Here is a 57,671-nt window from a genome sequence, read left to right on the forward strand (position 1 = left end):
CAAGCGTGAAATCAATTGAGAAGAAGTGCTCTTGCAGCCATTGCCAGAAAGGTGAGTTACCTTCCGCATCGGATACGCCACGCATCTCAGCAAAAATCGTTTTAGAGAAACGTTCTGGGTGCTCAGACATGATCAGGAAGCGACACTTCGACATCAAACGACCATTCAATCCACCACGGAAAGCTGGGCGCAAGAACAGTGTGCAGATCTCACTGCATCCTGTGTAGTTATTGCCGAAAGTCAGTAGCTTCACGACGTTATTCACGCCAAGCTTTTGCGATGAGTGAACCACTTTGCTGATGTGGTAAGAGTAAAACGGAACATCCCAGCCAATTGAGGCTTCGATGCCTGTCGTACCTGCGACTTCTCCCGTTTCAGTGTCGAAGCCAACCATTAGGTAGCCTTCATCACCGGGTTCAGTCACGTCTTGTTTAGCAAAGCTGTATTCAGAATGAGTGATTCGGTTGGTTAACAGTTCTTCGTTAACCGGAAGAGATGTGAATCCGTGACCAGATTCAACCGCGCAGGTATGCAGCGCATCGTAATCAGATAATTTTATTGGGCGAACAACTAGCATCAATATTCCCTCCAGATGCAAAACAGGCCCAAAACCAGAAGCTTGGGCCTTTAGCAGTACGTCATGGGATCGCTCTAATGGCGATCATTCCTATGACGCCGCTCAGGCTAAACTAGCGTAGCGATTGCTTTGTCTAGTTTTGATAAACCGTCTTCAATTTCTTGTGTAGTGATAACCAGTGATGGTGTGAAACGAACCACGTTTGCACCGGCAACCAGTACCATCAAGCCTTGTTCGCCTGCCGCTACTAATACATCACGAGCACGACCTTGCCATGCTTCATTAAGCGCAGCGCCTAGCAATAGGCCTTTACCGCGAACTTCACTGAATATTTGGTATTTATCGTTAATCTTAGCTAAACCATCACGGAATAGTGCTTCGCGTTCTTTCACGCCAGCCAACGTTTCAGGTTGGCTTACTACGTCAACAACGGCTTCAGCAACGGCACACGCCAGTGGGTTACCACCGTAAGTAGAACCGTGCGTACCCACTTTTAGATGTGTCGCAAGTTCAGACGTTGTTAGCATTGCGCCGATAGGGAAACCACCACCTAGTGATTTCGCTGTGCTTAGGATGTCAGGTGTCACACCTAGACCTTGGTAAGCGTAAAAGTTACCCGTACGGCCATTACCTGTTTGCACTTCATCAAAGATAAGCAGCGCATTGTGTTTGTCACACAGTTCACGAACCGTGTTCACGAACTCAGATGTTGGAGAGATGATACCGCCCTCGCCTTGCAGAGGTTCCATCATGATTGCACATGTGCGATCTGAGATGTGTGCTTCTAACGCTGCAATATCGTTGTAAGGCAAGTGAGTTACATCGCCCGGTTTAGGACCGAAGCCATCAGAGTAAGCTTCTTGACCACCGACCGTTACGGTAAAGAAAGTACGACCGTGGAAACCTTGTTTGAATGCAATGATTTCAGATTTTTCAGGACCGTGAACATCTGCTGCCCAACGACGAGCTAGCTTCAATGCGGCTTCGTTCGCTTCTGCACCAGAGTTGGCAAAGAATACTTTTTCTGCAAAACATACGTCTGTTAGCTTCTTCGCTAGACGCAATGCAGGTTCATTGGTCATTACATTACTTAAATGCCAAATCTTGTTTGCTTGCTCAGTAACTGCGTTAACCATTGCTGGGTGACAGTGACCCAAACAGCTCACAGCGATACCACCAGCAAAGTCGATATACTCTCGGCCTTGTTGGTCCCAAACGCGTGCGCCTTCCCCTTTTACTGGGATCATTTCCATTGGGTTATAACAAGGCACCATCACCTCGTTAAACAGACTACGTTCTACTTTTTTTTCCACTGTCATCGTACATTCCTTCTCGATACCGCAAGCTTCGCAAATAAGCGTACTGGTTCATAAGTGAGACAAAGATATTTTCTCTCGCCATAATCCCGCTGCAGCATTATATTTACATTTAATTAACGTTTTCAATAGTAGATTATTCTTTAGCCATCCCTAACAGCCAGCTAAACGTCACTACCTATGACTATTTATGCATCAATTAATCTGTTTTATGAAGCTTTTTTTACCTAAACGCATAACCAGTAATAGCAAAGCCTTACTGGCATTGCGGTATATAGGGTTCGAGACGAAATAAGGCGAATAATTTTGCATAGGCTAAAAACTTAGCCTGAAGAGAGAGAAATGTTATAAAAAGTGATCGGCGTCAGAGGAGTAAGAGACGCGTAGCGCCCGAATTTAAACGCTTAACGAATGGGCTAACAGGTTTAACTGGCTTATTTAGACGGAGAAAGAGTCAAATTTAAACACTCAGCGTGCTAGGAAGTTAGCGAGAAGCTGGTGTCCTTGCTCTGTTTTAATCGACTCAGGGTGAAATTGCACCGCATCAATCGGCAAGGTTTTGTGTTGATAACCCATGATCTCATCCATGCTGCCATCTTCGAATTCCGTCCAAGACGTCAGTTCAAAGCAGTCAGGTAGCGTGCCATTTTTCACCACTAGAGAGTGGTAACGTGTCACGGTTAGAGGGTTATTGAGCCCTTGAAAAACGCTCTTGCCATTATGGCGGATTGGAGAGGTTTTACCGTGCATCACTTGTCTGGCTCGCACCACTTCACCACCAAACACTTGGGCAATAGCTTGATGGCCAAGACACACACCTAAGATAGGCAACTTACCCACGAAGTGTTCAATGACTTGCAGAGAGATTCCCGCATCATCAGGCGTACAAGGGCCTGGCGAGATAACAAGATGGCTAGGATTCAGCGCTTCGATACCCGCAATATCAATCTCATCGTTGCGCACAACTTTCACAGTGACCCCTAACTCACAGAAATACTGATACAAGTTATAGGTAAAAGAGTCGTAGTTATCGATGATAAGTAACATGGGTCGAAATCGTTTGCTAAATACTAAATGATTGGGGGATATAGGGGCGGTATTGTGCAATACCCATGGCGAAAGGCAAGTGGAAACTGCATTTCGCCAATAATTAAGGCCAACCTAAGTTGACCTTAATTGTTTACAGATAACTTTCAGTTACCTGAATCAGCTGGCTTGCATGGTTAACGATGTCGCTACTTGCGACGACGCCACATTGCTAAGCCAAACAATGACATCAGTGCACCGAAGCCAAATGAACCACCATCAGTATCGTCCGGTTTTGTAGGATCTGTCGGAGTTGTATCAGACGTCTCAACAGTCACTTCACGCTCAGAGCTGAACTTAACCGTTTCACCAGTAGAGTCAGTTAATTTTTCTTTCAGTAGGTACTGACCTTGATCTATTTCTTCGTCAAATTCAACGTTAACACTTCGAGCATCAATATCGGCTTGCCCCAAAGTCGCACTTGCAGAATAACCTTGAGCTTCTGAATTAGATGATGTTGCTTTAATTGAGCCTGTCAGAGTTAAGCTAACCGTTACAATATCATTCACGGCAGCATTTGGTGGTAAACGAACTTCAACTGCGAATTTCTCGCCTGAGCTAGGTAAATCAAGATCAGTGTCAGGGAAGTCTATAGCAATGATCACAGGATCATGGTCCGACGCTGAAAACGCGTCTTTGTACTTAGGCATATCACCGGTGTACTTACTGCTGTATTCAAACAAGTTACTTTCTAGTGAATTAATGTGCCAATCTTCAATAGCAACTACTTTCTGAGCCAAACTACTGCTCGCTAATGCATGATCCAAGTTACCTAACTCGCCAGAGTAAGTGTATGAAAAGGTATCAGCTCCGTGCAATACCGTATTCAAATTGTGGTAACCGTAACCTTGTTGGATTTGCGTTTTATCAACTTGAAGCTCGCCACCATCTAGCGTTGTGTAAGCAGCGGTGTAAATATCACGATCGTATGTATCTTTTGAGTAATCAGTTAAAGTTAACAAAGGATCTTCCATGCCGTAAGCATTCAGATCTCCCATTACTAACATATCACCTTTAATGTCTTTTAACGCTTCACCAACAACATGAGCAGCAGAAACCCGGAAGTTATTACAATTCCCTTGAAGATCCGTTGGCTCTGAATCGTCAACACCTGCAATCCACTCTTCGATACATTCAGAACCTTTCGACTTAAAGTGGTTAACTACAATCGAGAGATCTTCGCCCGTTTCTTGCACGATGAAGGTTTGCAACAAACTATGGCGCTGATATTTGTCATATGAAGGGTTACTCTCAGCACCTTCATTACGAGTGATAGTATTCTCCTCAATATGCTGCTCAGGAGTTACAATCACTTTAGCGGCTTGCTTAGGTGTCACGGCTTTCGCACGGTACAAGATAGCAACCATGATAGCGTCGCTACCAAAGTAATCGTCTTGATATTTGTCTTGTTCAGAAATCTCAACATAAGAGTAATGCTCATCAACATCATCAATCTCAGAATTCAATGCATTAGCCAAGTTATTCAATGCGCTATCGTCACCAAAACCGTTATTCTCGATTTCCATCAACCCTATGATATCTGCATCCATTTTGCTCATCGCTGCAACGATTTTCGCTTGTTGAACCAAAAATTCATCAAGATTAGTCGCTCCTCGATTTTGTCCAGTTGGATTATCATGACCACTGTCAGCAACAGAAGTAAAATAGTTTAGAACATTAAAACTTGCTACACGTAGATCAGACTCAGCAATAGCAGGTGCTGCTTTTCGAGTCACATCGAAGTTTTCACCTGACGTAACGAAATTGGTGTTATTTACCTCATTTGTTGCGATTAAACGGTATTCGTTGTAGCTATAGCTAACCACACCATGCAAACCCTCAACACGAGAGCCAAGGCGAATATGTTGTTCAGAAGAGCCATCTTGATCTGCATCTTGGCCAAATTCAGGGTAGTAAGGGATTTGACCGCTAGCCGCTTTACCATCGGATTCTAGGAACACACGGTTATCAGCGTTGTCTTTTGCTAGCTCAATGGCAGCTTCACTTTCCGCCGCGTGCAGCTGAGTAGGCTTAAGTAAAGGTGCTTGATATGACAACATCATATTGTTGCGCTTTGAGTCATAATCGTAAGAAAAGTTACGTGTGACAAATAAATCACTTGCTGAACTCAATTCAACTTGCATTCCTTCGTGGCGCTCCAGTGCATCACGTAGTGTTTCCCCTTCTTTAATAGTAAGTTTTGTAACAAGAGGAATTTCAGATGATCCCATCTTAGTGTAACTATTTGCATCAGAGGAAAGCTGGGTACTACTATAATACTCTTGGACTTTACCTTTAACACACACAACATCGCCTGGTCTTAAGTTTGTATCTGCGGCATCGGTATGAATAAATAATCCTTCGGAAGTCTTATCATTATTATCGTTCTCAATAGCCTGCAAATAAAAACCTTTGGTTAAACCAGTGGTTACGGCACTGACAACACCAGTTACAAAGTGGTCTTCTTCTGTAATGTATGGATAACCATCAATGAGTGGAGAGGAGCCTTCTTCACCCTGAATATCTTGAATGGTAGTGAAAGTAGGTTGTTGTCCGTCGACTTCACAAACAAACGGAACAGGTGGTTCAACGGTGTTTAAATTTCCAAGACCATCAATATTATCTTTCGCGAAAGCAGTCCATTGTGCAGCTTGGTAAATTGCAGAGGGTGTTAAGGCATCACTATTGCGAACTAAAGTTGTATCTTTACCAAAATCAACATCCCCCATAACACCAAGAATGTCGTGAACTTCGCCATCTTTAAGCAATGCTAATGGGTCATCACCATTGAAATTTGCAACGCTCTTATCTGTAAAATCGGCAATAGTTGTAATCGCATCGCTCGAGTCACCATGGGCAACAACATACACTTGGTTCGCCTGCAAAGTCACTGAGCTTAGGTCTATTTTACTGCCCCAATTGCCATCGCCATTCGAAGATTTAGCCAATTCATAACCTGTCAAGGTTACTGCTGCATCACCAGTATTCGCGATTTCTACCGCTTTATTATATGAACTTCCTTCAACATACTGGGTAAATATAATTTCAGCATTTACATTAGCACTGAGCGTGCTAGCAATCGTCAGTGCAAGTAAAGAGGGTTTAATTAACGTGTCCATTGTCGTACCTAATATTTATTTGAATACAAACTGAGCACAGAGCTCACCATTTGTGCTTACTATCAGGTTTATTTATGAAACAAATAAGAAAGGCCAACAAAAGCCGTGAAACCAATCACATGTGAATATTAAAAATTATGCCAGAGCAGCTCATTTAAACAATTTTTGTAACAAATATATCAATTAACTAAATCAAACCCATTAATTAGAGTTATTGCTCAGCTATATGTTTCTAGTTATGTTATGTAAATTGGTCAATAGAATAGATACTCAACCTTTTAAGCTCTGCACAAATGATGTGTACGCCACAAGCAACACTCCAAAGGTATCTCCTCGACAATGGACATAAAAAAAGCCCCACCAATGGTGGAGCTCTTAAAATCGGATTATCACCTTAACTAAGAGTTACGGGCGAGTAACAAAACCTACCGCTTCGTATGCTTTTTTCAGAGTCACTGCAGCACGCTCAGATGCTTTTTCAGCACCCGCTTTCATTACTGCATCCATGTAAGCACGATCAGCACGAATACGGTGGTATTCAGATTGAATCGGCTCAAGCATCTCAACCAACGCTGCGCCTACATCTTTCTTGAATGGACCGTACATTTCAACGCCTTGGTATTGCGCTTCAATCTCTTCAAACGTTTTACCCGTCGCCGCAGAGTACAGACCCATTAGGTTAGAGATACCCGCTTTGTTTTCCCAATCGTGAGCAATACGTGGTGGCGTTTCTGCATCCGTTTGCGCTTTGTTGATCTTCTTGATGATCGACTTAGGCTCTTCTAGCAGAGTAATTACGTTCTTACGGTTATCATCCGACTTAGACATTTTCTTAGTCGCATCTTGCAGGCTCATTACACGTGCATTCACTGTTGGAATGTAAGGTTCAGGCACTTGGAAGATTGGTGTTTCAGGGCCGTAGATGTTGTTAAAGCGATTTGCGATATCACGCGCTAGCTCTAGGTGTTGTTTCTGGTCGCTACCTACTGGCACTTGGTGAGCACCGTAAAGCAGGATGTCTGCAGCCATCAACACTGGGTAATCGTATAGGCCTACGTTTACGTCATTTGAGTGACGTGCAGACTTATCTTTAAACTGAGTCATACGGCTCAGTTCACCCATTTGTGTGTAACAGTTAAGAAGCCAACCAAGTTGAGCATGCTCTGGTACGTGTGACTGAACAAATAGCGTGCTCTTCTTTGGATCAACACCGACAGCAAGACAGATTGCTAATGCGTCTAGAGTCGCTTCATGCAGTGCTTTCGGGTCTTGGCGAACCGTAATTGCGTGAAGGTCTACAACACAGTATTGGCAATCGTAATCATCTTGCATCTGTTGCCATTGACGTAGAGCACCCAAGTAGTTACCGATACTTAGTTCACCAGATGGTTGAACACCACTCAATACGATGGGCTTGCTCATGGTTTTAATTCCTTTGCTTGTTCGCTAAGCTCGTTAACTTAGTTTCTTAACGTAGTATCTGAAAAACTTAGCTTCTTAACTTTAAAATAGAAAAGCCGCACAGCTCTTCTGTGCGGCTCATCCAGTGTACTCATTGACAAGTATTTTGCTAGTAGGTTCGCTAACTTTTGTCCGCTTTATGCTGAAACTAGAACGACATCTAGTAATTGCGCAATGTTGTCTGCGACATAGTCAGGGTTTGATACTGAAATCGGTTCGCCATGATTGTAGCCGTAAGTCAGACCAAACGAGTGACAGCCTGCATTCTTAGCGGCTTTGATGTCGTTACTTGAATCGCCAACCATCAGCATCTCGTCAGCCTTCACATTGTGCTTTTCTAGCAACCAATTCAGCGCCACTGGGTTCGGTTTTTTCTCTGGGAAAGAGTCGCCGCCCAACACATCAACAAAGTACTTATCGATACCATGCTGCGCCAGAACGTCTGGTACAAATTTCGATGGTTTGTTGGTCACAAGCGCCATAGTGAAACCTGCTTTGTCTAGCTCTGCTAGCGTCTCTTTAACTGATGGATAAAGGTGGCTTAGCTTATGGCCGCCCTGCTCGTAGAAATCATCAAACAGGATACGCGCTTTCTTTAGCAGCTCAGGCTCTAGGCTTGGATCTACCGTAAGATTGCGGCTCAGTGAGCGTCCGATAAGAACGTCAGCACCATTACCCACATAGTCGCGAACCTGTTCTTCGCTTACTGAAGAAAAACCCAGTTCCTGACAAGCTTGGTCAGCGGCGACAGCCAAATCAGGCACGCTATCTAACAAGGTTCCATCCAAATCAAAGGCGATCAGTTTTATTGAGCTTAATGACATCTTACTTTCCTATTTATAATTGTCGTCTTATGAGCTGAGCTATAAGACGTAAAAAAGGGGCCAATGAGCCCCTTAATCTAAATTTTTTGATTTTAGGTCAACAGACCTTAGTTCTACTTTTATGCGTTAACTTTTGCAAGCTCTGCACGCATCTCATCAATCACTTCTTTGTAGTCCGGTTGATTGAAGATAGCGGAACCTGCAACGAACATATCTGCGCCCGCTTCTGCGATTTCACGGATGTTATCAACCTTCACACCACCATCAATCTCAAGGCGGATATCACGGCCAGATTCGTCAATAAGTTTACGAACAGCGCGCAACTTATCAAGTGTGTGAGGAATGAAAGATTGACCGCCAAAACCTGGGTTCACTGACATCAGTAGAATCATGTCGACTTTGTCTAGGATGTAATCAAGGCAAGAAAGTGGCGTTGCTGGGTTAAGTACTACACCCGCTTTACAGCCGTGTTCTTTGATTAGCTGTAGAGTACGATCAACGTGCTCAGAGGCTTCAACATGGAAAGTAATCATTGATGCGCCGGCTTTAGCAAACTCTGGCACGATGCTATCTACAGGCTTAACCATTAGGTGAACATCGATAGGAGCTGTAATACCGTAGTCGCGCAGCGCTTTACAAATAGGTGCGCCAAAAGTCAGGTTAGGTACGTAGTGGTTGTCCATCACATCGAAGTGCACAACATCAGCACCGGCTGCGAGTACTTTCTCTACGTCTTCACCAAGACGAGCAAAATCTGCAGACAAAATCGATGGAGCAATTAGAAAATCTTTCATACCAAACCTCTTAAGAGTGAGTAAATTGCGAATATCACCGCCTTGGTGGCATCTCATATACAAATACAAGACTCAATTCCAAGACTATTTGGTGTGCAATTCTACCTAAGCACCTAAGCAGATCCTAGCAGTTCGAAAGATTAGTTTATGAAAGTACCCGCTGGTCACTCAATTTAATGAGTTCGAGGGTTATGTAGGCCGCTACAATTCTTCTGAAGCGTGTTGCTGGTTTTTCTCTTTATGAAAAAGTGCCAGTAACTCATCGACTTTATTGCGCCCTGCGCCATTACGGCTAATGGTGCGCTTCACCTTGACCACGTTCAGTTCCGCACCATGGTATAAACGGCGCGTTAAGGTGGTGTCATGGTTTGAGATCAAGACAGGGATGCCTCGTTCCATTGCCGCTCGTTCTGCAACATCAGCCAAGGCCGCTTGATCATCTAAGCTGAAGCCATTACCCGCATAAGAGGTAAAGTTAGCGGTGCTAGACAAGGGCGCATACGGAGGATCACAATAAACCACACAGCCTTTACGGGCGCGGCTAAAGGTCTCACTGTAGCCTTCACAAACAAACGTCGCTTTTTTCGCTTTCTCAGAGAAAAACTCAAGCTCAGCTTCTGGGAAGTAAGGTTTTTTGTAAGAACCAAACGGAACGTTAAAACCACCTTTCTTGTTGTATCGACACAGGCCATTGAAGCCGAATCGGTTCATATACAAGAAAGCAAGCGAACGATACATGACATTGTCGGTACCATTGAACTCAGCTCTAATATCTAAAAAGACTTCTTTGCGATTATTCTCAGGACAGAACCAGCGCTTCGCTTCAGAGATGTAGGTTTCAGGGTCAGTTTTAAGAAGGTTGTACAAGTTGATAAGATCGGGATTGATATCCGCAAGCAGGTACTGTTCAAAATCAGTATTCAGAAATACTGAGCCGGCACCGACAAAAGGTTCTACCAATTTTCGAGCAGGTGGCAGGTGACGTTGGATGTCTTCAACTAGGCCATATTTACCACCAGCCCATTTTAGAAAGGCACGCTGCTTTTTCATTTACTGCTCTATCTATCAACTCAAAAATAAGGCTGCGGAATGTAACATATTTTGAGGCTAAGCTCAGGGTTATTTCGCACGTTCTATCTCTCGATGCACTTGATTCATCGATTTTGCCCAAGGTTCCAACTGTTGAAGTGGTTTTGATAATGCACTTACCGCGTCTCGCGCCACTTGAATCGTCGGGTAATCTTGATAAGTGATGATAAACCACTTGGTGTCGTTACGAAGTGTTGGGTAAATACGAACCTTGTCTTCGACTTCATATTCTTCAATAAAAGACTGAACATCTTCTAATGACGTCATCGCGCTCAACTGTAAGGTATACGCACGTGGCGAGATAGCTTGTAACTCTTCGCGAGCAAATGAGAAGGTGATCTTTTTGGTCGGCGGTGTTGATTCCGTTAGGTCAGTATCTTCATCAACCGAAGCTTGTGACTCGTTTTTCGCAGCATCAGGTTGTGAGCTAACCTCTGCACCGGTGTTTTCTTCAATGGCAGCATCAATCGCACTGGTATCGGCACTTTTCGGCTTATCATCCAGCAACGCATCAACCACATCAGAGGTAATCACCACTCGCTGCTGCTCTTGTTTCACCTCGCCAACACTGGCTGTACCTTCCACCACAACAGGTGGTAAAGATGAACTGTCATCGTCAGCACCTTGGTAACTCATGTCAGTATCAGCTTCAGAATCAACTGAACCGTCGATTCCTGTTTGCTCTGTGCCACTTTCCACTTCAACCGTCGGGATAGCAGTCTGTTCTATCGGTGCAATGAGAGATTGCGCTTTATCATCAGGGGTTGGCTGACTGAACATCCACCAGTAACCGCCGCCGATAACAACCAACAACAACGCCACCACAATCGCGATATTGATAGGTGAACCAATGATTGAGCGAATAATAATCCTTTTTTCCACTTTCAATTCTCCTAAGGCCATTAACTCACCGGGCAAAGGTTGCGCTTTATTAAACGCACGTCGCACGCGAGCTTCAGACTCATCATCAACATATCGAATCACCAGTGATTCAAAGAAATGTTCAGCTTCGGGTTGGGATAGGTTATCGATTTCTAGATCGATAGGCTTGTGTTGTTGACCGTAACTCAGACGTGTTAACAGCGGGTCTAAATGGCCAGGTTCCGAGAAGAGAACGATATTGATCGTCCATTGAGGATTAGATTGAGCCTCAAGTACCAGCATCCATAGTTCGGATACCAAGAGCTCTGAGAGTCGGTGGGCATCATCGATAACGATAACCACATGACACGAATCTCCATCCAGTAACCGTGCAAGGCTATCTGATAAGGAGTCATGTTGATTAAAGAGTGGATCAGAAACGAGCTGACTAAGAATAAGAGCTCGGTGTTGCTGATCATCTTGGCTTGGGTGACAAAGCAGTAAACACTGATTCTTTTCTGTCGACCACGCTTCAAGATAACGCTGAGCTAACCATGAACGGCCAGAGCCAGTTTTACCCGCTACTGTGACAAGGTTTGAGCCAAAGTTAGTCAAAAGCTGTAAGCGTTCTAATAGCTCAACTTGAGATTCTAACTCTAATACTCTTAATTCATGAGCCAAACTCATTGGGGATCCCTACTGATAAGATCGATCAGTAAAACGCTTCAGTTGCCTAGGGGTTAGCTAGGCAACATCACAACCAAATTTAAAGAGTACGGCAGAAATCAATCGCTTGTTTAATGATGTCTTGAGGCACATCAGCGACCACTTCAGCAGTACCAATACTTGTTGGCAATACCAAACGTAACTGACCAGACAGCACTTTTTTATCGCGCATCATGTGCTTCATAAAGTCTTCAAAAGACATGCTTTCTGGCGTATGAATTGGCAGTTTCGCATTCTTGAGTATAGAAATAATTCGCTCAAGCTGCTGCTGAGAGATCAGTCCCTGTAATTGAGCCGTTTTGGCTGCCATTACAGTACCTGAAGACACAGCTTCGCCATGTAGCCAATTACCATAGCCTAGTTCTGCTTCAATCGCATGACCAAATGTATGACCTAGGTTCAATAACGCTCTGATTCCTGACTCTTTTTCATCGATAGCAACCACTTCAGCCTTAATTGCACAACAACGAGCAATTGCGGTGATCAGTGCTTGTTCATCAAGTTGATAAAGTTTCTCTAGATTCAGTTCCAACCAATCAAAGAAGGTTTCATCATAGATGATGCCGTATTTGATGACCTCAGCAATACCCGCTGCAAACTCACGCTCAGGAAGCGTTGATAAACAGTTTGTATCGATGATGACAGATTTTGGTTGATAGAAAGCGCCGATCATATTCTTGCCAAGGGGATGGTTCACTGCGGTTTTACCACCTACAGAAGAATCCACTTGAGAAAGAAGTGTCGTCGGGATCTGAATGAAATCAATACCGCGTTGGTAACAAGAGGCAGCAAAACCGACCAAATCACCGATAACACCACCACCTAAAGCAATCACCACCACATCGCGGCTGTAATTTCCTTCAAGCATGTAGCTCATCACTGAATTGAACGTTTCAAGTGTTTTGTACTGCTCACCGTCTGGCAACTCTAAAAGAGAAGTTTGACAGCCTACTTGATCCAATAGCGATAAAATTTTATCGGCATAAAGAGGCGCTACTGTCACATTACTGATAACAACAACTTTCTGTTTGCCTGATAAAAAAGAAAGGTACGCCGGGTCTTCAAATAACCCGGCGCCAATAGAGATAGGGTAGCTACGCTCAGCTAGATTGACCGTAATCCGTTCCATGGGTTTGCTCTCCGAAAAATGAACTTAACGTTCTTCTAGCATTTTTACGATCTGGTTGGCTACCACTTTTGCACTTTGGTCGTCAGTACGAACTGTGTAGTCCGCCACTTCGTCGTATAGTGCGTTGCGAGATACAGCTAGATCTTCTAGCACATCACGCGGGTTGTCTGTTTGAAGTAGAGGGCGTTTCTTGTCGCGGTTAGTGCGAGCAAGTTGCTTTTCAATTGTTGTCTCTAGGTATACAACAATGCCTCGTGCAGATAGACGGTTACGGTTTTCTTTGCTCAGTACTGAACCACCACCTGTCGCAAGAACAATACCTTGTTCTTCTGTCAGATCGTTGATTACAGATTCTTCGCGCTTACGGAAACCATCTTCGCCCTCAACATCAAAAACCCATGCGATGTCTGCGCCAGTGCGCTCTTCGATCACAGTGTCAGAGTCTAAAAACTCCATATGAAGTTGGGAAGCTAGGTGTCTACCAATTGTACTTTTGCCGGCGCCCATTGGGCCAACAAGAAAAATATTGCGTTTCTCAGCCATGTTTTTAGCAGTAATTTACAACGTTAATTCAATGACATCGCCACAAGGTAGGTCAGTACAAGTACTGAAATTAAAAGGCCCGTGGCACCGATTCCTCACAGATAATTCGTGATAAGACCCGAAATTATCAAGGTTAGGTGCCACTAATGCAACTTTATTTTTAATCTAATTGTTCATTACTGAATCACAACTTTAGGTGTAACAAAAATAAGTAGTTCACTTTTACCCACATTTTCATAGCTGCGACGGAACAATGCCCCCAAAACTGGCAGGTCTCCTAGCAGAGGAACTTTGTCGACTGTGCTGCTAACACTGTGTTGAAATATCCCACCAAGAACAACCGTTTCACCATTATTAACAAGCACTTGCGTCCCAATCCTTTGAGTATCGATTGCCACAGCCTCACCGGTTCCTGTTTTCACAACCTGCCCCGGTCTGTCCTGAGTGACACTCAAATCTAATACCAGACGATTATCAGGGGTTATCTGCGGTGTGACCTTAAGACTCAAGACCGCTTTTTTAAATGCGACCGAAGTTGCACCACTGGAAGAGGATTCTAAGTAAGGGATTTCAGTACCTTGCTCAATGTAAGCGGGCTTTTTATTGGTGGTGATTAAGCGTGGGCTAGAAATAATCTCAGCTTTTGATTCTTGTTGCAGTGCCGACAATTCAAGATCAAGCAAGGTATCTGAACCCAGCTTAGCCACCTGAAACGCAATGCTTGATGCATTAGGCGATGTCGCCCCTAGATTAACGTTGAGGTAATCGTCAATCGCACTATCCCCACCATTATCGTCATACGGCGCAATTTGTGATGGATGGTTACCTTCTATTGAGCCGCCAACTTTGAAGCTTCCGTTGGTCGAAGAAACACCCCAGCGCACCCCTAACTCATCAAGGTTACCCTCGGTCACAGTGACAATACGCGCCTCTATCTGTACTTGCTTCACGGGAATATCTAGCGATTCAATGATGCCTCGTATCACCGCAATGTTTTCTTCCAATTCACGAATGAGCAGTGAGTTAGTTCTCTCATCAATGGTAATCGAGCCGCGGTCAGACAGCATACTCACCGCCCCTTCCCCACCAATCATATCGGCGATGTCGGTCGCTTTAGCAAAGTTAATCTTGATGATTTCCGATTTAAGCTCGCCCAACTCTTCTTCCAAACGAGATTTTTCTAAGGCTTGCTGCTCTCGAAGGTCAAGTTCAGCTTTTGGCGCAACCAAGATGACATTGCCATCAACGCGCTTATCCAAGCCTTTAACTTGCAAGATAATGTCGAGAACTTGCTGCCAAGGTACGCCATCTAACCGCAAAGTGAGGTTCCCTGAAACCGAGTCAGACACCACGAGGTTGAAATCGTTATAATCGGCAATAAGCTGAAGAACATTACGAACAGGAATGTCTTGGAAGTTAATTGAGATGAGTTTGCCCTCTTTCTCCAACACACTCTTCTCAGCGGCGCTCTCTTTAACCAGCGGTTTACTCACGATGACTTCGATAAAGCGACCTTTTAGGTTGTACTCGTATTGGTAATCATCGGTGATCGTGGCTAACAGTCGGGTACTCGGCGTTTCTCTGAAGACCTCAACCCCTTCAACTAAGGTGGCAAAGTCTTTTACATCCAACAGATAGAGCTTGTCGTCATCAACCTTAGTATTGAGCAGTTCAATGCTCAGCCCTTCTTGAACTCTTTGAACATCGACCACCGCAGTGCTGGTTGCCAATTCAATAATGATGACCGCATCTTTGTTCTTGTTGACCCTGAAATCGATGTTGTCCAAATTATTGGGGGATGTCTCTGCGTAATTCATCACGCTAAAAAACAACATCATAGACAGCAGTGCACCCTGTAGCCCTTTGTTCATTATCTCGCTTATTCCTTTAATCATAGTTACATCTCATATCCACATCGTGTGGCATTGGTTTACTTCAGAGCCAGCCTAACGTTGCGCTTATGCCAACAACCTAAGCCATCTGGAAGAGTTTCATTAATCTGAACGTACTGGCTCGTCACCTTAGTCACTCGGCCATTGTTGAGGCCGATAAACTGGCCCTTCTTCACATTCACCACGTTGCCCCTTGGTGTTTGCACTAAACCAAACACACTTGAGCCACTGCCCATCACGCCTCTTAAACGCAGCTTACTCAGCGGGTACTTCTCTAGCTTGCCATTGCGAGAGCGTGCGCTCGGTTGCCAACAGTCTTTCTTAACCAGAGGTTGGTTTTGCACAATGGCTTCTTTGGGAAGTTCAAAGGGAGGGCGAAATGCTCTTCGCTGATAGTTAGCGGCTGTAAATTCCGTTGCAGGGACAAGTTGCTCAACCTCTTTTTTTGCTTTGGCTTCAACTTGCATCACAAAGTCTTCTAACGAATCTTGATTGGCTTTACAGCCCGTCAGCGCGAGTAATAACAAGGTTGAATACAACGCTCTATTGGATTTCATCATCTACCTCCGGTTTAAACTGGTAGGTATAAGCGCGAACTCGAAAGTGCAACGTGCTGCTTTCTTGACTGACTCGCTGCCAATTCACATCATCGAAGCTAATAATGCGCGGCAACTTTGCTATGGCTGCAGAGAAGTCGCCAATCTCGTGGTAATCACCGGTTAGCTCGATATTGAGCGGTAAGCGATAAAGAAATTCTTTGTTCTGCTTTTGTCCCCAATCAATTCGAGTAAAGGTCAGCGCATTATCCAAACCAAGCTCATTAACAGAAGCCAACATACTGGCGAGCTCTTTTTGAACGGGCAGCTGCTCTAACAGGTAATCGTAGCGACTGGTTAGCTCATCCAACTGACTCTGAAGTTTCGGTAGAGCGGCGACCTTATTGGCTTTAATCCTTAAAGTGGCTTTCAAGGTCTGCTCTTGCTGCTTCAATTGTTGCAGTTCATCACCCATTGGCATGATATAGAGCCAAACGCCAACGCCTTGAATCAATATCATCAGCAACAGAACCACTGCTAATTGAGGCAGTAACGGCCATTCAGTAATCTCATCAACATCGAGGTCTTGCAAACTGACCATATTTTGAAAACTAGCCATGGTTCGCCCCCTTGTCTTTTATCTTCGCGGTTGTGCTCTCTGCGGTTGTGTTGTCTAAAGAAACAGGACTAAACACAAAAGAGACCTTGAAGGTCTGGAACTCCTTATTGAAGCGCTTGCGGTTATGAACAATAGAATGCATCTCGACACTTTCAAGTGACTCAGATCGCTCCAAGTTATCCAACATAGTCGCAAGGCGAGCGGTGCTGTCGCTGATGCCCGACATTTCAATCTCCTGACCATTCATCTTTATCTTGTCGACATAGACGCCCTCAGGAATCAGCTCCGGCATTAGGTTCATAAAGTCGGTGGTCTTGTTACGACCAAGCTGTAAGGATTCCACGACGTCGAGTCGAGTCAGGATCGCTTTATGTTCTTGCTCCGCGACTTTCAGTGATTGGATTTGACGGTCGAGCTGGGCAATGTATTGCTTTAGGTAAGTAAGGCGAGCTTGCTGCTTGTCTTGTTGGTCATGAAAATAAGTGCCAACGGCCCATTGTCCTGCAAGCGCAAGGATTCCTCCGAGCACTATGAGATGGATAAAACGCTTCTTATGCTGAGCTCGAATTTCATCACGCCAAGGCAGCAGGTTAATTTGATGCAACATGCTTTTCTCCCTGCCACTTGAGTCCACTCATCGCCATACCAGCCGCAATGCCAAAGTGTTGCCAGTCCATGGGTAAACGACGTTTCTTCGCGACCTTATTTTCAAACAACGACAAAGGATTCAGCGATTCACAACTTAACTGAAAATGTCTTTGTAACTCTTCCGTCAGCATTGGCGTGCTGGCTCCTTCGCCCATCAACCAGATCCCGGATATCGGCTGAAGTGCATTCACCGAAGAATAAAGTTGTAACTGACGCTTGAGCTTTTCGATCAAATTAACAATAAACCGATGTGTATCTTCAGCCGTGCCGAACACGCCCTCTATATCACTTGGGTTATCAGCAGCGCGAAGATCTTGAGTACCAAAGGCGATGTCTTTATAGAAGGGTGCCGAATCCTGCGGGATAATCCCGAGCGAGGTTTGGTCGATTCCGATATCGACCAATAGCCAATTCTTTTTTTCTGGGTACAGTCGAGAAGCTAGCTGCCAAATATTGAGCAGGCCGTGCGCTTGAGTGTCGACGACGACAGGTTTAAAGCCGGCTTTATTTAAAGCATCCGCCCGACTCTCCACCACCTCTTTGCGAGTGGCGTACACCTGATAACTGCTTGTCGATCCTTTACCAAATCGTTTGTCTTCCAGCTTTACAAAATCTAAACTCAGCTCCTCAATAGGAAAGGGAGATTGGTGAGCAAAGGTTTGATAGATCGAAAACTCTTTTTCTCTGTCTTCTAATTCACTCTCTATTTGCAGTACTTTGCTGATCACCGTGTTATCAGGTACCGAAATGGCGACGTTGCGGCAGCCAAAAGGCAGTCCTTTCCTAAGTTCTTTGAGTTTCTTAACAGTTTTCTGATACTCCAGAGTATGGTTAGCTGTAAAAATGTCGTCCGAAATCGGCAGCTCTTTGTATCCCACTAAGGCATACAACTCCCCAACGGGTTTTAGGACCACAGCTTTGATGCTGTGATGATTTATATCTATACCTGTAATTAATGATGAACCCATGTGACCTAGCTCCTGAAGTGCCAAGCATTTCGTTGATTATCTAGGGGTTGTGATTATTAGTTAAATAAGCGTTAATAAACGAAAGCTAAGTTTTTAACCTAGAGTACAAGGGTTTGCTGCTTATCAGCCTTAACTAATCAGGGATTATCCGGTGAAGTTCATAAAGCGATTATTCATATTTACATTGATTTGCATGATTCTTGGAGTCAGTACAATTTTCGGGTTTTATTATTACGTAAAACCCGAGTTGCCTGATGTTGCCACTTTGCGTGACGTAGAACTCCAAACCCCGATGCAAGTCTTCAGTCAAGACGGAAAATTGATCTCTCAATTTGGTGAAAAGCGTCGCAACCCAGTGACTTATGACGAGATACCTCGCCACCTGGTTGAAGCATTAATTGCTACCGAAGACAGTCGTTTCTACGAGCACCCGGGTATTGACCCAATTGGTATTACTCGTGCTGCGATCGTGGTTGCGATGTCAGGATCTGCAAAACAAGGTGCGAGTACTATTACTCAGCAACTAGCGCGTAACTTCTTCTTATCTAATGAGAAAAAGATCATGCGTAAGATCAAAGAGATCTTCATTGCGATCCACATTGAGCAATTGCTTAGCAAAGAAGAGATCATGGAGCTGTACGTAAACAAAATCTTCCTAGGCCACCGTTCATATGGCTTTGGCGCTGCTGCACGCGTTTACTTTGGTAAAGACCTACCGGAACTGACCCTGAGTGAAATCGCTACGCTTGCTGGTATGCCAAAAGCACCATCAACCATGAACCCTATCTACTCTCTTGAGCGCGCGACAAACCGTCGTAACGTGGTATTACGTCGTATGTTAGACGAGCAATACATCACTCAAGAAGAGTACGATGAAGCGCGCAATGAAGTACTTATGTCCAAATACCACGGTGCTGAAATTGAACTCAGCGCACCGTATGTTGCTGAAGTGGCACGTGCTTGGATGGTGGAACGTTACGGCGAAGCTGCTTATACGTCAGGCATGAAGGTCTACACGACCGTTGATTCAAAACTGCAAAAAGCCGCTAACCAAGCCGCGATTAAAAACCTACTTGGCTACGATGAACGTCACGGCTACCGTGGTGCTGAAAAAGTATTGTGGCAAACCGAGCAATCAGCTTGGGATCATGAACAAATCGTTAAGCACCTTAAGTCTCAACCAACCTACGGTGACCTTGTCCCTGCCGTTGTGACGGACGTTGATTCGAAAAGTGCACAGATCTGGGTTAAGAACCAAGGCGAAGGCTCTATCGAATGGCAAGGCATGAACTGGGCGCGTAAATTCCTAACGGATAATCGCCAAGGCCCTGCCCCATCTCAAGCAAAAGAGATTCTGGCAGTCGGAGAACAGATCTGGGTTCGCCATGAAGCGGTAACAGGTGACGAAGTCTCTGAAGAACCAACAGAAGAAGCAACGACGGAAACTGAAACACCTGTTGTATGGCGACTAAGCCAAGTACCAAATGCGAACACCGCTTTTGTTGCAATGAACCCGAACAACGGCGCAGTACTGTCGATGGTGGGTGGCTTTAACTTTGTTCACAACAAATTCAACCGTGCGACGCAATCTATTCGTCAGGTTGGTTCTGGTATCAAACCATTTATCTACTCAGCGGCGATTGATAAAGGCCTAACGTTGGCATCACTGATCAACGATGCGCCTATCAACCAATGGGATAAGAGCCAAGGTACAGCATGGCGACCAAAGAACTCACCACCGACTTACGTGGGTCCAACTCGTTTGCGCATTGGCTTAGCGCAATCTAAAAACGTAATGGCCGTGCGCGTATTGCGTGAAGTGGGCTTAGATGACACACGTAACTACCTAACACGCTTTGGCTTTGATATTGACGAAGTACCTCGCTCTGAAACTATTGCTCTGGGTGCAGGTAGCTTAACGCCAATGAAAGTAGCGCAAGGTTACTCAGTATTCGCTAATGGCGGTTACTACGTTGAACCTTTCTACATCAGCCACATTGAGACACCATTTGGTGAGACAGAATTTGAAGCAACGCCAAAAGTGGTGTGTAAAGATGATTGCCAAGAGCAAATCACCACAGACCCAATGGCAGACGAGTTTGCTGAACATGATGTTGACGCTAAAGTGCAATACGCGCCTCAGGTTATCTCTGCGCAGAACGCATTCCTTGTTCGTGAAATGATGTACAGCAACATTTGGGGTGGCGGTGACTGGAGCCAAGGTACAGGTTGGAACGGTACAGGCTGGCGTGCTCAACCGTTGAAGCGTCGTGACATTGGCGGCAAAACCGGTACAACCAATGATTCGAAAGATACTTGGTACAGCGGCTACGGCCCTGGCATGGTTGCAACGGTATGGGTTGGTTTTGATAACCACAACCGTAACCTAGGCAGAACCAAAGCGAACTCGAACCTTGGTAAAAACCAGATTACAGGAGCAGAAGCTGGCGCGAAAACAGCAGAGCCTGCATGGGTTGATTTTATGGGAACGGCGTTGGCCGGTGTCCCTGCACAGCGTAAAGAACTGCCGGAAAACATCGTCCGAGTTCGTATCGACCGTGAAACTGGCTTACTGACCAACAAGTTCGATAGCTCATCAATGTTCGAGTACTTCGAGAAAGGCACTGAGCCAACCGAGTACATCACTGAACGTTTCAATGACGACATCTACTCAACGTCATCAGGCGAAGCAGTAGAAGAGCTGTTCTAGTTAGGGTTTGTTGAACCTAGTAAGATGAACCAACAAAAAAGGGTTGATATGAATTCATATCAACCCTTTTTTATATCTATAATCTGATCTATCTACGATTTAAATTAAATGGCTAAACAGCTTTATCTAATTGAGTTCTGATAGCCTCAGCCAATTGCTCAAAGCGCCCTTTTAACGGAGAACCCGGTCGGTAAGCAACAACAATGCGACGTGACGGCGTTGGATTCACTGCAGGCACATAACACACACCATCTTTCTGCTTTTCCTTCGGTACCGATAGCTGAGGTAATAAAGTAATACCCGCCCCTGCCGCGACCATATTGCGTAGCGTTTCTAAGCTGGTCGCTTTAAAACGTTCATCATCTTTTGCACCCGCAGCAAAACAGAAGCCCAAGGCTTGGTCTCGTAAGCAGTGACCATCACCTAGCGCAAGTACAGTTTGTCCATTTAATTGCAACATATCGACAGTGTCCTGCTGAGCCCACTCATGACCACACGGTACAGCAACACTTAATGGCTCGTCATAAACATCTATTTCTTTGAACGCAGCCGTTTCATCAACCGCAGCTAATACCAAGCAATCGAGTTTGCCATCTTCCAACTGGCTCACCAATTGATGAGTCTGCGCTTCATGCAAGTAAAGCTCAAGATCGGGGAAGCTCTCTTTTAGGTGAGGAATGATTTTAGGCAGAATGTATGGGCCAACGGTCGGGATAAAACCAATGTGCATTGGCCCCGTCATCGCTTCACCGTGTCCACTCGCCATATCTTTAAAGGTCTTCACCTCGTTGAGAATGCGTTTGGCTTGCTCAACAAGTTGTAAGCCTGATTCTGTAAATATTACCTTTCTTGGACTACGCTCGGTTAACTGAAGACCGATTTCATCTTCGAGTTTGCGTATCTGCCCACTCAAAGTAGGTTGACTGACGAAGCACGCCTCTGCCGCTTTTCTAAAATGCTTATGCTCTGCGAGCGCCACCAAATATTCAAAGTCACGAATGTTCATGATCAGTCTCTTATCTAAAGTCTTAATCGAGACATTTTACAATAAAACGCTCTTGATAGAATTTACCTATCAAAACCATAACATCAAACGATTAGAGCTATCAAAGGATTTATCTAATAATGGGCTCAACGAAACGAAACAGAGCAAAGAAAAACGTTAAGCTCTGATAGAACAAAATTAAAAATACTATTTAAGGAAATCAATATGTTTGCATCTAAAGAAGGTCAATCAATCCCTCAAGTAACATTCCCAACTCGCCAAGGCGATGCATGGGTTAACGTAACGACGGAAGAGCTATTCAAAGACAAGACAGTTATCGTATTCAGCCTACCAGGTGCGTTTACACCAACATGTTCTTCAAGCCACCTACCTCGTTACAACGAACTGCACTCAGTGTTCAAAGAAAACGGCGTTGATGACATCCTTTGTGTTTCTGTAAACGACACGTTCGTAATGAACGCATGGAAAGCTGACCAAGAAGCTGAAAAAATCACATTCATCCCAGATGGCAACGGTGACTTCACAGACGGCATGGGTATGCTAGTTGAGAAAAACGACATCGGCTTTGGCAAACGTTCATGGCGCTACAGCATGTTGGTTAAAAACGGCGTGGTAGAAAAAATGTTCATCGAAGAAGACGTACCAGGCGACCCGTTCAAGGTTTCTGATGCTGATACTATGCTTAACTACCTTGCTCCCGAGCACAAAGAGCAAGAGTCAATCACAGTATTCACTAAGCCAGGCTGTCCTTTCTGTATGAAAGCGAAACAGAACCTAATCGACAAAGGTCTAAACTACGAAGAAGTGGTTCTAGGTAAAGACGCAACAACAGTAAGCCTACGTGCAATCTCTGGTCGCACAACAGTTCCTCAAGTATTCATCGGTGGCAAACACATCGGTGGTAGCGAAGAACTAGAAGCTTTCCTAGGTTAATCACTTAGTCGCTAATAAGCGCTTAGCAATTAAACAACCTAAGTAATTAAATAGCTTAGTAATACCAGCTAACCCACCCTCTTGTGGGTTAGCTATTCCAAACCACTCTTATCTGAGCTTTGGAAAAAGATACAGCTTCTGACTCGCCAACGTTTAACTAACCTATAGTTAGTAACAAGAAGCAGTTAGTAACAAAAAGCTGAATCACAAGCTAAACCTAATAAAACAGAATCACAAAACTGACCCGCAATCCTGACTCTCAAAAAATCATCAGAGTTGGAAGGGTTCGTTCACACTAAATTTAGCCATTGCGAGAAAATTATTATGAAACAAGTCAATGTAGATGTAGCAGTTATCGGGGGCGGTACGGCAGGTCTAGGTTCTTACCGCGCTGCAAAAGCACACACTGACAGTGTCGTGATGATTGAAGGCGGCCCTTACGGTACAACCTGTGCTCGTGTTGGTTGTATGCCATCTAAACTGCTTATTGCAGCTGCAGAAAGCGTACACCAAATCGAGAAAGCTCCGGCTTTTGGCGTTCACCCACAAGGCGATATCGTGATTAACGGCCGTGAAGTGATGGACCGAGTGAAGTTTGAGCGTGACCGTTTTGTTGGTTTTGTTTTAGAAGGTGTTGATGAAATCCCAGAGCAAGACAAGATCTCTGGCTACGCAAAATTCTTAGACGACAACACGCTACAAATTGATGACCACACGGTTGTAACGGCTAAGCGTATTGTTATCGCGACAGGTTCGCGCCCTGCATACCCTGCCGTTTGGAATGAACTTGGCGACCGCCTAATCATTAACGACGATGTGTTCAGCTGGGATGACTTACCAGAATCTGTTGCTGTATTTGGCCCTGGCGTTATTGGCCTAGAGCTTGGTCAGTCGCTACATCGCTTAGGTGTGAAGACAAAACTGTTCGGTTTGGGTGGTCAAGTTGGCCCAGTAACAGACCCAGAGATCATGGCTTACGCAGATAAAGCCTTCAATGAAGAGTTTTACCTAGATGCTGACGTAAAAATCGAGAGCATGAAACGTATTACCACTGAAGCGGGTGAGGCTCGCGTCGAAATCCAGTTCATCAATAAGCAAGGTGAACTAGAAACCAACATCGTTGAGTATGTGCTGGCAGCAACAGGTCGTCGTCCGAATACAGATAAACTTGGCTTAGAGAATACCTCTCTAGAACTTGATGAGCGTGGTGTTCCAATTGCCGACCACTACACGCTACAAACATCACTGCCATCAGTCTTTATTGCTGGTGACGCAAGTAACCAACTGCCTTTACTGCATGAAGCAGCAGACCAAGCACGTATTGCCGGTGATAACGCAGGTCGCTTCCCTGAGATTCGTGCAGGCCTACGCCGCTCTAAAATCTCAGCGGTATTCTCTGACCCGCAAATCGCGATGGTTGGTGAAACATACAAAGAGATCATAACCCGCTTAGGCACCTGTGGTTGTTTCGCAACTGGTGAGGTGTCTTTCGAGAACCAAGGTCGTTCACGAGTGATGCTACGCAACAAAGGTATTCTGCACGTTTACGGCGAGCAAGGTACAGGCCGCTTCCTTGGTGCTGAGATGATGGGACCAAACGCAGAACATTTGGCTCACTTACTCGCATGGGCACACCAGAAAAAGATGACGGTTTCTGAAATGTTGGATATGCCGTTCTACCATCCAGTAATTGAAGAGGGTGTACGAACAGCGCTGCGTGACCTCAATGCGAAACTTCACCTTGGCCCAGAGATGGTGAAACACTGTCTAGATTGCGGTCCTGGTTGTTAATCTCAGACTATCGTTAGCAATGAGCAAACGCTAGATACTAAAAAGGAAAGCCATTGGCTTTCCTTTTTGTTTTTGCTTGTATCTAAAGACTTAGCAATTACTTCTCAGCGGCAATCACAGAGATCTCAACAAGTAGCGCTTCACGAGCCATGTCGCCAGTAACACATGCGCGAGCTGGAGCATGACCTTCAGGAACCCATGCGTCCCATACTGCGTTCATTTCTTGGAAGTCTTTCATGTCTTTCAAGTAAATCGTTGCTGACAGCATGTGCTCTTTGTCGCTGCCTGCTTGTTCAAGTAGAGCTTCCACTTTATCTAGCATCGTCTGTGTTTGTTCTGTGATGTCTTTGGTTGCATCAGCACACACTTGGCCACATAGGTAGATAGTACCGTTGTGTTTAACAATACGGCTCATGCGTTGCTTAGTTTCTTGGCGCTCAATCATCGATCTTCTCTCTCTATGTCACCGTGATCCAATATCTTGTGACGTGGTATTATCTAGGCAACAAGCATAACGCGAATTAAGCCTAAGATGACATGTGTTCATTGCAATAAAAATGAAAAAATCTTCAACAAACTCGGTCGCTGCCAACGTTGTATGAACCAACTAATGGTGTTGTCGCTAGTAAGTTGGGGAGCATGGTGGTTGTTTTTCAGAGAAGACCCGAAAACCATCAATGCCATCGCCTTGATGATGGCCGCGTTGGCATTCAGTAGTTTGCTGTCACTGCATTGGATAATGAAGTTTTTGGTGCTGCCTTTAAAGAATAAAAAGCGTTAGCAGAGAGACTTTGTCAGATAAACGATAATGGCTAGATGCCCGATTCAATGACCCGATAGTGCTTCGATTTAGCGACCCATCATTATTTCCCAAACAGCAGATAGAAAAAAGCCCCAGAACCAATCGATTCTAGGGCTTTCTTAGAAAATTCTAAGAAAAAGCAGTGGTACTTTAATAGACCGGACTTTTCTTAGTTTGTTCCCAAAAAAGATCAGATTTTTGATCTTTTTTTTAGGAGCTATAAAATCAATGCCTTATGCAACATTCACCTTAGCGATAATCTGCTCTACCAAGTTCACTTCCAACGCCACTTCATCACATGCATGTTGACGAGGACACTGGTCACAATCTTTCAATACCTTTTCAGGTAGCAGAGATTTCGATGTCGGTAAGAAGTCATGCTTCATAAAGAACTCAGGAGTACGAGTCAGTACAAACACTTTCTTGATTGCCATTTGGCGAGCCTTCTCAACAAGGTGTTGCACGATTGCAGTCCCCTGCCCTTGACCTTGCCAACCAGCTTCAACACCCAACGAACGAATTTCCGCTAAACCGGAGTCATACACATAGAGTGATGCACAACCTGTTACTTCGCCATGATGCTCAGCGACCGCAAACGAGCCAATATCACGCACCAGTTCATTACGAGAACGAGGTAGGTTTTCACCGAGGTTAGCCCAATAAGCCACCATGCCTTCCAGCGACTCGATATCGGTCAAACGAGCCGGACGAACTTTAACGATGGAAGTATCACGCTGTGATAAACGCTTCTCAGCTTGGTCAACCGCGTAAGCGACTTGCTTCGGTGATACACCACCTAGCGCGCTACGTTTCTCAAGACACGATTCAATGGTCAAGATGTCATACACATCATCTTCAATCACCTCAGAGAACTCTTTCATCTCCGCGATGGTTAATTCTTCTAATGCGCAGCCTTTAGCAATAGCAGCAACTACCGTCACACCAACAATATGGTGAGCTTCACGGAAAGGAATGCCTTTCGCTACTAGGTAATCAGCCAGTTCTGTTGAGTTTGCATAACCTTGCTTCGCCGCTTCAAGCGTACGTTCACCGTTCACTTTAATGCCGTCAAAACAAAGAGCAGCCATTTCCATACAATCATTCCAAGTATCTAAAGCGTCAAACAGACCTTCTTTATCCTCTTGCATATCTTTATTGTAAGCCAAAGGCAGTGCTTTCACTGTCATCATCATTGCGGCTAATGAACCGTATACACGGCCAGTTTTGCCACGGATAAGCTCTAGCGCATCCGGGTTTTTCTTTTGTGGCATCAGAGATGAACCTGAAGTCACAGTATCTGCTAATTCGATGAAGTTCGACTCACCTGAGTTGTAGAAAATCATATCTTCTGCAAGACGTGAAAGGTGAAGCATTGAGATGGATGCGATCGACATCAGCTCCATCACATGGTCACGGTCAGAAACTGAATCTAGAGAGTTACGCGTTGCACGACGGAAACCTAAGTTGTGAGCTAACTCTTCACGGTCCATCGGATAAGCGGTTCCTGCAAGGGCACCAGAACCCAGCGGACATGTATCTAGACGCTTAATCGCATCATTCAAACGAGAATAATCACGCTCAAGCATTTCAACGTAAGCCAAGCACCAGTGAGCAAAAGTTACCGGCTGAGCACGTTGTAAGTGAGTGTAGCCAGGAAGCACGGTTTCTTGATGCTGAGAAGCAACATTCACCATTTGGCTTTGTAGACGATCAAGCGCGAGTAGCAGTTGATTACCTTGCTGACGACACCAAAGTTTAAGGTCAGTCGCTACTTGGTCATTACGAGAACGGCCAGTATGAAGTTTTTTGCCCAAATCACCGACTTTGCCGATAAGTTGTTGCTCAACCCAGCTATGAATATCTTCTGCATCAGAACGTAAGATCTGTTCAGGGTCTTCCATCACTTCGAGTTTTAGCTCGTTCAGTGCAAGCTCTAGTCTTTGTTGTTCTTCTTCTGTTAGAACATTGACCGACTGAAGAGCCTTTGACCAGGCAATAGAGCCCACAATGTCTTGCTCAGCCAATCGGTAATCAAAACGAAGAGAATCGTTAAAATCTTTGAACCGCGTGTCTGCTGCTTGGGTAAATCTACCGCCCCATAATGCCATTGTGTATCTCCTAATTGCACAGTGCTCACTGTTTTTGCAAATGATAATTCTGATTAAGATTCAGTATTTTTCTGATGGTTTAAACTTACGGCAATTCAAAATGAAAATAAAGTATTAATTCATTATTTTCACATATTTATTCACCAAAAGATCATTCCATTGATTATTTTCAGCGTGGAGCGCGAATTATATGCCATTCAACGGTAAAAGCTGAAGCTGATTTATTAAGCGAATAGAAAACAAAAAGCCCATTCACTATTTAGTAGTAAATGGGCTTTGCATAATAATGTCAGTTTACTGGCCTTTAATCTTCCGCTAAAGGCTAGATCGCTAACTCATTGTTAGGATTACTTTTGGCTATTCAAAGCACGGATACGGCTTGATAGCGAGTAAAGACGGATGAAGCCTTCAGCGTGGCTTTGGTCGTAAACTTCATCTTCACCAAAAGTAGCAAACTCTTCTGAGTACAGGCTGTTGTCAGAACGCTTCTGAGTCACCGTTGCATGGCCTTTGTAAAGTTTGATAACCACTTCACCATTCACGTCTTGTGCTAGCTCATCTGTTGCTGCAAGAATTGACTTACATAGAGGAGTGAACCAACGACCGTCGTATACAAGGTGAGAAGCTTTAACACCTAGCTCTTCACGGAATTCGAATGCCGCTTTATCAAGAACCAGTTGCTCTACTGCACGCAGTGCTTCCATCATGATTGTGCCACCCGGAGTTTCGTAACAACCACGAGACTTCATACCAACAAGACGGTTTTCTACGATATCGATACGACCAACACCGTGCTTAGCACCTTTCTCATTTAGGTAAACCAGTGCGTTGTATGGCGTCATTGTTTCACCATCAACCGCTACCACTTCGCCTTTTTCAACTTTAAGCGTCACTGTTTCAGATTCGTTTGGTGCTTGCTCTGGGTCTACAGTCCAAGCCCAGCAATCTTCATCCGGTGCGTTCCATGTATTTTCTAGCACGCCACCTTCTGTAGAGATGTGCCATGCGTTTGCATCACGCGAGTAAATCTTAGTAAGAGAAGCGGTACAAGGGATGTTACGCTCTGCTAGATAGTCTAGACACTCTTCACGGCTCACTAGATCCCACTCACGCCAAGGTGCAATTACGTGTAGATCCGGTGCTAGTGCAGCAAATGCGCCTTCAAAACGAACTTGGTCATTACCCTTACCTGTACAGCCGTGACATAGAGCGTCAGCACCGACTTTACGTGCAACTTCAACCTGAGCTTTCGCAATGATTGGACGAGCCATTGAAGTACCTAGCAGGTATTTACCTTCGTAGTAAGCGCCAGTTTTTAGCGTTGGGTAGATGTAATCTGCCACCATCTCTTCTTTAAGGTCAGCGATGTAACACTCAGAAGCACCAGATGCTTTGGCTTTCTCTTCAATGCCAATCAGCTCTTCATCACCTTGGCCTACATCAGCAACAAATGCGATAACTTCGCAGTCATAGTTCTCTTTCAACCATGGGATGATTACTGATGTGTCTAGACCGCCAGAGTAGGCTACTACAACTTTCTTTACGTTAACTTTGCTCATTTTCTTTCTCCTAGTTTCCATACTGCACATGGCGGTCAGCGTTGGAAATGACTTCATAATTATATGTTTATTTAGTTTGTCTAAATTCTTTAAGTAGTGACTCGCTGTGAGGCCTACTGAGGTAAAAACTGTGTTCCGATGCTCTTACCTGAAAAAAGTTGTGTCAGTTTGTCTGGGTATCGCCAAGTGGCGACTTCGATTGGTCGTCCGAGGTCGTTAGCGGCTTCTAGTGCGGCTTTAACCTTAACGATCATGCCGTCAGTAATGACTTTTCCGGTGATGAGGTCATCGGCTTGTTGTTGATTAAGGCTTGGAATCAAGTGACCTTTACCATCCAACACACCACTTACATCAGAAAGCAGTACCAGTTCAGCATCAAGTGCGCCTGCAACAGCAACCGCGGCTTGATCGGCATTTACGTTCATCAGTTGGCCTTGCTCTGTCAGACCAATCGAACTAATGATTGGCAATGCACCAGTATTAAGAATGGCTTGCAGGACGGTTGAGTCGCCCGGCTCAGCTTTACCTACAGCACCCAATTCAGGGTTCAGCTCGCTGACTTTACATAAGCCACCGTCTGCTAGGCTCAAACCAACGGCATTGATACCGTCTTTAATCGCCTGACCTTGAAGTAATTTATTCGCAGTACCCGCTAGCGCGCCAGCAATCACTGGGATCTGATCATAAGGAGTAACACGTAACCCTTCTTTCTTAACCGTTTCGAGGTTCAACTTATTCATCAAATCATCAACAAGGTAACCACCACCGTGAACAATCACGATTGGTCGTTGTGCTTGTTGTTGATAAGCAGAGATAGCACCAAATAACTTGCTAAGTGTTTCACCACAAGATAGCGCAGCGCCACCTAACTTTATGATTAATGGTTGATTATTAAGGCTCATATCTAGATTTCCTTACACTAACGCAGTTAATGGCGCAAAACCATAACGTAAATTCAAACACTGCATCGCTTGGCTAGATGCACCCTTTAATAAGTTATCAATCGCTGAAACAACGATGATGTGCTGACCTTGAACCTTCCAACCTAAATCGCAGAAAGGCGTCTGTTCTACATCTTGAATTCTTGGCAATGTCTCTTCGAATAATCTCACTGCAGGTTTACCTTGGTAAGCTTGCTCAAAGGCATCTTGTATCTGTTGTTCTGTCACGCCTTCAGCCAATTTCATGGTGATGGTCGCCAAAATGCCACGCTTAAAGTTGCCGAGGTGCGGAGTGAAAATCACATCACATCCTAAATGTGCAGCCATTTCAGGTTGATGACGGTGATTGAATACGCCATAAGCTTGCAAGCTCACTTCACAGAAGCTGTTGACCATAGTCGCCTTACGACCGGCTCCAGTAACGCCACTGGTCGCGTTAATCACTGGCCATTGGTTCTCATCCAGTAACTTTGCTTCAACCAAAGGCTTAATCGCCAATTGTGATGCCGTTGGGTAACAACCCGCGACTGCAACAAGCTGAGCTTCTTTAATTTCTTGTTCGTTCCATTCAGCTAAACCGTAAGCCGCTTTGTCTAGCCATTGTTCGTGTTGATGTTCAAAACCGTAAAACTCTTGATAGAAGTTTTCGCCTTTAACCCTGAATGCACCTGATAGGTCGAACACTTGGCAATCGTTCTCTAGAAAGATTGGCGCTAGGTCGTGACTTACCTCGTGTGCAGTGGCTAAGAAAATCACATCAGACTGCTTTGCCACTTCTTCTGGATTCGTTAATGGCTGTACTGGCATATCAATCAAGCCAGCTAACTTACCGTGCAGTGCCGCAATAGGTTTACCTGCGTCTACACTATTGGCTGAGACATATAAACCTGATAGCGTGAGCTCAGGGTGTCTGTTTATCATTAGAGCCAGTTCTGCTCCTGTGTAGCCGCTTGCGCCAATGATCGTGGTTTTCAACATCTCAACACATCCATTCTTGAGGTAAGTTACATTTCAAATTTGACTATTCATACTTAATTTTTAGCTTTATTTGATTTCTTATGCATTAAATATGATTTAATATGTGTTTTACCGACTTATGGTTTTCCTGTCAATAGTAGAAGTGAAGTTATTATGCAATTACCGAGTTTTCTTGAGGTCTATAAAGGCCTGATTTCCACCGACTCCATTAGCTCGACCGATCCAAGCTGGGATCATGGCAACGAGAAAGTGATCGAAAAAATGGCTCAATGGTTTAAAGACGTAGGCTTTAGCGTTGAGGTGGTAGAGGTCGAACCCGGCAAGCATAATATGGTCGCAAAGATGGGCTCTGGCGAAGGAGGCTTATTGCTTGCAGGACACAGTGATACCGTGCCATTCGACGAAGGACGTTGGAACTTCGACCCTCACGCACTGACAGAACACAACAACCGCTTCTACGGATTAGGCACCGCCGATATGAAAGGCTTTTTCGCCTTCGTTTATGAAGCTGCGAAGAAGATGGATTGGAGCAAGCAAACCAAGCCACTTTATGTATTAGCAACCTGTGACGAAGAAACCACTATGCTAGGTGCACGTCATTTCACTGAAAATGCACCGTTTAAACCGGACTACTGCATTATTGGTGAGCCAACCAGCCTTGTGCCTATTCGTGGTCATAAAGGTCATGTCGCCAATGCCGTGCGAGTAACCGGTAAATCAGGTCACTCTTCAGATCCAGCTTTAGGCGTCAACGCCATCGAGATCATGCATGAAGTGTTGTTTGCTTTAATGCAGCTGCGTGACAAGTTAGTCAAAGAGTATCATCACCCAGGTTTTGCGATTCCAAGCCCTACTCTAAACCTTGGTCATATCCACGGTGGCGACAGCGCTAACCGTATCTGTGGTTGTTGTGAACTGCACTATGATGTTCGTCCTTTACCGGGCATCAGCTTAGATGGCTTGGATAACATGCTGCGTAGCGCACTGAAAGAAGTAGAAGCAAAATGGCCGGGCAGAATTGAGATTACTCCACTGCACGAACCTATTCCGGGTTACGAGTGTCAGCACGATCATCCATTTATCGGTGGCATGGAATCGGTGTGTGAAACTGAATCTCAAACCGTGAACTACTGTACTGAAGCACCTTTCCTCCAAGAGTTATGTCCAACCTTGGTGTTAGGTCCTGGCTCAATTGACCAAGCTCACCAACCGGATGAGTTCTTAAGCTTCGATTTTATTGACCCAACAATTGATGTTCTGAGTAAATCTATCCGTAAATATTGTTTCTAGTTATTACTTCTCAATCCGAACATTCACATAAAAGCCACCCTAAAAAGTGGCTTTTATTCTGCCATCCCTGATATAGCCGCAATCTTGTAATTAAATTTCACTTTTTCCCTAAGTTTTGAAAAATTTACTTCTCCCGCATTTTTAAACCTAATAATTGCAAACTTAGAATGCTTTATTTGACTAGATACAGCACTTTTCGCTAGATTGTGTACTTAACAAGGAACAATGGATGTAATTTTTTTACGAGGCAGGATGACAATGAACGAGAAATACGCCGCTCTCAAGAGTAACGTAAGCATGCTGGGACGCTTGCTAGGTAACACAATCCAAGATGCACATGGTGACGTTATCTTAGAGAAAGTGGAAACTATCCGTAAACTTTCCAAATCCGCCCGCGCAGGCAACAAAGCTGACCGTGACAGCCTAGTTGAAGAAATCAAAAACCTGCCGAACGAACAACTCACTCCTGTTGCTCGTGCATTTAACCAATTTCTCAACCTCACCAACATGGCAGAGCAATACCACACCATCTCTCGCCACTGTGAGGAGCATGTTTGTGAACCAGACGTGCTGCAATCTCTATTTTCCAAATTAAACCAAAACGACATCAGCAAGCTAGATGCAGCTCAAGCTGTTCGCGACCTGAACATCGAACTCGTTTTGACGGCTCACCCAACAGAAATCACTCGTCGCACCATGATCAACAAGTTGGTTAAGATCAACGAGTGTCTGTCTAAATTAGAATTAAGCGACCTGTCACACAAAGAGCGTGTGAAAACCGAACGTCGCCTAGAGCAACTTATCGCTCAAGGTTGGCACTCTGATGTGATTCGTCAGCAACGCCCAACACCACTTGATGAAGCTAAGTGGGGCTTTGCAGTTGTAGAAAATTCTCTTTGGGAAGCTGTACCTGATTTCTTGCGCGACATGGATGGCCGACTAAAAGGCTACCTTGGCGAAGGCTTACCAATCGATGCTCGCCCAGTACACTTCTCATCTTGGATGGGTGGCGACCGCGATGGTAACCCATTCGTAACGCACACCATCACCAAAGAAGTACTGCGCCTATCTCGCTGGAAAGCCGCAGACCTGTACCTAGGTGACGTGAACGAGCTGATTACCGAACTGTCGATGACCAAGTGTAATGATGCCGTTCGTGAATTGGCTGGCGATGAGCACGAAGCTTACCGTGCCATCCTGAAGAGCCTACGTACTCTGCTGAACAACACGCTAGAAGTGCTTGATGCAAAACTGCACGACGCTGAAGTACCGAAGAAAGAAACACTACAGAACATCGACCAACTTTGGACACCGCTTTACGCGTGTTATCAATCGCTGCACGAATGTGGCATGGGCGTAATCGCGGACGGTTCTCTACTTGATACCCTGCGCCGCCTGAAAGCATTCGGTGTGCACTTGGTTCGTCTCGATGTTCGTCAAGAAAGTACACGTCACTCAGATGTGCTGTCTGAGCTGACTCGCTACCTAGGCATTGGCGATTATGACCAGTGGAGCGAGCAAGACAAAGTCGCTTTCTTAACTAATGAATTAAGCTCAAAACGCCCACTGCTACCACGCGACTGGGAGCCATCTGAACAGGTCAAAGAGGTTTTAGACACCTGTAAGGTCGTTGCTGCTCAACCTCGTGAAGCCTTTGGTGCTTACGTGATCTCTATGGCTCGAACTGCATCGGATGTACTAGCTGTTCACTTGCTTCTGCAAGAATGTGGTTGTCCGTACCGCATGGACGTATGTCCACTGTTCGAAACGCTAGACGACTTGAACAACTCAGAAGCAGTAATGAAGCAGCTAATGAGCATCGACTTGTACCGTGGCTTTATCCAGAACCACCAAATGGTGATGATCGGATACTCTGACTCAGCGAAAGATGCCGGCGTAATGTCTGCAGGTTGGGCTCAGTACGACGCGATGGACAAGCTAGTTAAGGTTTGTGATGAAGAAGGCATCGAACTGACTCTATTCCACGGCCGTGGCGGTACAGTTGGTCGTGGTGGTGCGCCAGCGCACGCAGCCCTACTTTCTCAGCCACCTAAGAGCTTGAAAGGCGGATTACGTGTAACTGAACAAGGCGAAATGATCCGCTTTAAGCTTGGCTTACCAGATGTTGCCGTAAACAGCTTCAACCTTTACGCAAGTGCGATTCTAGAAGCGAACCTTCTGCCGCCACCTGAGCCTAAACAAGAGTGGCGCGACCTAATGGAAGTGCTGTCTCAAGTATCTTGTGAGGCTTACCGTAATGTGGTTCGTGGCGAAGAAAAGTTTGTCCCTTATTTCCGTCAAGCGACGCCTGAACTCGAGCTGGGCAAACTGCCTCTTGGTTCTCGTCCTGCAAAACGTAATCCGAACGGCGGCGTAGAAAGCCTACGTGCGATTCCATGGATCTTCTCTTGGAGCCAAAACCGCTTGGTTCTTCCAGCATGGTTGGGCGCTGGTGAAGCGATTCAATATTCCGTTGACCAAGGCCATCAAGCACTGCTTGAAGAGATGTGTCGCGAGTGGCCATTCTTCTCGACTCGTCTGGGCATGTTGGAAATGGTGTACTCGAAGTGCAACATGGAAATCGCTAAGTACTACGATCAACGTCTTGTTGATAAAGAACTGCTGCCGTTAGGTGAATTACTGCGTGAACAACTGCAGAAAGACATCAAAGCAGTGCTGAATGTAGAAAACAACGAGAACTTGATGCAGAGTGACCCTTGGGGACTTGAATCGATTCGACTACGTAACATCTACGTTGAGCCACTAAACATGCTTCAAGCTGAGTTGCTTTACCGTACTCGTAAGTGTGAAACACCACCAGCAGAGCTAGAAGAAGCGCTAATGGTGACGATTGCGGGCATTGCAGCAGGCATGCGAAACACCGGTTAATTAGTGATTCCTACTATATAACAGACAAAAGGTCGCCTTGTGCGACCTTTTTATTTCAAAAAATAACGACTATTGAGTTTTTTGTCAGTTTTTTGGGTTATTTTGTCCATGTATTCTACTTTATGCTTATTATTTAGATATACTACTGCTCCGCTGCGGAAACACTCCAATAAAATAATCTGCAGCAGTTTGACCAAGAAATCGGTCAACCTAGGTGATAAACGGCTTTATAAGGTGACATAACCAACGACCCAGTTGGTGCTACTTAAACAAAACCAATATAACGTGCCACAAGAAGCACACTTGTTGTTTAAGTATTTGTTTACTGTTTACCATTTGGATTTCAGACATGTCATTACCACACGTAATTCTAACCGTTTTAAGTACACGCGATGCTACTGGTTACGATATCACAAAAGAATTCTCAGCAAGCATTGGTTACTTCTGGAAAGCTAGCCACCAACAAGTTTACCGCGAGCTAAATAAAATGGCTCAGAATGATCAAGTAACTTGCGTGCTTGAACCTCAAGAAGGCAAACCTGATCGTAAAGTTTACTCTATCACTGACGCTGGTCGTGGCGCTCTAGGTGAATGGTTTGAACAACCGACTGCACACCCAACGGTTCGTGATGAATTCTCAGCTAAGCTAATGGCTTGTGCTGTTCAAGCATCTGACCCATACCGTGTACAACTTGCTGAGCTAGTAGAAGAGTCTCGCAAGCTGGTTTCTCACTACAAAGAGATTGAAGCGGCTTACTACGCAACACCATCAACGCTAGACAAGCAAGCGCGCCTTGAGCGTCTAACACTTCGTCGTAACCTACTGATCCGTGAAGCATGGATTGTATGGGCTGAAGAAGTACTGCTTGAGCTTGGTGCTATCGCATAAGCTAGAAGCTAGAAGCTAGAAGCTAGAAGCTAGAAGCTAGAAAAGCAAAAGGCTTGAACTCTTAGAGTCCAAGCCTTTTTTGTATCTATAGGATTTGAAATTTATCGCCGATGGCGTTTTATCAGAACTTTTGAACTATAGCGCAGCAATTTGTGGACGAACGCCTAGCGTATGGCAAAGTGCGTAAGTCATTTCTGCACGGTTTAGCGTGTAGAAGTGGAAGTCTTTCACACCTTCGCGGCTCAGTGTACGAACCATATCAATTGCTTGGCTAGCACCAACAAGCTGACGAGTCGTTGGATCATCATCCAAACCTTCGAACTGCTTCGCCATCCAGCCTGGTACTTTTACGTTGTTCATCGCAGCAAAGCGAGACGCTTGCTTGAAGTTAGACACCGGCAAGATGCCCGGTACAATCTCAACATCAACACCCGCCGCCACACAACGGTCACGAAAACGTAGGTAGCTCTCTACATCGAAGAAGAACTGCGTAATAGCACGGTTTGCGCCCGCATCCACTTTACGTTTTAGGTTAATAAGATCAGATTGAGCGCTCTTCGCTTCAGGGTGAACCTCAGGGAATGCCGCTACCGAGATATCAAAATCATGGCGCGATTTAAGCAGTTCAACTAGGTCAGAGGCATACATCTCTGGAGCACCGCCGCCAGCAGGAATATCACCACGCAGCGCAACAATACTTTCAATTCCATTTGCCCAGTAATCATCGGCAATTTGAATCAACTCTTCACGGCTCGCATCGATACACGTTAAGTGTGGTGCTGCCACTAGGCCCGTTTGGTTTTTGATTTCTTTAATGATTGAGTGGGTACGATCACGTTCACCCGAGTTTGCACCATAGGTTACCGATACAAATTTTGGTTGAAGTGTTTTAAGACGGTGAACAGAGTTCCACAGTGTTTCTTCCATCTTCTCACTGCTTGGTGGAAAGAATTCAAATGACACGTTGATGTTGTCAGAAAGCTCAGCGATATTCTGATTCAAAGCGTCGATATGGCCTGCGTGTGTGTATCCCATCTTACTCTCCCTGTGGCAAAAGCAACCACTAAAAATCTTAAATCCTTCGAACGCCGTTTAGACGTCTATATGTCTGTAGGATGTATTGAATACGATTTAATGTCAACAGATCGATTATGAATTTTTCTCAAGTAGATCGTGAGGAAAACTCAAGTCGTTAGATGGGTCGCAAAGCAGAAATAAGGTAGAAAAAAGGCTGAAAAACACATCGTGCTTTCAGCCTTATTTATCTTAGTGAATAGTATGCTATTTACGCGCTAAAACAATTTATCTGAGTATTAAAGCAATTGATCTGACTATTAAGCCAACCGCTCTAAGTATTAAAACAGGCTAGACATTCTGTTTAGGTCCGACTGAATCGCACCTGCTGTCACTTCACGACCAGCACCTGGGCCACGAATAACCAATGGATTATCTTTATACCATTTACTCTCAATCGCAAAGATGTTGTCGCAAGGCAGTAAGTTCGCCAATGCATGTTCTTTAGATAGCGCTTCAACGCCTACCGTTGCCTTACCATTCTTCTCTAAACGCGCTACGTAACGTAGAACCTTCTGCTGAGAATGCGCTTTTTCTAAACGCTCAGCCAACTCTTCGCTCAGCACAGAGGCCTTATCAAAGAAGTCATCCACCGACAGGTCTTGTAACTCTGCAGGTACCAATGATTCTACTTTCACGTTTTCAGGTTCAATATCTAAACCCGATTCACGCGCCAGAATCACCAGCTTACGCATCACGTCTGAGCCATCGAGGTCAGCGCGAGGATCGGGCTCAGTGAGGCCTTGCTGCCACGCTAAGTCAACCAACTCACTGAATGGCACCGTGCCATCGAACTGTTGGAACAACCAAGATAGCGTGCCCGAGAAGATACCCGATAGCGCGATGATGTCATCGCCGCTTTCACGCAGGTCACGAACCGTGTGGTTAATCGGTAAGCCAGCACCTACTGTCGCGTTGTACAACCAATGACGGCTGATCTTAGCGAAAGCATCTTGCACTTGATGGTAATACTCGCTTGATGCAGAACCTGCCACCTTGTTAGCCGAGATCAGGTGAATACCTTGTTGTGCGACTTGCAGGTATTTTGCAGCAAGCACAGGGCTTGCCGTCACATCTAAAACAACCGCTTCATCGTAGCCTTGAATTGAACCCAAACGTTCTAGCCAGTCGTTGCCGTTGTTGGCAATCGCTTCGTCATCAAAGCGTTTACCAACTGAAGTCGCATCAATACCTTGGTCGTCGAACCAATAGGTTTGGCTATCAACTACCGCAACTAATTCAAAGTTCATTCCACGACGCTTTTCAAGTTCCGCTTTTTGCTCAGCAAACAGGCTTAACCAACTTGAACCAATATTGCCCTTGCCACATAAAGCAATCGCAACACGCTTCTGCGCTTGGAAGAGTTGAGAGTGAATACCTTTCACAAGGCTTGATGTTTCACTCTTACGAATCACAGCCACTAAGCTCAAGCCTGAGTTCGCTTCTGAAATGAATTCAACCGGTGAGCTCTTCAGTTGCTGGTAAAAACCGTAGCAATGGTTCGGGTTCTTAGTCACACCCGCACCTACCGCCGCAATCAAAGAGAAACCTTCTTTGAGCTTAATCTCAGCTTCAATCGCGTGGTCTTGTAGATACTCCAGAGCGCCACCAGCGATCTCTTCTGTGTAAGCAAGACGCAAGCAGTGCTGATCCGGTTCAAGCTCGAAAGCAAGCGGCTCTAATTGAGCGCGCTTAAGCCCTTCAAGGACTTCACTCTCTAGACGATCGAAATCATGACCGTGACCAAAAGTCAGTTGCACGATAAGAACTTCATCCAAAGAGGTAATGATTTTTGCACCACGACCCGATGCCAGTACACGCTCTATCTGTGTAGAGCCCGCCTCCGGCTGATAGCTACAGCGTAAGCTTAAGTCCATAGCACTTTGAGCCACAGGCTGTAGCGTTCGGCTGTGTAGCACTGGAGCCGCTAAACGAGCTAATTCACTCGCTTCATCAAGGCGAAGCAGAGGCAGTAAGCACGCATCCGAAACCAAACGAGGATCTGCGCTGTATACACCCGCCACGTCACTCCAAATAGTCACACGTTCAACTTCAGCTAGAGCACCAATCACAGTTGCTGAGTAATCCGAACCGTTACGACCGAGCAGTACCGTTTCGCCTTCGCAGTTTTGAGCCATAAAGCCCGTAATCACCACGCGACAATGGGCATGCTGCGCTAAGGCTTCTTTAATCAGAGGGTAAGAGCGTGCGCGGTCAACTTCAGGTTGAGCACCCGCTTCTGCACGTAAAAAGGCACGCGCATCTTGAGCAACCGCTTGTAAGTCATGCTGGCACAACAACGTCGCCAACAAACGTGAAGACCAAACCTCACCATGACCAAGCACTTGCGCTTTTTGTGCTTCGCTCAAGGGAGCAGTGAGCTCACCCAAAGCGGTAAATTCTTGTTGGATGGTTGCCGTTAGTTGAGAAGCGGCTTCGCCTTCAAGTAATGCTTCAATCAGTTCAAGCTGGAACTGACGAAGGGTTTGTAGGCATTCATGAGCAATACGGCCATCTTTGTCGAGCGCTTCAACAAACTCAATCAAACGGTTGGTTGTTTTACCCGCTGCCGATACCACGACCAAGTCAGTGGCTGATGAGTATTCTCTAAGAATGTTGACCACGCGTTGATAACATTCAGGGTTCGCTAAACTGCTGCCACCAAATTTATGTAGCTGGCGAAAGGTTGCCATTATTAACCCTCCCCTTCAGCGATAAAGCCTTGTGTTCTTTCGAAGGCTTGCTTGAGATCGTCGATTAGGTCTTCTGCATCTTCAAGGCCGACAGAAAGGCGCAGTAGTTGTTGAGAAACACCCGCTTCAGCCAATGCTTCTTCACCCATCGCACGGTGAGTCATCGACGCAGGGTGACAAATCAAGCTTTCAACACCACCCAGTGATTCAGCCAAAGAAAATAGCTCTAACTTATCGACAAAATATTTAAGCGCTTCAAAAGAGCCCGCAAACTCAAAGCTCAGCATGGAACCAAAGCCCAACTGCTGTTTCTTGGCGATCTCGTGACCCGGATGTTCAGGCAGGCTTGGGTGGTAAATCGTACCCACCAGGTCTTGTTGTTGCAGAGCCGTCAGAATTTCACGTGAGCTCTCTTCGTGAACACGCATACGCGCACCTAGCGTACGAATACCACGTAGCGTCATGTAGCTATCAAATGGTGTGCCGGTCGCACCAATACAGTTGCCCCACCATGCTAACTCTTCAGCGTGCTCTTCAGTTTTGGTGACCACAACGCCACCAATAACATCCGAGTGTCCGTTGATGTATTTAGTGGTTGAGTGGATAACAAAATCAGCACCCAGCTCTAAAGGCTTTTGGAACACAGGTGTCAAAAACGTGTTGTCGACAGCAACCAGTGCACCCACTTCTTTCGCTTTGCGGCAAGTTTCTGCAATATCAACCACACGAACCAATGGGTTCGATGGTGTTTCAATTAAGATCAACTTTGGCTTAAGCGCGATCGCCGCATCCAGCGCTGCTTGATCCGATTGATCAACAAACAGAACTTTGAAGTCACCTTTGAGTGAGCGTGTGTTAAACAGACGGTAAGTGCCGCCGTAGCAGTCGTGCGGTGCAATAATAAGATCATCGCCACCTAAGAAAGCCGAAACCCATAAGTTAAGCGCCGAAGTACCGCAGTTAGTAACAACTGCGCCTTTGCCCGATTCAAGCTCGAACAGTGCCGTTTCTAATAAACCACGGTTTGGGTTACCAGAACGGGTATAATCATACTTTGGCACTTCACCAAAAGCGGGAAACCCATAGTTAGTCGAAAGATAAATAGGTGGGACAACGGCATGGTGTTGCGTGTCTGACTCGATACCAGTACGTACTGCGATGGTTGCTGGCTTCCGGCTGCTCATAGGTGCTTCCTTACAAGTTTTGCGTCTGAGAATCACAGCTGCTTGTCGGCATTTTGCGGCTGTGTTAGATATATGTTATTCACTTTACTTTCATAAACGTGAGACGTCAACACTTCTAGACGTCCATATGTCTTTGCTTATGGCAGTAAATCCCGCTAAAATCACCACTATTAATTTATTCTAACAACTAAAGTGATGAAGGTACGCAATGGCCGACTGGAATGGTGAATACATAAGCCCATATGCTGAGCATGGAAAGAAAAGCGAACAAGTAAAGAAAATTACAGTTTCTATCCCTCTAAAAGTGTTAAAGGTTCTTACTGACGAGCGCACTCGCCGCCAGATTAATAACCTACGCCATGCAACAAACAGTGAGCTACTGTGCGAAGCCTTTCTACATGCGTACACAGGCCAACCACTACCAACGGATGAAGACCTTCGTAAAGACCGTCCAGACGATATTCCGACTGAAGTGAAAAAACTGATGACAGAGATGGGTATCGAGTTCGAAGCGTTTGACGAAGAATAACAATAACTCAGTCACTGCCTTCAATATTGATTCGCGATAACTGAACCCTATTTGTAACATCAACCACTACGCCCTCTATGACTGCGCAGTGAATGATAGACATAAAAAAACCGACTCCTAATGGGTCGGTTTTTTATTATTCTTTTCGCTCAATAGAGCAGTCGCGAACAAGCTATAACAAGCTATTAAGCCATATAGTTAGCAGGCATCTCAATACGAGCAACGCCAGACTCAACCGCCGCTTCCGCTACAGCTTTTGCTACGCGAGGAAGTAGACGTGGGTCCATTGGCTTAGGAATGATGTAACCTTTACCGAACTCCAATGCAGTTTCACCCGCAGCAGCCAGTACTTCAGCCGGAACTTCTTCTTTCGCCAGTTCACGAATCGCTTTAACAGCAGCCAATTTCATTTCGTCATTGATTTCGCTCGCACGCACATCTAGCGCACCACGGAAAATGAATGGGAAACAAAGTACGTTGTTTACTTGGTTAGGGTAATCACTGCGGCCAGTACCCATAATCAGGTCAGAACGAACTTCATGAGCAAGCTCAGGCTTGATCTCTGGATCTGGGTTTGAACATGCAAACACAACAGGCTTATCAGCCATCAACGTTAGTGCTTCAGCTGGTAGCAAATTAGGACCCGATACACCCAAGAACAGGTCAGCGCCTTCGATAACATCTTCAAGCGTGCGCTTGTCAGTGTTATTTGCGAACAGCTCTTTGTATTCGTTTAGGTCATCACGACGAGTGTGGATCACACCTTTACGGTCAAGCATGTAGATCTTCTCACGCTGAGCGCCACACTTAATCAGTAGCTCCATACATGCTACAGCCGCTGCGCCAGCACCTAAACAAACGATCTTACACTCTTCCAGTTTCTTACCTTGAAGCTCAATCGCGTTCAGCATACCCGCTGCCGTTACAATCGCAGTACCGTGTTGGTCATCGTGGAATACAGGTACATCACAACGCTCAATCAGGCGACGTTCAATCTCAAAACAATCTGGTGCTTTGATGTCTTCTAGGTTAATACCACCGAATGTATCTGCGATATTCGCAACCGTATCAACGAACTCATCGATTGTGCGGTGTTTTACTTCAATATCGATAGAATCTAAACCAGCAAAACGCTTAAACAGTAGCGCTTTACCTTCCATTACAGGTTTAGAAGCAATAGGACCAAGGTTACCTAGGCCAAGAATCGCAGTACCGTTAGAGATAACAGCAACCATGTTGCCCTTACCTGTGTATTTATAGACGTTATCAACGTTCTGTGCGATCTCGCGAACAGGCTCAGCCACGCCTGGGCTGTATGCAAGTGCTAGATCTTCTGCAGAGTTTGCAGGCTTCGTCAGTGCTACGGCAATTTTGCCTGGAATTGGGAACTCATGATAATCAAGAGCTTGCTGACGGAATCGTTCTTGAGGCGATAATTCTTGAGAGGATTGGTCTTGGCGGCTGTCTTCAGACATAGGTGTAGGTTCCTAGGATATTATTATTTGGGGGATCTTGTTCATGTTAATAGATGTACTTCAAAGTTCCTAGGTGGTTAAAGCCTCTGTCTCATTAAAAAACGAGATTTCACTACTAATAAGACCAGTGAGCAGTTGAAATTACTATCGCTTGTTGAACTTTCGAGCGGATTTCTAGGGAAGAGTGATTAGGGGGAAAGTGATGGAGCCAAACTCAAATCGACAGTCTGTCGTCGACATAAGCGGAGAGCATTGCAAAAGTCAGGGTTGTCTCAAATGTCAGGCAACAAAAAAGGACACCGAAGTGTCCTTTTTCATGTCTAAATAGCGAGAATTACTTCTTGCTAGAAAGAGCACCGAAACGCTTGTTAAAGCGATCTACACGGCCGCCTGTATCTACGATACGTTGCTTACCAGTGTAGAATGGGTGACATTTGTCACATACGTCTAGGTGAATACCATCTTTACCTAGAGTAGAGTTGAATTCGAATGTGTTGCCGCAAGAACAAGTTGCTGTTACTGCTTTGTATTCTGGGTGGATTCCAGCTTTCATGGGATAACCTCAATTAGGCCGTGTCGCCATCCGATTCTAAGCCGGACACCACACGTTGTTAAAAAATAAAATAAAGACACCGCAGCATCACTAAAAAGCGATAAAGCCATACCTTTAAGGCGCAGTATAGTAATGAATCTGTGAGGTAGGATCAACTGATTTGATACATTTTTCACCAACACAGTCCTTAAACCCTCTATTAAGCGTTATTTTATGGCTCCAGTAGCATTCAAGCCTCAAGTAAGCTCTGTCATCTAAACTGCTCCTCGAATTTAACGCCCTTATCCATTAGACTGTTCGCTCTCGTCAACTCAGATAAAGCCGTCCCTTTATGCGTCCAATGATTGCCCGTGTGGCACTGCCTGTTCCACTCGACAAGCAGTTCGATTACAAGATTCCTAGCCACCTATTTCCGATTATTGGTGGTCGAGTCTCTGTGCCTTTTGGACGACAAACCTTAACCGGTATCGTGACGGCTCTGGTTAACGAATCAGAATTCGATCTCGACAAGCTCAAGCCAATTAAAGCCTTATTAGATAACCAACCCGTTTGGCCTGAATCGGTCTACTCACTCTTGGTATGGTGCAGTCAGTTCTATCAGTACCCACTGGGTGAAACCTTAGCTAACGCTCTGCCAAGCGCTTTACGAAAAGGCAAAGCGGCCGATTTCGCAACGCTTGTCGAATGGCAACTGACCCCATCAGGTAGAGATCAACTGATGCAAGGCTTTGGTCGCGCGGTCAAACAAGCCAAAGTAATGCACATGCTTGAACACGGCGCGGTTCCTCATCAAGAGTTCATCGATGAAGAGGTGGGCAGCGCGGTACTTAAGACATTGGAAGAAAAAGGCTGGATTGAGTCGGTAGAGAAAAAGCCGAAGCGTAAACCATGGCCAGTTGAACTCGAAAACGACCAAGACAAGCCTAAACTCAATGCAGAGCAAGCCATCGCGATTGCGACAGTAAATAGCCAAACCGATTTTGGGTGCTTCTTGCTAGAGGGTGTCACTGGTTCAGGTAAGACCGAGGTCTACCTAAATATGATCAAACCGATTCTCGACCAAGGCAAGCAAGCGTTAGTCTTGGTACCTGAGATTGGCCTGACTCCACAAACGATTAACCGCTTTAAGCGACGCTTTAATGTGCCTGTTGAGGTTATCCACTCTGGATTAAACGATTCTGAGCGACTCAATGCATGGCTATCAGCCCGCGATAAGATAGCTGGCATCGTGATTGGTACGCGCTCGGCTCTGTTCACGCCGTTTGCTGATTTGGGCATTATCATTGTCGATGAAGAGCACGACGCCTCTTATAAGCAGCAAGATAGCCTGCGCTACCACGCTCGTGATGTTGCCATCATGCGTGCTCATAAGGCGCAAATCCCGGTGGTTCTAGGTTCAGCCACACCGGCTTTTGAAACGCTGCACAACGCCCAGATAGGTAAATACAGCTACCTCACCCTCACCTCACGAGCAGGTGTCGCACTGCCGACCACCAATAAAGTGTTGGATGTTAAGGGTGAATATCTGGAAAGTGGTTTATCTGCATCGTTAATTGCAGAGATGCAAAGACACTTAAAAGCGGGCAACCAGGTGATGTTGTTTCTCAATCGCCGTGGTTTCTCCCCCGCATTGATGTGTCACGATTGTGGTTGGACAGCCGAATGTAAGCGCTGTGATGCTTACTACACCTATCACCAGTACAGCAATGAAATGCGCTGCCACCATTGCGGCTCGCAGCAGCATATCGTGCACAATTGCCAAGGTTGTGGTTCAGCTAACTTGGTAACGGTGGGTGTCGGCACTGAACAACTTGAAACGCAACTTGGTCAACTGTTCCCTGAATACAAAACCATTCGTATTGACCGCGATAGCACCCGCCGTAAGGGCAGCCTAGAAAGCGCATTAGAGTCGATTCGTAAGGGTGAATACCAAATACTGATCGGCACACAGATGCTTGCTAAAGGTCACCACTTCCCTGACGTGACACTTGTGGCGTTATTGGACGTTGATGCCTCTTTATATAGTAGTGACTTCCGCGCCTCTGAAAGACTGGCTCAGTTGTTCACTCAAGTTGCAGGTCGAGCAGGACGTGCCAGTAAGCCAGGTGAGGTAATCTTACAAACTCACCATCCAGAACATGGCTTGCTACAAGCACTGCTGCACAAAGACTATAACCACTTTGCCCAGACAGCTCTGGCTGAACGCAAACAAACGATGTTGCCGCCTTATACCTTCATGACTCTGTTTAGAGCAGAAGCGAACGACACACGCTTGGTGGAAGAGTTCTTGCGTCAAGTTCGTCACACATTGGAATCACATCCACTGTTTGACCAATATTGCATGGTGCTCGGCCCAACCCCTGCGCCATTGGCAAAACGAGCAGGTAAATCTCGCTGGCAGCTGATCTTGCAAACACAGACTCGTTCATTGATGCAAAAGCTATTAATGAGTGCGAAGCCGGCAATTAATATGTTACCCGCTGCGAAAAAAGTCCGTTGGTCACTCGATATTGAGCCGCAAGATCTGAGCTAAACCCACTCGGGTTAAAACTAATGATAAGTTTGTTCACAAATATTTCATATTTCTCGTGAGCAACTTCACACTAGTCATGTGATTTTTGTTAATCTAGCCGTAACTTTACACGGATGAAACGAATAAAATATTGCAATAAAAAAAGTGTTAGCAACACTTTCACAATATCTATCCGATTGTATTAATTATTCACGCCTTAGATACTTAGGCAGCAAAGGAACTTAAAAGAGGGTTTAATTTATGGCGACAATGAAGGATGTTGCCCAGCTAGCAGGCGTCTCAACCGCAACGGTATCACGTGCATTGATGAACCCTGAGAAAGTCTCAGTTTCAACTCGAAAACGAGTAGAAACAGCAGTACTTGAAGCTGGATACTCACCCAATACATTAGCTCGAAACTTACGTCGCAACGAATCAAAAACCATCATCACTATTGTTCCTGATATCTGTGACCCTTATTTCGCTGAGATCATCCGTGGTATCGAAGATGCTGCAGTAGAAAATGATTACCTAGTCCTGCTTGGCGACAGTGGTCAACAGAAGAAGCGCGAATCATCATTTGTTAACTTAGTCTTCACCAAACAAGCTGATGGCATGCTGCTGTTAGGCACCGATCATCCATTTGATGTCAGCAAGCCTGAACAAAAAAATCTACCACCTATGGTTATGGCGTGTGAATTTGCACCCGAGCTTGAATTACCAACGGTTCACATCGACAACCTGACCTCTGCATTTGAAGCCGTGAACTACCTAGCTCAATTAGGTCATAAGCGCATTGCTCAAATCTCTGGGCCAACCACTGCAACCCTGTGTAAGTTCCGCCAACAAGGTTACCAACAAGCACTGCGCCGCGCTGGAGTATCAATGAACCCAGCTTACAGCACTGTGGGCGATTTCACCTTTGAAGCTGGCGCACAAGCGGTTCGTCAATTATTAGCACTTCCAGAGCAACCAACTGCAATTTTCTGTCACAACGATGCGATGGCAATTGGTGCGATTCAAGAAGCGAAGAAGTTAGGTTTACGTGTTCCTCAAGACCTATCGATTGTTGGCTTCGATGACATCCAATTCGCTCAATACTGCGATCCACCGCTAACGACGATTTCTCAACCTCGTTACGAAATTGGACGCCAAGCGATGTTGATGATGCTCGACCTACTTAAAGGTAACGATGTTCAAGCAGGTTCACGCCTACTTGAAGCTAAACTCGTGGTTCGTGGCAGTACAGCACCACCTCGCATTTAAGCAAGATAAATACCCATACAAACCTGCGGCACATTTTGATGTGCCGCTTCCATTTCTGCACTATTATCCTCGCGCAATCTGGATTACCATGAGAGCAGAACTATCAACTATTGAATTGTCTTGTGGCTAATAGAGATTATGTAAAGCGCGGTCGTGGCACGAAAAAACCGACCAAGAAACAAGCCCCTCGCCGTAAACCTTGGCGCAGTGGTCTTTTGGCGATCCTCCTTGCCGGTGGTTTTGGTTACGGACTTTACTTATTGAGTAACGATCCTGAGCCGCCAACACCAGTGCCTGAGGTGAGCAAGCCGAAACCTAAGCCAAAACCAGCGAAAGTGATTCCACCGCCTCCAGAAGAGAAGTGGGACTACGTTGAAACGCTGCCAAGTCGTGAGATTGAAGTTAAAGCCAAAGAGCAAGAGATCTCTAAGATCCCTTACATCATGCAGTGTGGCGCTTACAAAACCGCTTCTCAGGCAGATGCGCGTAAATTGGATATTGCTTTCCAAGGTATCTCGAGTGAAATCCGTAAGAAAGACGGTAGTAGCTGGTACCGTGTGGTTCTAGGGCCATACAAGTTTAAGCGTGACGCCGAGCGCGATCGCCACAAACTACAGCGAGCAAAAATCGAACCTTGCGCTATTTGGAAAGACACCGAATAGAATTAGGTTTAGATTTTGCGATAGTCGCAGTCTTAATCTAAGCAAAAGCCGAAAACCAAACTCCGAAAGCCTCCCATTGTGGAGGTTTTCTTTTGCCTCCTCGCCCTTTAACCAAATTTCCTTACAACTTCCGTCGATAAGTTGCGCGACATCACTCGACCTTCCTTGAATTATCCGAGCACCATCCTCATATACTTTTTATACCCAAAGATAAGAAATATTAAGAGGCCCTACTCGTGACTACCATTGTATCTGTACGTCGTAATAATAAAGTCGTCATCGCGGGTGATGGACAAGTATCTCTAGGCAATACCGTAATGAAGGGCAATGCCCGTAAAGTACGTCGCCTATACAACAACAAAGTACTGGCTGGTTTTGCTGGCGGTACGGCTGATGCTTTCACGCTATTCGAAAAATTTGAAAGCAAGCTGCAAATGCACCAAGGCCACCTAACCAAAGCTGCCGTTGAGCTTGCGAAGGATTGGCGTAGCGATCGTGCTCTACGTAAATTAGAAGCACTGCTAGCAGTCGCGGATGAAACCGCTTCATTGATCATCACTGGTAACGGTGACGTAGTTCAACCAGAGAACGATCTGATTGCTATCGGTTCAGGCGGTAACTTCGCTCAAGCAGCGGCTACTGCACTATTAGAAAATACAGATTTAGATGCGCGTGAAATTGCAGAAAAGTCGCTGAACATTGCTGGCGATATCTGCGTATTCACCAACCATCACCACACTATTGAAGAACTAGAGAGCACCGTTGAGCTGCCAAAGCCAGAGTAGCGACCGCTTCCATCAATAACGTTGTATTCAACAGTGATTAAAGAATTAAGGAAAAACCATGTCTGAGATGACTCCTCGCGAAATCGTTCACGAACTCAATCGCCACATTATCGGCCAAGACAACGCTAAGCGTTCAGTTGCTATTGCACTGCGTAACCGCTGGCGCCGTATGCAGCTTGAAGAAAGCTTGCGTGTTGAAGTATCACCAAAGAACATTTTGATGATCGGCCCAACCGGTGTGGGTAAAACTGAAATTGCTCGCCGCCTAGCGAAACTGGCGAATGCGCCGTTCATCAAGGTAGAAGCGACTAAGTTCACTGAAGTGGGCTACGTAGGTAAAGAAGTAGAAACCATCATCCGTGACCTAACGGACGTTGCGATCAAGATGACGCACCAGCAAGCGATGGAAAAAGTACAATACCGCGCTGAAGAACAAGCTGAAGAACGCATTCTTGATGCCCTTCTACCACCAGCACGCGATGCTTGGGGTCAGAATGAGCAATCAACAGAAGAAACAACCTCTTCAAACACCCGCCAGATTTTCCGCAAGAAACTGCGCGAAGGTAAGCTAGACGACAAAGAGATCGAAGTTGATGTAGCGGCACCGCAAATGGGTGTTGAAATCATGTCACCTCCAGGTATGGAAGAGATGACTAACCAGCTACAAGGCATGTTCCAAAACCTCGCTGGCGACACCAAGAAAAAGCGTAAGATGAAAATCAAAGACGCATTCAAAGCACTGACTGAAGAAGAAGCTGCGAAGCTTGTGAACCAAGAAGAGCTAAAAGAGAGCGCGATCTTCAATGCTGAAAACAACGGCATCGTATTCATCGATGAGATCGACAAAATCTGTAAGCGTGGCGATAGCTCAGGCCCAGACGTATCTCGTGAAGGTGTTCAACGTGACCTGCTTCCTCTTATCGAAGGCAGCACAGTATCGACTAAGCACGGTATGGTTAAAACTGATCACATCTTGTTTATCACATCAGGTGCATTCCAAGTGGCTAAGCCATCAGACCTGATCCCTGAACTGCAAGGTCGTCTACCAATCCGTGTTGAACTTGAAGCGCTTTCTGCTCATGACTTCAAACGTATTCTTACTGAGCCAAAGGCATCACTGACAGAGCAGTACATTGCCCTGATGAAAACAGAAGATGTCGGCATTGAGTTCACTGAAGATGGCATCAACCAAATTGCTGACGCAGCATGGCGTGTGAACGAAACCACTGAAAATATCGGTGCGCGTCGTCTACACACGGTAATGGAGCGCCTAATGGATGAGATTTCATTCGACGCAACAGACCGAGCAGGCAGCAAATTAGTGATTGATGAAGCTTATGTAATATCTAAGCTTGGCGAGCTTGTAGAAGACGAAGACCTAAGTCGCTTCATCCTGTAGCACAGGAAACTCCAACTTATTGCTCTATCTCAAAGAAATAGCAGCTAATAAGCGAATTCAAGGCCCACTTTCGAGTGGGCTTTTTATTACCCGAAAAATGGGCGTATACTCAAAACACAGTATGAAACGAAGACTTACAAAGAAATAGACCTACGATGAAACAATCTCTACTGATTTGGCTTGATGCCGCACGACCAAAAACTCTACCTCTCGCACTTGTCTCTATTCTTACAGGAAGTAGTTTAGCGTTCGCCAACGACCAATTTTCTTTGTCGATAGCCCTGCTGGCATTTTTAACCGCCACGCTATTACAGATTTTATCGAATTTAGCGAATGACTATGGCGATGCGGTTAAAGGCACGGATAACGACAAACGCCTAGGCCCGATGAGAGCCATGCAATCGGGCGCTGTCACCGCACAAACCATGAAACAAGCGATCATTCTCAATATCGTATTTACGGTAATCGCAGGGTTGATTCTTATTTTTCATGCACTGAGTTCACTCGAAAACATCTTATCTTTCATTGCGTTAGGTGTTTTAGCGATTGTCGCTGCGATTGCCTATACCGTGGGTAATAAGCCTTATGGTTACATTGGCCTTGGCGACTTATCGGTGTTTATCTTCTTTGGCTTGTTAGGGGTTTCAGGTACTTACTTCTTACATACAGGTCATGTTGAGCCAAGCTTATTCCTTCCAGCGCTAGGCTGTGGACTAATGGCAGTTGCCGTTCTCAACATCAACAACATGCGTGATATTGAAAACGACAGCGAATGTGGCAAGCGCACCATGGCCGTTCGCCTAGGGCAACGTAAAGCTAAGCAGTACCATTTCGCGTTACTCGGTTTGGCACTTGCGTCTTTCGCCATCTACCTACTGATTCAAGAAAAACCGGTCTGGATTAGCCTGCCGTTTTTACTCAGCATTATTATTGTGTACAAGCATGGCAAGGCCGTTTGGGAAACCGAAAAACCGGCTCAGATTGCACCAATGATGCCCGTTATTGTGAAATGTTCACTGGTGACTAATCTACTGTTTGCAGGGGTTGTCGTAGCTCAAACTCTATTGAGTTAATTAAGACTAATCATTGCAAAGGGATCAAGCACCGATATACTCAAAGTAAGCTCATTGTTCAAAAGGTATGCTAATGGAATACAACACTTCAGCACTGTGCGACATATATTTGGATCAAGTTGATGTCGTGGAGCCAATGTTCAGTAATTTCGGTGGACGAGCGTCATTCGCCGGACAGATCTCGACGATAAAATGTTTTGAAGACAACGCATTAATTCGGTCTGTATTAGAACAAGATGGTCTGGGGCGGGTGTTGTTGATCGATGGTGGCGGCTCACTGAGAAAAGCGCTGATCGATGCTGAAATAGCCCTGCTTGCCGAAGACAATGAGTGGGAAGGTATTGTGGTTTACGGCTGCGTACGCGAAGTCGATGAGCTCGAAGACATGAACCTTGGTATTCAGGCTTTGGCCTCTATTCCCGTTGGTGCGAGCCAAGAAGGTGTTGGCGAATTAGACGTACCGGTCAACTTTGGCAGCGTAACTTTCTTGCCGGAAGATTACCTCTACGCAGACAACACGGGCATCATTCTTTCTGCTGAGCCTTTGGATGTTGAACTTGATTTGGATGTTGAAGAAGAAGAGCCAGAGTAACGATTCGAACGAATCACACCCAAGCTAACATTCGCAAACCAACACTTTGTAAATTAGTACGTTGCAACTTAGCACTGTGAAAATTAGAACAACAAACAAAAACGCCCGCTACTCAGTAGCGGGCGTTTTTTTTAAATCTGAAGAGTTGATTACTCTACGTCATCCATTTTACCTAGAAGGTTACGGATGCGATCTTGCCATGCAGAGTGCTCTTCCTGCATTTGCTGAGTTTTTTGCTCTAGGTCGTGACGGCTTGCTTTTAGCTCACCAGCTTCTGTTGCTAGTGCTTCTTTCTCTTCTTTAAGCTCTTCCACTTCCATTTGAAGAAGTGCAATTGTATCTACTGCTGTTTGAATTTTTGCTTCTAGCTGCTCTAGTACTTCAAAAGACATTCTGGCCTACCTTTAAGTTATCCGTTTGATGGTGAAGGTCTACTCCACTTATTTCCCCATTCTACTCAGCAGAGCAAGGATAAACACTCTATATATTCGATATTTTGCGCCATTCGATGAAAAAAACAGCGCTTTTTACCGAATATTGACGTGAATTATTACTACCACGTCAACAGACTGATTATTTTGATGAATATTACCTGTTTTCACCTGCAAATTGATCGAGAGCAATCCCCAAAAAACAAAAAGGCAAACGTTTCCTTTGGGATATGGTAAAATTCGCCGCGAAATTTCTATTCCCCCTTTGAAAATTTTGGAGTCCGCATGAAACGCGATTTAGCAATGTCATTCTCTCGTGTCACTGAAGGTGCAGCACTAGCTGGTTACAAGTGGCTTGGCCGCGGCGATAAAAACGCTGCAGATGGCGCTGCTGTAGAAGTAATGCGTAGCCTACTGAACAAAACCGAAATTAGCGGTGAGATCGTTATTGGCGAAGGTGAAATCGATGATGCACCTATGCTATACATCGGCGAAAACGTCGGTATTGGCGGTGATGCTGTAGATATCGCCGTTGACCCAATTGAAGGGACACGCATGACAGCAATGGGCCAATCAAATGCATTGGCTGTCTTGGCTGCAGGTGAGAAAGGTAGCTTCCTTAAAGCGCCTGACATGTACATGGAAAAATTAGTTGTTGGCCCTGGCGCAAAAGGCGCGATTGACCTAGAACTGCCACTGACAGAAAACCTAGAAAACATTGCGAAAGCACTAGGTAAAACACTCGATACACTAGTCGTAACCACTCTTGCTAAGCCACGTCATGATCAAGTGATTGCCGACATGCAGGCGATGGGCGTTCGTGTATTCGCAGTGCCAGACGGTGATGTAGCTGCTTCTATCTTAACGTGTATGCCGGACAGCGAAGTCGACGTAATGTACTGCATCGGCGGCGCACCTGAAGGTGTCGTTTCGGCGGCGGTTATTCGCGCACTCGACGGCGACATGCACGCACGTCTACTACCTCGTCATGAGGTAAAAGGCGATACAGAAGAGAACCGCAAACACGGTGAGCTTGAATTAGAGCGCTGTGCTGAAATGGGCGTAACGGCGGGTATCGTGTTGAAGATGGAAGACATGGCTCGTAGCGACAACGTTGTATTCTCTGCAACGGGTATTACTAAGGGTGACCTGCTAGAAGGCATCACTCGTACAGGCAATATCGCAACCACAGAAACACTGCTTATCCGTGGCCGCTGTCGTACTATTCGTCGCATCAAGTCGATTCACTACCTAGAGCGTAAAGACCCAGAAGTGATTGGTCACATCCTGTAAACCTAAACTAGGTTCAACAGAACACGCGAAGGCTGATACCAAGTATCAGCCTTTTGTTTTATTGGCCATCAATAACCCGTGCATTTCACCTACGCCATAGTAAATGGTTTGCTTTATAAACACCTTGCCTCATAATAGTAAGGTTCATTAGGTAGAGATAGTATGAAAACAAGCGACAAAATCTTACAGACCATTAAGCGTCAAGGCGCGGTAACCGCGAAACAACTGTCAGAAGAATTTGGCATGACGACAATGGGTGCCAGACAGCACCTACAAAGTTTGGAAGATGACGGTATTCTTGCGTTTCATGACGTCAAAGTAAAAGTAGGTCGCCCAACTCGTCATTGGTCACTGACTCAACAAGGTCATGGTCAATTTTCAGATCGACACGGTGAGCTCACGATTCAAGTGATAGATGCTGTCGAGAATCTGTTTGGTAAAGAGGGGCTAGCTAAAGTGGCCGCTGAACGTGAACAACACACGTTAAAGCAATACCAAACCGCCCTGTCTGGCTGCGACAACCTACTGAGTAAACTTGAAAAGCTAACCCAACTTCGAGAAGAAGAAGGGTATATGGCTGAACTTCAAGATCAAGGCGATCACTACATCTTGATCGAAAACCACTGCCCTATCTGTAAGGCTGCGACTCGCTGCCCTAGCCTGTGCCAATCAGAACTCAATGTTTTCAAAGAATTACTCAAAGACGAATGTCATGTGAGCCGCACTGAGCACATCATTACTGGCGAACGTCGTTGTACTTATACCCTAACGCCTAGCCACTAATACTGTCTCAATATTGAGAAAATAAAAATAGAACAAAATTTGTACAGATTTCTTTCTTAAGCTTAAAGCATATGAAACATGCTTAGTGCTAAGGAAGGAATGATGGGACATCCACAGCCAGATCAAAAACTGCCCCCCTTTGACGAACTTGTCCAACTCGCGAAAAGCGATCCGAAAGCATTCAATCAATTCAAACATGAGATGTGCGAACAGATGATTTGTTCAGCATCAGAAACCATGCAAGACAGGCTTCGTGCCCAACAGAGCCACATCGATTTAGTGGTTAGTCGTTGTAAAAACCCGCATCACACCAATGTCGTTTTGATGCAAGAATTAAGCTGCCAAGTGTGTAAGTTCCAAGACGCTCTACAAGGTCGTTGCGGCTTTGAAGAATCTCAGCCTGAAAATGTTGTGCCTTTTAGACCCAATACAGAACCCAAAATGTATTAAAGCGATACGAATTAAAAGCAGAAAAGTGAGCTATCTTAAAAACAAAAAAAGGAGCGCAATGCTCCCTTTTTACTGATGAATCATCCAATATTTATACTGGATCTTCGCCGTAGTCGTTACGACCTTCTGTGCCTTTCAATAAGCCACATTCAATCAGAATCCACAAGCCACACACTAATGCTGCAGCCGTTGCCGCCATATGAATAGGCGATACCGACTCTGTCGTGGTCGCAGCCATTGGTGAAGCAAGGCGACCTAGCACGAGTGGCACATTCAGCAATAGCCAGTGGTTCGACTTGTTACGGTCGTGCCAGCGCTTAGCCGTGACTGCAAGATCTGGGATAACCAGCATCAGTAGGAAGATCGGTAACAGGATGTAAGAATATGCAGGGAACAAAACCGAGATACCAGAAGCAAAACCCGTAATCGCTATGTAGTAGAAAATATTCCAAATCCAGTAAGTCTTACGACCAATTCTCCCCTTGAAAGAGAGCAGTAAATCTTTCATCGACATCTTAAATACTCAAAAAATTAATACGCTACCAAAAAGTTAGCAGCAAATAGTCAGTTAATCACTTTTAGTTAGTTGATTATTTTTAGCTAGTTAATCACTTTCTGAAAGCAACTTTTATCCATATCTCGTATGTTGACCGTTAGGCTACGGATATGGCTTGCCTGTTCTTGTAGGGTTTGCATCAACAAACGCGACAATTCTCTTTTCTGTTCTTCGGTACGCCCTGCAAGTAACTCGAAGCTAATATGAACAAAATCCACATTGTCTTCTTCATCACCGACCAACCAGTTATGACAGCGCAGTGAACGAGACTTCACAGAAGGTACGTCAAACAAGCCACAGTTTAATGTAACTTGATGAAGGTCTTCCAGTAAACCTTGGATATTCACTCGCTCATCCACTGAATTTGAGTACTCTAGAACTAGATTCGGCATTATTACTTCCTATTGTTAACGCAATCGTTTGTCCCTTAATAACAACTAACGATGAAAAATCCGAGAAGTTAGCTATTATTCTGTCTGCCGGATCACTGATATTTGCTCAAAATCTACTCTGACCATTGAGTAAGATCCAAGAAAGTCATGACCACAGTCATGATCTGTTGATATTATTCTGTTATATTATTTCGTAATAAAGTTTACTTTTTTACATTCGATTTATTTAAATACTTTGGAGATATTCCTATGCGTCATCCTGTAGTTATGGGTAACTGGAAACTAAACGGCAGCAAAGAAATGGTTGTTGATCTACTAAACGGTCTTAACGCTGAACTTGAAGGCGTAACAGGCGTAGACGTAGCAGTTGCTCCACCAGCACTTTTCGTTGATCTTGCAGAGCGTACGCTTACTGAAGCGGGCAGTGCAATCATCCTAGGTGCTCAAAACTCTGACCTAAACAACAGCGGTGCATTCACTGGCGACATGTCTCCAGCAATGCTTAAAGAGTTCGGCGCATCTCACATCATCATCGGTCACTCTGAGCGTCGTGAATACCACGCTGAGTCTGACGAGTTCGTTGCTAAGAAATTCGCATTCCTAAAAGAGAACGGCCTAACTCCAGTTCTTTGTATCGGTGAATCTGAAGCACAAAACGAAGCAGGCGAAACTGTTGCTGTATGTGCACGTCAACTTGACGCTGTTATCAACACTCAAGGTGTTGAAGCTCTTGAAGGCGCTATCATCGCTTACGAACCAATCTGGGCTATCGGTACTGGTAAAGCAGCTACAGCTGAAGATGCACAACGCATCCACGCTCAAATCCGTGCACACATCGCTGAGAAATCTGAAGATGTTGCTAAGAAAGTTGTTATCCAATACGGCGGTTCTGTTAAGCCAGAAAACGCAGCAGCTTACTTCGCACAACCAGACATCGACGGCGCTCTAGTTGGCGGCGCAGCTCTAGACGCGAAAAGCTTCGCAGCTATCGCTAAAGCAGCAGCTGAAGCAAAAGCTTAATTTAAACTTCACCGTTTAAATTGAATGAAAGGTCAACTTAGGTTGGCCTTTTTTGATCTCGCTCGAACACCACCCTCTCCTGCCTCTCTTTTGTCACCAGCTCTTCGTAACTTAATAACACTTCTATTCATTGGACTTCGTTATGAAGATTTATACACGACCTCAGCTCAATACATTTCGAAAAACACTCCGAAACAACATGCCTCAACCAGAACGTAAACTATGGTTTTATATAAGAAGAAAACAGCTTGGCGTAAAATTTAGAAGACAACATAGCATTGGAAAATACATCGTGGATTTCTTCTGCTGCGAACTAAAACTGGCCATTGAGTTAGATGGTAATAGTCACTTTTCAGAACAAGCACAGGCTTACGATCATCAGCGCACACGAGACTTAAACAAGCTTGGAATCAAGGTACTTCGCTTTACCAATGAAGAAGTTAACCACAGTATTGAGACGGTTTTAGGGAGAATTACAGATGCATTGCCCCAATGAACCTCTGTGTATACATCCCCCTCTAACTCCCCCTTATTTCAACATTTCCGATCACCCAAACCCTAGGATAAAGGGGGAGAACCTTCTTTGTTCACTTAGATTTATCACCTAATTGATACCATACAATGCTCAATAAATCGCTAACTGGAAAGCTTACACTGATAGCGATAATTTGTTGTGGGTAGTTGTCTGTTCCAACAAATACGGAACTGTTCCTCCCCTTTCCAAACAAAGCTAAATGGATTCGTGAACCTGACGTAAGGGGAGGCTAGGAGGGGATTTTAAAATGAATCAAAAGAACGACAGGCACAAAAAAACCGCTGATAGATCAGCGGTTTTTAAATTCTTTAAGCGAACGCTAAGCGTGGC

The 57,671-nt window shown here is 45.2% G+C and carries 50 protein-coding genes (1 of these 50 only partly in view); 20 read left to right on the forward strand and 30 right to left on the reverse strand.

Features of this window, described 5'->3' with window-relative positions:
• From astA to pilM, 16 genes are all read right to left on the reverse strand, one after another.
• On the reverse strand, nucleotides 1–577 hold the 5' portion of the coding sequence (gene astA, locus QUF19_RS15575; protein WP_009848917.1) for an arginine N-succinyltransferase. Its footprint begins 443 nt before the window's first position; the window shows 577 of its 1,020 coding nt (coding positions 1–577); it begins with the start codon at nucleotides 575–577; its stop codon lies beyond the left edge, outside the window.
• A gap of 107 nt (nucleotides 578–684) precedes the next feature.
• On the reverse strand, nucleotides 685–1,896 hold the full coding sequence (locus QUF19_RS15580) for an aspartate aminotransferase family protein (RefSeq protein WP_286294853.1): 1,212 nt from the start codon (nucleotides 1,894–1,896) through the stop codon (nucleotides 685–687).
• Between the two features lie 465 nt (nucleotides 1,897–2,361).
• Entirely contained in the window at nucleotides 2,362–2,940 is a 579-nt protein-coding gene (locus tag QUF19_RS15585; RefSeq protein ID WP_009848915.1) for an aminodeoxychorismate/anthranilate synthase component II, read from the reverse strand.
• A 188-nt stretch (nucleotides 2,941–3,128) separates the two neighbouring features.
• Entirely contained in the window at nucleotides 3,129–6,098 is a 2,970-nt protein-coding gene (locus QUF19_RS15590; RefSeq protein WP_286294854.1) for an ExeM/NucH family extracellular endonuclease, read from the reverse strand.
• A gap of 405 nt (nucleotides 6,099–6,503) precedes the next feature.
• Nucleotides 6,504–7,520 carry a tryptophan--tRNA ligase gene (gene trpS / locus QUF19_RS15595; protein ID WP_017103608.1) on the reverse strand — a complete coding sequence of 339 codons (1,017 nt, stop codon included), beginning with the start codon at nucleotides 7,518–7,520 and terminating at the stop codon, nucleotides 6,504–6,506.
• 176 nt (nucleotides 7,521–7,696) lie between these two features.
• Nucleotides 7,697–8,383 (reverse strand): phosphoglycolate phosphatase, encoded by a 687-nt coding sequence (locus tag QUF19_RS15600; protein WP_102438493.1) that lies wholly within the window; start codon nucleotides 8,381–8,383, stop codon nucleotides 7,697–7,699.
• 119 nt (nucleotides 8,384–8,502) lie between these two features.
• Nucleotides 8,503–9,177 (reverse strand): ribulose-phosphate 3-epimerase, encoded by a 675-nt coding sequence (gene rpe, locus QUF19_RS15605; protein WP_029222055.1) that lies wholly within the window; start codon nucleotides 9,175–9,177, stop codon nucleotides 8,503–8,505.
• A gap of 201 nt (nucleotides 9,178–9,378) precedes the next feature.
• Nucleotides 9,379–10,227: a Dam family site-specific DNA-(adenine-N6)-methyltransferase gene (locus tag QUF19_RS15610; RefSeq protein WP_102438491.1), complete on the reverse strand. Its 849-nt coding sequence runs from the start codon at nucleotides 10,225–10,227 to the stop codon at nucleotides 9,379–9,381.
• 69 nt (nucleotides 10,228–10,296) lie between these two features.
• Nucleotides 10,297–11,814 (reverse strand): SPOR domain-containing protein, encoded by a 1,518-nt coding sequence (locus QUF19_RS15615; protein ID WP_286294855.1) that lies wholly within the window; start codon nucleotides 11,812–11,814, stop codon nucleotides 10,297–10,299.
• A 79-nt stretch (nucleotides 11,815–11,893) separates the two neighbouring features.
• Complete coding sequence (gene aroB / locus QUF19_RS15620; RefSeq protein WP_017104650.1) at nucleotides 11,894–12,982, reverse strand: 3-dehydroquinate synthase; 1,089 nt, start codon at nucleotides 12,980–12,982, stop codon at nucleotides 11,894–11,896.
• A 24-nt stretch (nucleotides 12,983–13,006) separates the two neighbouring features.
• Nucleotides 13,007–13,525 carry a shikimate kinase AroK gene (gene aroK, locus QUF19_RS15625; RefSeq protein WP_004729664.1) on the reverse strand — a complete coding sequence of 173 codons (519 nt, stop codon included), beginning with the start codon at nucleotides 13,523–13,525 and terminating at the stop codon, nucleotides 13,007–13,009.
• A gap of 176 nt (nucleotides 13,526–13,701) precedes the next feature.
• Entirely contained in the window at nucleotides 13,702–15,396 is a 1,695-nt protein-coding gene (locus QUF19_RS15630) for a type IV pilus secretin PilQ (protein ID WP_286294856.1), read from the reverse strand.
• Nucleotides 15,397–15,455: 59 nt separating this feature from the next.
• Nucleotides 15,456–15,974, reverse strand: coding sequence for a pilus assembly protein PilP (locus QUF19_RS15635; RefSeq protein ID WP_286298909.1), 519 nt, complete (start codon nucleotides 15,972–15,974; stop codon nucleotides 15,456–15,458).
• Nucleotides 15,961–16,572: a type IV pilus inner membrane component PilO gene (locus QUF19_RS15640; protein WP_286294857.1), complete on the reverse strand. Its 612-nt coding sequence runs from the start codon at nucleotides 16,570–16,572 to the stop codon at nucleotides 15,961–15,963. The genes QUF19_RS15635 and QUF19_RS15640 overlap by 14 nt, the downstream gene beginning before the upstream one ends.
• Nucleotides 16,565–17,179, reverse strand: a complete 615-nt coding sequence (locus QUF19_RS15645; RefSeq protein ID WP_286294858.1) for a PilN domain-containing protein — start codon at nucleotides 17,177–17,179, stop codon at nucleotides 16,565–16,567. Before QUF19_RS15645 ends, QUF19_RS15640 begins: the two co-directional genes overlap by 8 nt.
• Nucleotides 17,163–18,188, reverse strand: coding sequence for a type IV pilus assembly protein PilM (gene pilM / locus QUF19_RS15650; protein WP_286294859.1), 1,026 nt, complete (start codon nucleotides 18,186–18,188; stop codon nucleotides 17,163–17,165). Before pilM ends, QUF19_RS15645 begins: the two co-directional genes overlap by 17 nt.
• Before the next feature lie 151 nt (nucleotides 18,189–18,339).
• Between pilM and QUF19_RS15655 the strand changes: the two genes are divergently transcribed.
• Nucleotides 18,340–20,898: a penicillin-binding protein 1A gene (locus tag QUF19_RS15655; protein WP_286294860.1), complete on the forward strand. Its 2,559-nt coding sequence runs from the start codon at nucleotides 18,340–18,342 to the stop codon at nucleotides 20,896–20,898.
• 112 nt (nucleotides 20,899–21,010) lie between these two features.
• Here the strand turns inward: QUF19_RS15655 and oxyR are convergent, their stop codons facing one another.
• Nucleotides 21,011–21,904 carry a DNA-binding transcriptional regulator OxyR gene (oxyR, locus tag QUF19_RS15660; protein ID WP_017108572.1) on the reverse strand — a complete coding sequence of 298 codons (894 nt, stop codon included), beginning with the start codon at nucleotides 21,902–21,904 and terminating at the stop codon, nucleotides 21,011–21,013.
• A gap of 204 nt (nucleotides 21,905–22,108) precedes the next feature.
• Here oxyR and QUF19_RS15665 point away from each other — a divergent pair, with 204 nt between their 5' ends.
• Both QUF19_RS15665 and QUF19_RS15670 read left to right on the forward strand, forming a co-directional pair.
• Complete coding sequence (locus tag QUF19_RS15665; protein WP_017073712.1) at nucleotides 22,109–22,837, forward strand: glutathione peroxidase; 729 nt, start codon at nucleotides 22,109–22,111, stop codon at nucleotides 22,835–22,837.
• 324 nt (nucleotides 22,838–23,161) lie between these two features.
• Entirely contained in the window at nucleotides 23,162–24,628 is a 1,467-nt protein-coding gene (locus tag QUF19_RS15670) for a dihydrolipoyl dehydrogenase (protein ID WP_286294863.1), read from the forward strand.
• A 97-nt stretch (nucleotides 24,629–24,725) separates the two neighbouring features.
• On the opposite strand, the gene QUF19_RS15675 is transcribed toward QUF19_RS15670, so the two are convergent.
• Nucleotides 24,726–25,073 carry a RidA family protein gene (locus QUF19_RS15675; RefSeq protein ID WP_004729674.1) on the reverse strand — a complete coding sequence of 116 codons (348 nt, stop codon included), beginning with the start codon at nucleotides 25,071–25,073 and terminating at the stop codon, nucleotides 24,726–24,728.
• Between the two features lie 87 nt (nucleotides 25,074–25,160).
• Here QUF19_RS15675 and QUF19_RS15680 point away from each other — a divergent pair, with 87 nt between their 5' ends.
• Nucleotides 25,161–25,409, forward strand: coding sequence for a DUF3624 domain-containing protein (locus QUF19_RS15680; RefSeq protein ID WP_286294874.1), 249 nt, complete (start codon nucleotides 25,161–25,163; stop codon nucleotides 25,407–25,409).
• A gap of 254 nt (nucleotides 25,410–25,663) precedes the next feature.
• On the opposite strand, the gene argH is transcribed toward QUF19_RS15680, so the two are convergent.
• The 4 genes from argH to argC form a co-directional block, all read right to left on the reverse strand.
• Nucleotides 25,664–27,538, reverse strand: a complete 1,875-nt coding sequence (argH, locus tag QUF19_RS15685) for an argininosuccinate lyase (RefSeq protein WP_017086009.1) — start codon at nucleotides 27,536–27,538, stop codon at nucleotides 25,664–25,666.
• A gap of 347 nt (nucleotides 27,539–27,885) precedes the next feature.
• Nucleotides 27,886–29,097, reverse strand: a complete 1,212-nt coding sequence (locus tag QUF19_RS15690; protein ID WP_009848894.1) for an argininosuccinate synthase — start codon at nucleotides 29,095–29,097, stop codon at nucleotides 27,886–27,888.
• Nucleotides 29,098–29,210: 113 nt separating this feature from the next.
• Nucleotides 29,211–29,999 carry an acetylglutamate kinase gene (gene argB / locus QUF19_RS15695; RefSeq protein WP_286294877.1) on the reverse strand — a complete coding sequence of 263 codons (789 nt, stop codon included), beginning with the start codon at nucleotides 29,997–29,999 and terminating at the stop codon, nucleotides 29,211–29,213.
• A 12-nt stretch (nucleotides 30,000–30,011) separates the two neighbouring features.
• Nucleotides 30,012–31,016 (reverse strand): N-acetyl-gamma-glutamyl-phosphate reductase, encoded by a 1,005-nt coding sequence (gene argC / locus QUF19_RS15700; protein ID WP_286294878.1) that lies wholly within the window; start codon nucleotides 31,014–31,016, stop codon nucleotides 30,012–30,014.
• 153 nt (nucleotides 31,017–31,169) lie between these two features.
• Here argC and argE point away from each other — a divergent pair, with 153 nt between their 5' ends.
• From argE to QUF19_RS15715, 3 genes are all read left to right on the forward strand, one after another.
• Nucleotides 31,170–32,306 (forward strand): acetylornithine deacetylase, encoded by a 1,137-nt coding sequence (argE, locus tag QUF19_RS15705; protein ID WP_009848891.1) that lies wholly within the window; start codon nucleotides 31,170–31,172, stop codon nucleotides 32,304–32,306.
• A 252-nt stretch (nucleotides 32,307–32,558) separates the two neighbouring features.
• On the forward strand, nucleotides 32,559–35,195 hold the full coding sequence (ppc, locus tag QUF19_RS15710; protein ID WP_286294880.1) for a phosphoenolpyruvate carboxylase: 2,637 nt from the start codon (nucleotides 32,559–32,561) through the stop codon (nucleotides 35,193–35,195).
• A gap of 349 nt (nucleotides 35,196–35,544) precedes the next feature.
• Nucleotides 35,545–36,084, forward strand: a complete 540-nt coding sequence (locus QUF19_RS15715) for a PadR family transcriptional regulator (RefSeq protein ID WP_017104637.1) — start codon at nucleotides 35,545–35,547, stop codon at nucleotides 36,082–36,084.
• Nucleotides 36,085–36,219: 135 nt separating this feature from the next.
• On the opposite strand, the gene metF is transcribed toward QUF19_RS15715, so the two are convergent.
• The 3 genes from metF to QUF19_RS15730 form a co-directional block, all read right to left on the reverse strand.
• Nucleotides 36,220–37,119 carry a methylenetetrahydrofolate reductase gene (gene metF, locus QUF19_RS15720; protein WP_029223209.1) on the reverse strand — a complete coding sequence of 300 codons (900 nt, stop codon included), beginning with the start codon at nucleotides 37,117–37,119 and terminating at the stop codon, nucleotides 36,220–36,222.
• A gap of 320 nt (nucleotides 37,120–37,439) precedes the next feature.
• Nucleotides 37,440–39,851, reverse strand: a complete 2,412-nt coding sequence (locus QUF19_RS15725; RefSeq protein ID WP_102311510.1) for a bifunctional aspartate kinase/homoserine dehydrogenase II — start codon at nucleotides 39,849–39,851, stop codon at nucleotides 37,440–37,442.
• 2 nt (nucleotides 39,852–39,853) lie between these two features.
• Nucleotides 39,854–41,035: an O-succinylhomoserine (thiol)-lyase gene (locus QUF19_RS15730; protein WP_102306776.1), complete on the reverse strand. Its 1,182-nt coding sequence runs from the start codon at nucleotides 41,033–41,035 to the stop codon at nucleotides 39,854–39,856.
• A gap of 208 nt (nucleotides 41,036–41,243) precedes the next feature.
• On the opposite strand from QUF19_RS15730, the gene metJ reads away from it, so the two are divergent.
• Nucleotides 41,244–41,564, forward strand: coding sequence for a met regulon transcriptional regulator MetJ (gene metJ, locus QUF19_RS15735; protein WP_004729686.1), 321 nt, complete (start codon nucleotides 41,244–41,246; stop codon nucleotides 41,562–41,564).
• 185 nt (nucleotides 41,565–41,749) lie between these two features.
• Here metJ and QUF19_RS15740 read toward each other — a convergent pair whose 3' ends face one another.
• Together QUF19_RS15740 and rpmE are read right to left on the reverse strand one after the other, a co-directional pair.
• The gene (locus tag QUF19_RS15740) at nucleotides 41,750–43,039 is read right to left on the reverse strand and encodes a malic enzyme-like NAD(P)-binding protein (RefSeq protein WP_102438466.1); all 1,290 of its coding nucleotides are present in this window, start codon (nucleotides 43,037–43,039) and stop codon (nucleotides 41,750–41,752) included.
• A gap of 334 nt (nucleotides 43,040–43,373) precedes the next feature.
• The gene (gene rpmE, locus QUF19_RS15745; RefSeq protein ID WP_017055855.1) at nucleotides 43,374–43,592 is read right to left on the reverse strand and encodes a 50S ribosomal protein L31; all 219 of its coding nucleotides are present in this window, start codon (nucleotides 43,590–43,592) and stop codon (nucleotides 43,374–43,376) included.
• A gap of 331 nt (nucleotides 43,593–43,923) precedes the next feature.
• Between rpmE and priA the strand changes: the two genes are divergently transcribed.
• From priA to rraA, 7 genes are all read left to right on the forward strand, one after another.
• Nucleotides 43,924–46,125: a primosomal protein N' gene (priA, locus tag QUF19_RS15750; protein ID WP_102327197.1), complete on the forward strand. Its 2,202-nt coding sequence runs from the start codon at nucleotides 43,924–43,926 to the stop codon at nucleotides 46,123–46,125.
• Between the two features lie 240 nt (nucleotides 46,126–46,365).
• Nucleotides 46,366–47,370 carry a DNA-binding transcriptional regulator CytR gene (cytR, locus tag QUF19_RS15755; protein ID WP_017104632.1) on the forward strand — a complete coding sequence of 335 codons (1,005 nt, stop codon included), beginning with the start codon at nucleotides 46,366–46,368 and terminating at the stop codon, nucleotides 47,368–47,370.
• Nucleotides 47,371–47,492: 122 nt separating this feature from the next.
• The gene (locus QUF19_RS15760) at nucleotides 47,493–48,032 is read left to right on the forward strand and encodes an SPOR domain-containing protein (protein WP_065104139.1); all 540 of its coding nucleotides are present in this window, start codon (nucleotides 47,493–47,495) and stop codon (nucleotides 48,030–48,032) included.
• A 236-nt stretch (nucleotides 48,033–48,268) separates the two neighbouring features.
• Nucleotides 48,269–48,817, forward strand: a complete 549-nt coding sequence (hslV, locus tag QUF19_RS15765) for an ATP-dependent protease subunit HslV (protein ID WP_004729692.1) — start codon at nucleotides 48,269–48,271, stop codon at nucleotides 48,815–48,817.
• Between the two features lie 58 nt (nucleotides 48,818–48,875).
• Entirely contained in the window at nucleotides 48,876–50,216 is a 1,341-nt protein-coding gene (gene hslU / locus QUF19_RS15770; protein ID WP_017104629.1) for an ATP-dependent protease ATPase subunit HslU, read from the forward strand.
• 155 nt (nucleotides 50,217–50,371) lie between these two features.
• Nucleotides 50,372–51,289 (forward strand): 1,4-dihydroxy-2-naphthoate polyprenyltransferase, encoded by a 918-nt coding sequence (locus QUF19_RS15775; RefSeq protein ID WP_286294894.1) that lies wholly within the window; start codon nucleotides 50,372–50,374, stop codon nucleotides 51,287–51,289.
• A 73-nt stretch (nucleotides 51,290–51,362) separates the two neighbouring features.
• Nucleotides 51,363–51,881 (forward strand): ribonuclease E activity regulator RraA, encoded by a 519-nt coding sequence (rraA, locus tag QUF19_RS15780; protein WP_017108581.1) that lies wholly within the window; start codon nucleotides 51,363–51,365, stop codon nucleotides 51,879–51,881.
• Between the two features lie 149 nt (nucleotides 51,882–52,030).
• On the opposite strand, the gene zapB is transcribed toward rraA, so the two are convergent.
• Nucleotides 52,031–52,273, reverse strand: coding sequence for a cell division protein ZapB (gene zapB, locus QUF19_RS15785; RefSeq protein WP_017104626.1), 243 nt, complete (start codon nucleotides 52,271–52,273; stop codon nucleotides 52,031–52,033).
• 324 nt (nucleotides 52,274–52,597) lie between these two features.
• Between zapB and glpX the strand changes: the two genes are divergently transcribed.
• The 3 genes from glpX to QUF19_RS15800 all read left to right on the forward strand — a co-directional run bounded on the left by glpX (nucleotide 52,598) and on the right by QUF19_RS15800 (nucleotide 54,838).
• On the forward strand, nucleotides 52,598–53,605 hold the full coding sequence (glpX, locus tag QUF19_RS15790; protein WP_076668759.1) for a class II fructose-bisphosphatase: 1,008 nt from the start codon (nucleotides 52,598–52,600) through the stop codon (nucleotides 53,603–53,605).
• A 162-nt stretch (nucleotides 53,606–53,767) separates the two neighbouring features.
• A complete protein-coding gene (locus tag QUF19_RS15795; protein WP_286294901.1) occupies nucleotides 53,768–54,388 on the forward strand; it encodes a helix-turn-helix transcriptional regulator in 621 nt (206 codons plus the stop codon).
• Nucleotides 54,389–54,490: 102 nt separating this feature from the next.
• On the forward strand, nucleotides 54,491–54,838 hold the full coding sequence (locus QUF19_RS15800) for a DUF3135 domain-containing protein (RefSeq protein WP_286298910.1): 348 nt from the start codon (nucleotides 54,491–54,493) through the stop codon (nucleotides 54,836–54,838).
• A 91-nt stretch (nucleotides 54,839–54,929) separates the two neighbouring features.
• Here the strand turns inward: QUF19_RS15800 and QUF19_RS15805 are convergent, their stop codons facing one another.
• Nucleotides 54,930–55,352, reverse strand: a complete 423-nt coding sequence (locus tag QUF19_RS15805) for a DUF805 domain-containing protein (protein ID WP_286294902.1) — start codon at nucleotides 55,350–55,352, stop codon at nucleotides 54,930–54,932.
• An 86-nt stretch (nucleotides 55,353–55,438) separates the two neighbouring features.
• Nucleotides 55,439–55,786 carry a 5-carboxymethyl-2-hydroxymuconate Delta-isomerase gene (locus QUF19_RS15810; RefSeq protein WP_102438454.1) on the reverse strand — a complete coding sequence of 116 codons (348 nt, stop codon included), beginning with the start codon at nucleotides 55,784–55,786 and terminating at the stop codon, nucleotides 55,439–55,441.
• A 249-nt stretch (nucleotides 55,787–56,035) separates the two neighbouring features.
• Between QUF19_RS15810 and tpiA the strand changes: the two genes are divergently transcribed.
• Together tpiA and QUF19_RS15820 are read left to right on the forward strand one after the other, a co-directional pair.
• Nucleotides 56,036–56,806: a triose-phosphate isomerase gene (gene tpiA / locus QUF19_RS15815; RefSeq protein WP_012604968.1), complete on the forward strand. Its 771-nt coding sequence runs from the start codon at nucleotides 56,036–56,038 to the stop codon at nucleotides 56,804–56,806.
• Between the two features lie 142 nt (nucleotides 56,807–56,948).
• A complete protein-coding gene (locus tag QUF19_RS15820; protein ID WP_286294904.1) occupies nucleotides 56,949–57,302 on the forward strand; it encodes an endonuclease domain-containing protein in 354 nt (117 codons plus the stop codon).
• Nucleotides 57,303–57,671: the final 369 nt, after the last annotated feature.

Source organism: Vibrio sp. FE10, from assembly GCF_030297155.1.
Classification (GTDB): Bacteria; Pseudomonadota; Gammaproteobacteria; order Enterobacterales; family Vibrionaceae; genus Vibrio; species Vibrio apostichopi.

Bases quoted from the DNA above. Each gene is read 5' to 3' on its own strand.
- rraA (WP_017108581.1), top strand. From the start codon at position 51,363: ATGGAATACAACACTTCAGCACTGTGCGACATATATTTGGATCAAGTT.
- QUF19_RS15795 (WP_286294901.1), top strand. From the start codon at position 53,768: ATGAAAACAAGCGACAAAATCTTACAGACCATTAAGCGTCAAGGCGCG.
- QUF19_RS15615 (WP_286294855.1), bottom strand. From the start codon at position 11,814: ATGAGTTTGGCTCATGAATTAAGAGTATTAGAGTTAGAATCTCAAGTT.
- QUF19_RS15670 (WP_286294863.1), top strand. From the start codon at position 23,162: ATGAAACAAGTCAATGTAGATGTAGCAGTTATCGGGGGCGGTACGGCA.
- QUF19_RS15640 (WP_286294857.1), bottom strand. From the start codon at position 16,572: ATGGCTAGTTTTCAAAATATGGTCAGTTTGCAAGACCTCGATGTTGAT.
- glpX (WP_076668759.1), top strand. From the start codon at position 52,598: ATGAAACGCGATTTAGCAATGTCATTCTCTCGTGTCACTGAAGGTGCA.
- QUF19_RS15680 (WP_286294874.1), top strand. From the start codon at position 25,161: ATGACATGTGTTCATTGCAATAAAAATGAAAAAATCTTCAACAAACTC.
- rpmE (WP_017055855.1), bottom strand. From the start codon at position 43,592: ATGAAAGCTGGAATCCACCCAGAATACAAAGCAGTAACAGCAACTTGT.
- argB (WP_286294877.1), bottom strand. From the start codon at position 29,999: ATGAGCCTTAATAATCAACCATTAATCATAAAGTTAGGTGGCGCTGCG.
- QUF19_RS15715 (WP_017104637.1), top strand. From the start codon at position 35,545: ATGTCATTACCACACGTAATTCTAACCGTTTTAAGTACACGCGATGCT.
- argH (WP_017086009.1), bottom strand. From the start codon at position 27,538: ATGGCATTATGGGGCGGTAGATTTACCCAAGCAGCAGACACGCGGTTC.
- QUF19_RS15610 (WP_102438491.1), bottom strand. From the start codon at position 10,227: ATGAAAAAGCAGCGTGCCTTTCTAAAATGGGCTGGTGGTAAATATGGC.
- zapB (WP_017104626.1), bottom strand. From the start codon at position 52,273: ATGTCTTTTGAAGTACTAGAGCAGCTAGAAGCAAAAATTCAAACAGCA.
- QUF19_RS15775 (WP_286294894.1), top strand. From the start codon at position 50,372: ATGAAACAATCTCTACTGATTTGGCTTGATGCCGCACGACCAAAAACT.
- QUF19_RS15635 (WP_286298909.1), bottom strand. From the start codon at position 15,974: ATGAAATCCAATAGAGCGTTGTATTCAACCTTGTTATTACTCGCGCTG.
- QUF19_RS15820 (WP_286294904.1), top strand. From the start codon at position 56,949: ATGAAGATTTATACACGACCTCAGCTCAATACATTTCGAAAAACACTC.
- QUF19_RS15580 (WP_286294853.1), bottom strand. From the start codon at position 1,896: ATGACAGTGGAAAAAAAAGTAGAACGTAGTCTGTTTAACGAGGTGATG.
- aroK (WP_004729664.1), bottom strand. From the start codon at position 13,525: ATGGCTGAGAAACGCAATATTTTTCTTGTTGGCCCAATGGGCGCCGGC.
- argE (WP_009848891.1), top strand. From the start codon at position 31,170: ATGCAATTACCGAGTTTTCTTGAGGTCTATAAAGGCCTGATTTCCACC.
- QUF19_RS15645 (WP_286294858.1), bottom strand. From the start codon at position 17,179: ATGTTGCATCAAATTAACCTGCTGCCTTGGCGTGATGAAATTCGAGCT.
- pilM (WP_286294859.1), bottom strand. From the start codon at position 18,188: ATGGGTTCATCATTAATTACAGGTATAGATATAAATCATCACAGCATC.
- QUF19_RS15585 (WP_009848915.1), bottom strand. From the start codon at position 2,940: ATGTTACTTATCATCGATAACTACGACTCTTTTACCTATAACTTGTAT.
- QUF19_RS15810 (WP_102438454.1), bottom strand. From the start codon at position 55,786: ATGCCGAATCTAGTTCTAGAGTACTCAAATTCAGTGGATGAGCGAGTG.
- hslU (WP_017104629.1), top strand. From the start codon at position 48,876: ATGTCTGAGATGACTCCTCGCGAAATCGTTCACGAACTCAATCGCCAC.
- QUF19_RS15740 (WP_102438466.1), bottom strand. From the start codon at position 43,039: ATGTCTGAAGACAGCCGCCAAGACCAATCCTCTCAAGAATTATCGCCT.
- aroB (WP_017104650.1), bottom strand. From the start codon at position 12,982: ATGGAACGGATTACGGTCAATCTAGCTGAGCGTAGCTACCCTATCTCT.
- QUF19_RS15805 (WP_286294902.1), bottom strand. From the start codon at position 55,352: ATGTCGATGAAAGATTTACTGCTCTCTTTCAAGGGGAGAATTGGTCGT.
- cytR (WP_017104632.1), top strand. From the start codon at position 46,366: ATGGCGACAATGAAGGATGTTGCCCAGCTAGCAGGCGTCTCAACCGCA.
- ppc (WP_286294880.1), top strand. From the start codon at position 32,559: ATGACAATGAACGAGAAATACGCCGCTCTCAAGAGTAACGTAAGCATG.
- QUF19_RS15630 (WP_286294856.1), bottom strand. From the start codon at position 15,396: ATGAACAAAGGGCTACAGGGTGCACTGCTGTCTATGATGTTGTTTTTT.
- QUF19_RS15665 (WP_017073712.1), top strand. From the start codon at position 22,109: ATGTTTGCATCTAAAGAAGGTCAATCAATCCCTCAAGTAACATTCCCA.
- trpS (WP_017103608.1), bottom strand. From the start codon at position 7,520: ATGAGCAAGCCCATCGTATTGAGTGGTGTTCAACCATCTGGTGAACTA.
- QUF19_RS15725 (WP_102311510.1), bottom strand. From the start codon at position 39,851: ATGGCAACCTTTCGCCAGCTACATAAATTTGGTGGCAGCAGTTTAGCG.
- metF (WP_029223209.1), bottom strand. From the start codon at position 37,119: ATGGGATACACACACGCAGGCCATATCGACGCTTTGAATCAGAATATC.
- oxyR (WP_017108572.1), bottom strand. From the start codon at position 21,904: ATGAACATTCGTGACTTTGAATATTTGGTGGCGCTCGCAGAGCATAAG.
- QUF19_RS15675 (WP_004729674.1), bottom strand. From the start codon at position 25,073: ATGATTGAGCGCCAAGAAACTAAGCAACGCATGAGCCGTATTGTTAAA.
- QUF19_RS15690 (WP_009848894.1), bottom strand. From the start codon at position 29,097: ATGAGCAAAGTTAACGTAAAGAAAGTTGTAGTAGCCTACTCTGGCGGT.
- QUF19_RS15600 (WP_102438493.1), bottom strand. From the start codon at position 8,383: ATGTCATTAAGCTCAATAAAACTGATCGCCTTTGATTTGGATGGAACC.
- QUF19_RS15590 (WP_286294854.1), bottom strand. From the start codon at position 6,098: ATGGACACGTTAATTAAACCCTCTTTACTTGCACTGACGATTGCTAGC.
- QUF19_RS15730 (WP_102306776.1), bottom strand. From the start codon at position 41,035: ATGAGCAGCCGGAAGCCAGCAACCATCGCAGTACGTACTGGTATCGAG.
- rpe (WP_029222055.1), bottom strand. From the start codon at position 9,177: ATGAAAGATTTTCTAATTGCTCCATCGATTTTGTCTGCAGATTTTGCT.
- QUF19_RS15800 (WP_286298910.1), top strand. From the start codon at position 54,491: ATGGGACATCCACAGCCAGATCAAAAACTGCCCCCCTTTGACGAACTT.
- tpiA (WP_012604968.1), top strand. From the start codon at position 56,036: ATGCGTCATCCTGTAGTTATGGGTAACTGGAAACTAAACGGCAGCAAA.
- argC (WP_286294878.1), bottom strand. From the start codon at position 31,016: ATGTTGAAAACCACGATCATTGGCGCAAGCGGCTACACAGGAGCAGAA.
- priA (WP_102327197.1), top strand. From the start codon at position 43,924: ATGCGTCCAATGATTGCCCGTGTGGCACTGCCTGTTCCACTCGACAAG.
- metJ (WP_004729686.1), top strand. From the start codon at position 41,244: ATGGCCGACTGGAATGGTGAATACATAAGCCCATATGCTGAGCATGGA.